Genomic DNA, 57,671 nt, shown 5'->3' with positions numbered 1-57,671 from the left:
TTGCAAAATTTGGGACGTCTTACCAAAGTTTTACAGAAAATCGCCCGTCCCCGATTGGCAAAAATAGCCCATAATCCTTTGATTTGGCGAATTAATGGGCTTTGTATCTCTTTATTAACAGTATTACTAATATTACCAATTCCGTTTACAAATCCTATTCCCACTATAGGTATTTTACTTTTGACTGTTGCCACCATCGAATCTGACGGTTTATTAATTTGCATCAGCTACGGCATTACTGTTCTGATTACCTTGCTGTTTGGATTTATTGGTTATGCAGTGTGGTTAGCTCCCAGTTTGCTGCCATCTATATTTAAATAATAAAAGCCCTCAGCCTAAAACTGAGGGCTGTAATTTATTAGGGTGCATCTACCATTTATTAATCCGCTTTCTTGATTGCCATATCCGGGCAGATTTAACTTGTGTACAAAGTTATTTTTTTCACTGGTTAAAAATATCACCAATAAAAAAGCCTTCAACTAAAAGCTGAGGGCTATGGTTTAATTAAGGTGCATCTACTATTTATTAATCCGCTTTCTTGATTGCCATATCCGGGAAAATTAGACTTATAAGCAAATTTATTTTATTCAAAAAATAAAAAATATCAGCAATAAAAAAAGCCCCCAACTAAAAGCTGAGGGCTGTGATTTAATTAAGGTGCATCTACTATTTATATATCCGCCTTAGTTATTGCTGCATCAGGAAGAATTGAAAAAAAAATAGATGTCTGTGGAATTGATTTCGTTTAGCCACAAAGGTACTACTAGTCTCAACGAAGATAACCTGCGGTTTTTGACTAGGTAATCATTGACTAACTTCACTATAATTTTACAATTATCCTGAATTTCCTGTAGATACACAAAGTTTTTGTTAATATCTCTGATCAGATATCCGCAATAGTACGAATTTAGTTTATTACTTGAATATATGACTATGAAAGTTAGATGCACCCAACTCGATGAAGCGATCGCAATTTCTATTAACCCTTGCTAGTCTTAGTATTGTCGGGGGAAGCTTTTTTATGAGAAAAACTTTTAGCAGTACTAGTAAACCTAAAATAATAACTGATAGATCACGCTACAAAGAAATTCGTAATCAACTATGGTCTAATAATTACCAAGTAAAACATTTTCCTAATGAGATTCCCACTGATGCCAAAAGCGTTCGCATTGCTTACTCTCCCGAATTTTTGCAAGGAAGTAGTTTTTTTCAAATTAGGCTGAAACAGCCGCCAAAAGAGATAGAAAAATTACTTTTACAATACAGAAGTAGTGCAAAGCACAAATATATGGGTGGTAACACAAACGACCACATAAACCAGCCTAACGGTGTGCCGACAACTTTCTTCTACACCAGTGACTCTCCTACAGAATCTTTTCCAGCTACTTATGAAATATTAGTATTAAATACAGAAGACAAAGGTAGACCTGGCTTCAAGTGGAATCATGGAGATAGCTACGGCGTTGCAATTAATAGTTCAGCCTCAGAAATTATCTATTGGTCTGAAAAATGGTAATTAGCAATTCAAAATTAATTTGAATTGTCATTAGAAAAATTATTATTTAGGATCTACTATCTTCCTTTAGAAAAAAGGCGCGAAAGAGTGATAATTATGCTTTAAGAGAACTCCATAACAAGAATGATCTAATGGCTAGGCTGATTTAGAAAAAATTTTCACCAACCATTTTTTGACATTGGGAAGATGGTAAATCTGTGTTTCAACTTCTGCCATAGCTTGCGTTATGAATTTAACTCCTGTGGAGTACATTTTTTCTAATTAAGATTAACTATTCTGTAGAGTTCTCTAAAGACTGTCTTGGAAAGTTATGTACCTTTTTCCGGACTGAGACGTATAAAAAGCGATAAGGGCGAAATGCTTTTTTTATACAGAAACCTATCTCATTGGGATAGTTAATAGTGTTGTGTTCAATTCACGATAAGTTAAGTAAGAGAGATATACAAAATGAAAAATCTAGTAAAGAGTCTTCTTGATGAACGAACCAAATCGACTATTATATCATCTGAACTATATCAAGCTTTATACAATAAAATGCATTCAAGTAAGCTAGCTATTGCAGGTAAAAGGCTTGATATTTGTGCCAATGAAATTGCTATCTATCTGCTTCAGGCTGGTAAAAATAAATATGTCTTACGTGATAAAATTTGTCTTGAAATTGGAAGTGGATGGTTATTGACTCATTCGTTAGTATTTTATCTTCTCGGAGCAAAAAAGGTTTATGCAACGGATGTTTACCCGTTATTACAACCCGAAAATATTTTCAAAGCCGTCTGTAAGTCTGTAGATTGGAGTATCTTAGATAGTCTATCTACATTTGAAGATCGTGAGATTATTAGCTTACGTTTAAAGAAACTGCTTTCATTAAAAAATTTCTCCGTAGATGTCTTACAAGACTTGGGCATAGAATACATTGCTCCAGTTGATTTATCTCAAAAACTACCTAGTAAAGAAAAAATAGATCTCATCTTCTCCAAATCTGTGTTAGAGCATGTGCCAGTTGATGATGTTGTGCCACTTTTAGAAAATCTTGTAAGTGGCCTCTCTGAAGATGGGTTTATGTTCCATCTCATTCATTTACTGGATCACAAAAATTTAAATGAAAGACCATTTGATTTCTTGGTTTATCAACAGGAAGCCTACTCGAGAGACTTACAATCAAGGTGGGGAAATCGAATTCGACGAAACCAATGGAAGCAGATATTTTCTAACCTCAAGCATTTCGACTCTAAATTTATATTTGAGTGGTCGTGCAAGGACGGAGAATTACCAGAAAAAATCGACTCCTCTATTCAATATACAGATGAAGAAGATTTAAGAATCTCCCATATCGGTGTAGTTGGTGAATTCACATCACTTCCGAAAGTTAAGTTTTAGCGAAGGAGAAGTTTAGAGTGGAGGAAGCATCCACTCTAAACTTCAGTACTAGCTGCTGCTTTTACCCTTTTAGGTATATCACTTTGGGTAGTTAAAACTTATAGCCAGCATAGCTAAGATTTTAATGGTGGTTAAAAACTATCTTAATATGTATAATGCCAACTGCTTTAATTACTGGTGCTTCTAGTGGTATTGGTAAAGCTTTTGCCCAAGAACTAGCTGCACGCAAGACAAATCTTGTACTAGTTGCTCGTTCTGAAGAGAAACTAAGCCAATTAGCTAAACAACTACAAGAACAACACAAAATTCAAGTAGACGTTATAGTCAAAGACCTCACAGAACCTAATGCAGCTGCTGCTGTATTTGATGCTACTAAAGTAAAGGAATTAACCATAGACTTATTAATCAACAATGCTGGTTTTGGTTACTATGGCGACTTTGCTGAAGGAGATGGAGAAAGACAAGTCAAAATCGTACAATTAAACATTTTGGCATTGGTAGATTTAACCCATAAATTTCTACCCTTGATGCGGCAACGTCGTTCTGGAAGTATTATTAACGTATCTTCAATTACCGCATTTCAACCGATACCATACCTTTCTGTTTATGCTGCCAGTAAAGCTTTTATTCTCAGCTTTAGTGAAGCACTATGGGCAGAAAATCGTCAATATGGTGTCCGTATTTTAGTCACTTGTCCAGGGCCAATAGATACAAACTTTTTTGCAGAAGCTAATTTTCCTCCAGCACTGGCAAGCAGTACAGATAAAGTGTATTCTTGTGAAAAAGTTGTTTTAGAATCTTTAGAGGCTTTGGAAAAAGGGTATCCAACCGTTATTAGTTCTGGTACTAACACTCAAATTAGAAGCAAATTATCTCGGCTCGTACCGCGCAAACTTCTACTGAATATGTTAGCAAAACACTTTAAAGCCTAAGTATATAGTTAGGAGTTAGGAGTTAGGGGTTTGGAGTTAAAAAAACTGGTGTATTTAAAACTCCTAACTTTTCACTCCTCACTTGTTACATATATCTTGTTAATTGAACTCGGTAACGGTCTTTTTTGGTAACGGCGATTTCCCCAACTTCTAAACGTCCTTTAGAGCGAATAGCGATTAAGTCGCCTGATTTGACTTGAGAACTAGCTTGGGTAACTTCCTTCCAATTGACGCGGACATCACCAGCATCAATGAAATCAACCATTTTGCTGCGGGACATGCCAAAACCAGCAGATGCGATCGCATCTAATCGCAAAGAAGCTTCCACAGTAGTTAATTCTTTTTTCTTGGGTTCCCGAACCTTTAATTCAGTTACCTCAATCCGCTGAGTTTTCACAGAAACCGATCGCACCTGTTTAAGACTCATTTCCAAAAATTCCACCAACTCTGGTGCGACAATCGCCTGCGCCCCTCGTTCTCCCAGGACAATAATGTCTCCCGTCTTTTCACGAACAATTCCCGTCCCCAACATTGCGCCTAAAAAGTCGCGGTGAGAAGCGGTATCAAACAGGAAATTACCAGCGATTTCCACGGCGACAAGGCTGACTTGAGATTGATCTAAGGGAAGTTCGGAACGAGCGATCGCTATTCTTTGGCGTTCAGCTTGCGGATATCCGCCCCACGCCGCCAATTGCACTTCTGTTAATCGGTTAAACACCCGTTGAATTTCCGCCAATTCTGGGGGGGAGAGAAAATCTGTCAAAACCACTTCCCAAGTTTTGATGGCTTGCTCTGCTTGGTCAATTACACGAGCTACACTATCTCGATTTTCAACACCTTTTAAAAGTTCTTCTCGTGGCAACATTCTTAAAAATTATGAGTTATGAGTTATAAGTTATGAGTTAGGAGTTGAAAATTAAGCTTGCTAAGTAGGTAAGGGTAAATGAGGCAAACCATATTAATTAATATAAACCTTTTTTCTACCAATGCCCCATGTCCTGTTTGGCTCATGCCCGACCTGAATGTGAATTATCAACCACACACCTCAAATTAGCACAGAGCGTAGATGCAGAGCGGCTTGTCGTTAGACATCGCCTGCCAAAATTTGGGTATATTTAAACAACAAATCTTGCACCTCTGATGTATACCAATCATCAGAAATCCCTACTCCCAACAGCCTTTATACTTGGGATTTGTTTTTGATCACAGCGGCTTGTGCCACCTCCAAAGCACAGGGAAGCAACTCAAGTCGCTGTGTAGTGATCTGTAAACTATAATTCATTCAATACACGGTATTTGTGTCACCATAACCTTGGATATTTTCTGGATCAAACTGACGTAATATTCGAGTTGCTTGCCGAGTGAGAGTTTCAGAACCTTGAACGGCAACTAAGTATTTACCCGCATCTAAGCGGTTGCGATAAGGTAAAGCATCACCACTACCTACGAGTAAACCGACTCCGCCACCCACAAACACACCACCCATAGCACCACTAGCAGCACCCAGCAGTCCGCCAACGATGTGATTGCCAACTTCACCCGCCCAGGCAAAAGTATCTAAACCAGTGATCAGGCTGAATGTAAAACCTGCAAAAAAGCCAAATGGTATCAGCCAGGTTGCCATCAGTTGTGCTTGCTTTTTAGCTTGGTCTTTGGGGTCAATTAAGCCAAACTCGTCAGCCGTTTTATACCCCCTTCCCAAAATAGTACTGTTTATGCCTTCTTTTTCTAAAGCTAAGTAAGCAGCTTCGGCTTGAATGCGGTCTGGTAATACGGCAACAAGGTAATTCATTGATTTTACAATTTGTCTAATAGAAGTTTTGCCTTAATTAACAGCGTATCAGTCCTGGTCGAATCAATCTTGCATTGGTTAGGAATCAGGAGTTAGGAGTCTTACTCCCCTTCCCTTGTAGGGAAGGAGTTGGGGGTTAGGTCTGTATTCAACTCAACTGTAAACCGCGTAGGCGTAGCCCGCCGCAGGCATCGCACAAGTTAAATGTACATGGGCTGATCACTTTAACGAATCTAGTGGCTCACAAAAATTGTTCACGCCTTGCTTGAGGACATATATTAAAACTGGTGTTGCCAAAATCTTAGGAAACGTCGGCGTTGTTTTTAGATATTCCATCATCTTCTGAAGTGAAGTGTTAAGCAAATCTTCGCGATATTCTTGTTCGCAAATGACCACACGCCATTTTCTAGCCAAGGCATCTAACCACTCGGAATTTGCTCTTTCTGGTTGTTGTCCTGCCCGGATAGCTAGCGTCATCGCTGCATCTTCTAAATCTCCATCACAGTCTTCAATCAAATCTAGCGCTTCCATATCGCTGGGATCATCTGCCAATTGAGAGCGAAACTGTGCAATCTCTTGAGATGTTACTTTAGTCATGGGTCTTTGAGAAAGCGAGCGAGCGAACACTCAGTTATGCTACATCATTTCACAAAATTCCTGTTACAAATACGTTTTTTTAGCAAAAAGCCTTATTTTTCAATCTAATTATTGAAAAATAAGGCTTTTTTAATTTTTAATTGGGAGATAAATCAGCAGTACTAGCGTAGTGCTCTGAGGGTAACAGACCGTTGTAACTGAGCTAAAGCGCGGTTGTAATTCAAAATTGCTGTGACTCGATTACCTTCAGCCCTTGTAAGGTCGTTTTCAGAGTTAATGACATCAGTTTGAGTGCCTACACCAGCTTGGAATCGCAAACGCGCTAAACGTAGAGCTTCCCTAGCTTGTTCTAAAGCGGTATTAGAGGTTTGAACATTTTCCAAATTAGATTGCTGGGTAGAATAGGCTTGTTCTACCTGAAAGCGAATTTGGTTGCGCTGTTCAGCAAATTGAGTTTCTGCGATCGCAATATTAGCTCTGGACTGATCTGCCCTTGCTTTTGCTGCTCCTCCATCATACAAATTTAGGGTTGCCCTAACTCCCAATGAATAACCATCAGTAACGCTGACATTATCATTGAACTGATCTTCCAGGTTGTAGCTGGCGACCAAACTAACTTGAGGACCCAGATCCGCAAGGGCCTGCCTACGCTGTTGCTCATAAGTATTACGTTGTGCTAACTGCTGTTGCAGTTCCGGACGATTTTGATAAGCCAGCACAATACTTTGTTCTAACGTTGGGTTCCAAAGACCAGCTAACTGTACAGGATCGGCGGCACTGATATTTATCGCCTGCGGCAAACTTATCCGAGTTGCTAATTGACGACGGGAAATTGCCTGCTGGGATCTGGCATTAGTCAAATCTTGTTGGGCATTTGCTAAATTCACCTGAGAGCGTAGCACATCGAACCGTGTACCAACCCCAGCTCGCTCTAAAGCTTCTGCATCACGCAAACTAGCTTCGGAGTTCTGTACAGCCGACTGGGCAATACGTACTTGTTCATCTGCTTGTTGCAGATTGTAGTAGTCAGTGGCAACATTCAGACGGATTGTCTCAAACTGAGTCTCTACAGCCAACTCATAGTAACGTAGCTGTTCTTCAGCCGCTCTGATGGTAGCTTGCACTCTCCCAGAGCTATAGAGATTATATGACAGTTGTGCTGAACCATTGAATAATGTACTAGCTTTATCTCCTGGCTGTGCTATACCCGTCTGTTGTTGTTGGAGTTCCAACAGACGCTGAGTATTAGCATCCTGACCACGAGTAATATCCGTGCTAATTCCCAGAGTGGGCAATAAAGCAGCTTGCGCTTCACGTAGAGATGCTCGATTGCGTTCTAGCTCCAATAAGGACACCTGTAGATCGCGATTGTTACGCCGTGCTAACTCCAAAGCCTGTGCCAAAGTAATCGGCTGATTTTCCTGAAGTCTCACTTCCTCTGGTTTGGTGGGAAATTGCAGGGGATTTGAGCTAGGAATCAGGTTATTGGGAATTTGTACCGACCCTGACGGCGCAGGAGTTACGGTTCCTGGGAAAGTGGCAGGTGGCACTGAACCCCCTGGTGCAGGAGTTACGGTTCCTGGGAAAGTGGCAGGTGACACTGAACCTCCTGGTGCAGGAGTTACGGTTCCTGGGAAAGTGGCAGGTGACACTGAACCTCCTGGTGCAGGAGTTACGGTTCCTGGGAAAGTGGCAGGTGGCACTGAACCTCCTGGTGCAGGAGTTATGGTTCCTGGCACAGTAGGAATTGGTGTCGAATCTGTCGGAATCGGAGTATTACTCTGAGCTACGCGGCCAATAGCATTTTGTTGTAAGCAGGTGCTTGAGGTGAGTAGCAAAGCAGCAGAGGAATCAGTTTTGCTTTTTTGCAACTCCTGTGGACACCTCTGCGCTGACACCAGTTTTGCGGCTCCTACACCTGTGGCTGAAGTTTGTAAAAATGTTTGCAACTGAGTAACAGTATTTATCTTTTGAACCACTGGCTGCTGTGCAGAAGACAGGGACAAAATTTCTTTTTGGACAGAAGGGGATTTTGAAGTGTAGTTAGGAACTACTATCCTCTTTAATTTCTGCCCATAGGCGCTTGAATTACTCTGTTTTTGGTTATTTTGAGCAGAACGGCTGACGGCAAGCTGTTGGAAAGGATTAGAGGTAGGTGTCAAACTTAAAAATCTACCTTCATCTTTCTTAAATACTTGTTTTATTGGCACAACAGTATTTCCAGCCGTAAACACTGGAATATTGTTATTACTTAAAGGCTTCACACTAAGTTTAGTAAAACCAAAAGCAGATACCAGGGTTGGAACACTAACATCTGCACTGTTAGGCAGTTGCGTATTCATGATGTCCACAACCAAGTCTTGACCATGAGTAGAAGTCAAAACGCTAGGAGAAGAGGACACCTGTACCCCAGTTACTTTCACAGTACCAGCCCAAGCAGCCTGAGTTGTTAAGACCGCTGCCGTTACACCAGGTAAGAAGCTATAAAATAATTGCTGTCCTTTCACCGCATCCCTCACACGAAAATCAATCTAGCGGCAGAAAACCTTTCTTCACCACAGAATATAGCACGATACTAAACTTAGGAAAGAATATACTACGATACTAAATTTAGGGTTCGGAACTCTGTTTGTCTTCAAAACGTCTAACAATGCGAGAAAGTTCCGCCTTTTCATCGATACTAACGCGAGTAGGAGCACCACTGACAATCCGTTCGTAGTTCCGGAAAGAATCTTTAATATCGGGACCGTCAGCAGTGATATTATACTCGCGAATCCCCTTATCATGCCAAGATCCGCGCATTTTGAACACGTTAATTGCTCGCGACATTTCTCCACGAATTTCTACGTACTGTAACATCAGAATTGTATCGGTAATCGTGGAAATATGAGAGTCAGTAATCGAATGCGATCCCATAAACTGGTCGGTTGTGTTGGTAAAGAAACCAGTAATTTCTTCTTGTTTAGCATAACCCGTCACACCAATTACAAACTGCCGAAATGCATTATTGCTCACTCCTCTAGCTAGTGCTGATAGGGAGTCAATGGCGATGCGAGCTGGTTTGAAGACAGCAATTTCTGATTTAATAATTTGTAAGTGGTCTTCTAAACCAGTTGATTCGGGATAGGTACAGATTATTTTAAGTAAACCTTGATGCTCTAATTCTTCAAAATCAATTCCCCAAGAGGAAGCATTGCGAGATAGTTGGGCGCGTGATTCTTCATAAGCAAATAATATTGCTTGTTCTCCATTCAGGCAGCCATTTTGAATAAACTTACTGACTAACAAGGTTTTGCCAGTACCTGTGGCTCCTGTTGCCAAAATAATTGAATCTTTAAAGAAACCACCACCGCACATTTCATCTAAGGTTTTTACACCAGAAGATACCCTGATATTAGAAGACCGTTGAGTCAAGCGCATTGCTCCTAGTGGAAAGATGTTAACACCTTCATTAGTAATCGTGAAAGGATATTCGCCTTTCATATGAGTTGTGCCGCGCAACTTGAGAATTTCAATTGTGCGACGGCGGCGTTCTCCTTCTAAAGCGTTACGAACAATTACTACATTATCGGAAACAAATTCTTCCACTCCGAAAGAGGCAACAGGCCCATATTCTTCGCTACGTTCAGTGGTAATAATAGTGGTGACATTCAGTAGTTTGAGACGTGCTACTAGGCGGAAAATCTCGCGCCGCACTACTCCCATAGCTTCATACTGCTGAAATACCGCTGTTATTGAGTCGATTGAAACTCGTTTAGCTTTGTATTTGCGAATGGCATATTGCAGGCGTTCAATGAGTGCAGAAAGGTCAAAATTCCCAACGATATCTTGACCTTCTGGATCAGGAGATGCATCAAGAATAAACAACTTGCCTTCTTCGATTAGGCGTGGCAAGTTCCAACCAAAAATATGAGCATTTTTAATAATATCACTGGGTGATTCTTCAAAGGTGACAAATACTCCTGCTTCATCAAAGTAGGTGATACCGTTATAGAGAAACTGAAGAGATAATAAAGTTTTGCCTGTACCTGACGTGCCACTGATCAAGGTAGTTCTACCAATAGGTAAACCACCATGACTAATATCGTCAAACCCTTCGATCATCGTGCGAATTTTTTCTATACCCCCAATTTTCGGTGGTTGCTTTGGTTTTACTTGCTCGTTTTCACTCATTGCTTGATAACAAATTAGTATTAAAGCCGATTTTTTTATTCCTAAAGTTTGTACTCAATTTTTTTATGATTAAAATTTTACTCTTCAAAATCTTCTTCACTCAGTTCTTCATAGAGCAAATCTAATCCAATCAATACTCTTTCTCTATCTGAAAGATCCCCGATAATTTTGCGAACGGGTGGAGGCAAGATTTTAGATAATGTCGGCGTCGCCAATATTTTATCTTCTTCCGCCAACTGTGGGCTTTTCAGTACATCGATCACTTTTAAAGCATAAACTCTTTCAAACTCCTGTTCTAAAATATCTTTGAGTGTTTTTAATGCCCGGACTGAATTAGGGGTGTTCCCTGCTACGTAAAGCTTGAGAACGTAGGTTTTTCTGTCTTTATTCATATACTTACAGGCTAATCGTAATCATAGAAATACAATATTTGTTCGCGCATTATGAGTAACTAACAGCGGTAGCTTGTTCCAAGTTAAACATCGATAAATTTATTTAGAAATCGAACTCCTATAGATTTCGCACAGGTGAGCCAGGATATCTATCAACGTCAGGCGGTAATCAAGTAATGTTTCATTGCTCCTTCCTTCTAATTTTAGCTGGTTAGAAAATTCTTCAATTACCTCCATGTGAATTTCGATGATTTGGGGCACAGGAATATTAGCATAAAATATAGTATTGATAAATTTCTCAATTTGTTCTTTGAGTGTTTTGTCTGTGGTAAAATAATTTATAATAATCAGAGTGTAATCTGATTTAAGCTGTCTTAATAATCCTTGCCTTTCTGCGGGAGTCATCTCCTGGAAATGCTGTTGGCTTTTTTGTGTGTGACTGGCAAATACATAGATGTATTTGCCAGTGTATGCATGAATTCGATTTTGTTGCGGCCAATTTAGTAAGTAGTTGATTTTTCCAGAGGTAGTTGCAGCAACAGGTAGGTAGCAAAATTGGGCAATAATCCCGTCAATCAATTTCCACACCCACGTGCTCAAACCTTTTTGGTTGGCGAAGTCAACTGGATTATCTAAACTTTTGTTAACATCAGATTGCAGAATCAATATCGGTAATAACATCTATTCTTGAATATCTCTCCTTGATCGCCCTGACCAAGAAACGTGGGCTGATAAGTTTGGCAAACGCTTCTAGGGTAATACTCGGTGTGCAGTAAACTGGTGATTTCACCCCAAAATAACGCTCTGTGTTAGCAGATAGTGCTAGCCACTCAACAACCCAGTGCAGCAACTAAGTGGTAGGACTTAGTAGGTATTTGATGATCAGCTATCTATCGGCATAGCAAAACACAGTAGCTAATTTATTCTTTGCATATCTATGTACATAAATAATAGATAAATTTTTTTATTTTGCTCCTTGATAAGATACTTAAACGAACTTAAAGGATTGTCGCATTCTAAATCATTATAATTCCTCAAGGTTCTAAAGGGATTCTTTGGAGCCATAATTGTTTTAGCTGTCGCTATCGATCAGGAGTTTAAATACCAGTAAGACACTGGGGAGGCTAGTTGCTAGAAATGAGAAACGTCGCCTCTGGGAAAAATGCACTCGTCCGCAATTCCCGTGTCCGTGAGGGTAAATCCCGTTGTTTTATTTAATGGCGTTGAAATAACCAGAGTTGCTTATATGAGTCTTCTTAGAGGATATGACTTCAGGCGAAAAGACCATCAACAGTTGGCAGATGGAAATGCCGGAGGGTTCCACAGGAAGAATGACCCCCAAAGCCCTATGTTAATGCTAGATTACCCGCTTTATGACTTTCAGGCAACCGTACCTAGCTGCCCTCAAACAAGTTCTCTGGCAGTGGTGTTGGAGATTTTTGAGCAAGAGCAGTGCGATCGCTTGGTAGTAGTGAATCAACAGCAATGCCCCATAGGATTGCTGTATTCTGCCCGTTTAATCCAAAAATTATTAGCATATAGTGACGATAAAAATCTAAATTTACACCAATCACTTTCTAGCTGGGGTCAAGGTCTAATTGAGCCAATACAGACAATATCAGCTTATGAGCGTATAGAGGAATTAAGCTTGCGCTTGTGTTATCCACAAGCCGAAAAACACTCCTCCTTAGATTGGGTGTTGATTGACTCTGATGGTCAATATTTGGGGCTGTTGGATAGTTCACGCCTGTTACGACTGTTGGCTAAGGAACGCATGGCTGGGTTACAAAGTTCAGGCATCCAGAGGTCGTCTGATAAGCATCGCCATGAGTATGATGCTAGTGTGCAGACGCCAAATGAACCCAAATCATTGGGACACCAGCCACTGGTACACTTGCTGGAAAGACTGCCTTGGCCTTTGATGTTGCAAACAGGTACTGGCGAGGTGGTAGCACGAAATCCCGCCTGGTGGCAGCAATTAGGAACCTTGAAAGATCCAGAAGGAGTTAGGCAACAGGTGGAGGCAATACTTGTCCCTAACCGCTCCGAAAAACCAGAATATGCCAGCCAACGAGCAATCAAGGTTCATCCCAATGGTAGGGAGAATGAGCATGGTGGTGAAGAAGAACTGACTCACCAAGAAGCATCTGGTGATGCTGTATACAGTCGGTGCTATTTGGATAGTCAGGTGGGTACTTGTACCTGCGTTGTCGAAGTACAAAATGGTCAGGAGCAAATCTGGCAGTTTGCCAAAATTCCATTAGATAGTCCTGAGTTTAAAGTCATGAGTGCTGAAGAGGAGGTTGTACTCAGCAATGATTTGTGGTTAGTTTTAGCTACTGACGTGACTGAGCAGCAACAGCTTTGCAAAGAACTGGCAGCAAAGAATGCCGATTTAATTCAACTAAATCGGTTGAAAGATGAATTTTTAGCTTGTATTAGTCATGAACTCAAAACTCCCCTAACTGCCGTTTTGGGATTATCGCGCTTGCTCGTGGATCAGCAGTTGGGAGAACTCAATGAGCGTCAAGCCCGTTATGCGGGACTGATTCATCAAAGCGGACGCCACCTGATGAGTGTGGTTAATGACATTTTAGATTTGACCCGCATGGAAACGGGACAAATGGATTTGACGCTGACGCTAGTAAAAATTAGTGCTGTGTGCGATCGCGCCCTATCGGAAGCCAAAGCTATCCACACTCAAACCACCAAAGCGACAGCGGCTTCCCCAACTCCAAATGCCCGTTTATCTGCTCCCGAATTCTGCCTTTCCATTGAACTAGGCTTAGACCAGATAGTGGCAGATGAATTGCGCTTGCGCCAGATGCTAGTACACCTACTTTCCAACGCCTTTAAATTCACCGAAATATCTGGTGAAATTGGGCTGCGGGTGAGTCGTTGGGAAGGATGGATTGCTTTTACAATTTGGGACACAGGCATTGGCATTCCTGAACACCAGCAACACTTAATCTTTCAAAAATTTCAACAACTAGAAAATCCTCTCACCCGCCAATTTGAAGGCACTGGTCTGGGGCTAGTATTAACTCGCGCCTTGGCTCGCCTCCACGGAGGAGATGTCAGCTTCTTATCTCGTGAAGGAAAAGGTAGCCAGTTTACACTACTTCTGCCGCCCAGTCCCCCGAAAACAGGCTTTTCTGAACCAGATATGGGAATCAGAGAAGACGAAGAAACACGATACCAACAGACACGGGAAATCCCCGCAGTAGCTCGTCAGCATGTTATTATCCCCACACAGCATCATCCCGCGAGTTCGCAACGGTTGGTCTTGGTAGTCGAGGCAGTAGCCCGATATATTGAAGACTTGACCGAACAACTCAAAGGTTTAGGATATCGGGTAGTGATTGCGCGATCGGGGACAGAAGCAGTCGAAAAAGCTCGGCGCTTGCAACCAATAGCGATATTTTTGAATCCGTTGCTACCTTTGCTATCAGGTTGGGATGTGCTGACTTTACTGAAATCTGACAGCGCAACCCGTCATATATCTGTAATTGTGACCGCGACGGGAGCGGAAAAGGAGCAAGCATTTGCTAACCGAGCCGATGGTTTCTTAAGCTTGCCAGTAGAGCATCAGGTCTTAGCACCAGTTCTAGAAAAATTATGTACTGCACAAGCAATTTTGCAGTTAGGGTTAGACAACAGCGCAATTATCCCAACTAAGACCCCACTGCGAATTCTCAGGTTGGTGAATCCCAAGTTGGAATCGGTCAATCCCCACCCCTCACTTCGAGAACACCGGGTGATTGAAGTAGATGACCTAGATCAGGCAGAACTTTTGGCGCGGGTATGGCAGTTTGATGTAATTTTGCTAGATGTCGAAAGTACCACTGCCCAAATTTATCTGCAACAACTAATTGGGCATCCACGTTTGGCGGCTATACCACTGGTTACTTGCGATGTTGCAACCACCCTAATAGCTTCTAAAATACCAGGGTTATCTGTATTTCCTTACTTAACACAATTTGCTAAAGACAAGAGCACTCGCACCGATAAAACAGATGCCTTACTATCAGTACTGCAAATTGCTTCTGGTATTTGCTGCCCTGCCAACATCTTGGTAGTGGATTTGACAATGCTGCGTGATTTTCCACAGGGAAGACGCAAGCAAGTTAAGGGTTATCAGACTGAAAAAAATTGCTCAATTAGTAGTGAAACTGCTAAACGGGGGTCTGAGTGGTTCCAAGCTTTAATTCAGTACCTACAAACAGCAGGCTTCAAAGCGGCGATCAGTCCCTGTTGGGCAGAAGTGTTACAACAAATTCGTCACCAAAGCGTTGACTTACTGCTAATTTGTTTAGGAGAATCCGCTATCCACAAAGACGTGCTAAAAGCACTGAAAACATTGGGAGATTCACCTGACAAGTTACCACCAATTTTGGTACTCAATCAGCGATTAAATCGCCCTGAAACGAGTTTCCAGTCTGGGGTAGCTTATAAAGAAATTGACAAGCAAAAAAAGAATGGTTTGGAATCTATAGAAACTGTTGTTGGTGCGATCGCTACCCAAATATTACCGCGATCGATATCAATGGAAGACCTCTTAAACCAGATCAATCAAGCTTTAGCTGTCAACGGTTACAATGACAAATATTAATGGAAAATGGGGAGTGGGGAGTAAGAATTTTAGATTTTGGATTTTGGATTTTAGATTGAAACAGGACTTACGCACTGAAAACCTGAAACCTAGATCCCCCCTAACCCCCCTTAAAAAGGGGGGAACCCTGAAAGCCCCCTTTTTGACGGGGTTGGGGGATCTCTTGTACGTAAGTCCTATGAAATTTAATCCAAAAGACGCTCGCAGACTTGCTCTAAGCGAACGCGAACAGCGTCTCCCCTTCTCCCAAAGGGAGAGGCTAACAGCCTGCCGTAGGATGCCCGAAGGGCTGTAGGGAGAAGAAGAGGCTTTACGCTACGCTATCGTCAATCCAAAATCCAAAATTGAATTGCTCAATACCTCATGCCCAATACTCCATTCCCAATTATGATATGTCTATCTTTTTCTTTTTCTTAAAAGGAACTCGAACCAAGTTATAAGCACCCTTGGTCGATAAACTCTTGTAATCATCTGGCTGTAAGTCCATTTGTAAAAACTTTTTCTGTTCAGCCAACAGCAGCACTGAGGGAGGTTTTAGTCCTTTGGCAGCCTGGTTTTTAATATGCTCTACAGCCTCTTGGGGAAATCCTAAATAATTTATGTGAATGTGGCTGTAAAAGACTACACTAGGCTTTTTGAAGCCAAGCATGATCAATTCTTCATCTGGTTGTTTTGCTTCTAGGATGATCGCAGACAACTCCCTTAAGGGTAATTGACGTTCTTGATCAATGAAAAACGAAGCAGGTGATAAGACAAAAATTAAAAACGCCACAAATCCGAGCAAGTTAATACTGATAATGTAGTTCCAGCGGCGACTCAGTAAGAAACCCGCAACCAAAACAGCACAAACCAGCCAAATTACGCAGGCTATTACTGGTAAACCAGATTGTTGAATTAGTTCGTGGAAGTTACTTATAGCTGGATCACTACCTAATATGTGGGTTATGTTAAACAGTGCTGTTGCCAAAAATGATAAAAACACTACATTCACCCAACCACTCCAGAGGAGTAAGGGAGGGAGAGGCGGTGAACTAGTGTTGCCGTGTCCCCATGTTCCCATGTCCTCTTGATTTTCCGTATCCTTGCCTTCCCCTGTCTCCGTGTTTGGTAAAAGGTCGCTCCACAACAACGCTACCAGGATTGCCGCTGCTGGCATTAAAGGCAAGACGTAACTAGGGAGTTTGGTAACAGCAATGGTGAAAAAGCCAAAGATGCTAGCAAACCAGAACCAGGCGAATAAACCAAACTGCTGAAAACGTTCTTGGGATCGCCAGTGCGATCGCTGCCAAAACTTTAGTCTTACTATAGAAACTGGTAAATAGACTGAGTATGGTGCAAAACCCAGCAGTACCACTAAAAAATAAAAATACCAAGGTGCTGAGTGACCATTAACTACTTCTGTAAAGCGTTCCAGGTTATGATAACCAAAAAAGGAGTTAATGTAATTCCAGCCATTGCGCCAAATCACTAAAGCATACCAGGGCACTGATAAACCGATAATTATCAATATACCCACGAGAAGGCGCATTTCCCGCAACACCTCTCGAACCTTTCCCACGTAAAGCAAAAAGGCGCCAACAATTAGCCCTGGCAAGACAATTCCCACTGGGCCTTTAGTCAAAATTGCACCAGCAATCAGCACATAAAAAGCTAAGTACCACTTATTGGGGAATAGGGCATTGGGTATCGGGAATTGAGGAGCTAGCGCCGTGGGCGGGTTTCCCGACTTGAGGCGACTGGCGTCATTGGTTATTAATTCTGCTCCCCCTGCTCCCCCTGCTCCCTGCTCCCTGCTGCTTTCCTTCCCTGCGTACCCTAGAAAGAAACATAACAAAGCTGATGCCATACATCCGGTGAGCAGCATATCAGAGACACCTGTTCTCGCCCAAACAATAGTTTCGGGATTGAGTGCCATCAGCGCTGCTACTATAAAAGATGTCAAGTAGCGGCGAGTAGGACGTGAAATTTGCTCTAATTCGTCTTGTTTAGCCAAATACCAATGTACGGTGTAAAAAGCTAAACAAATTAAGCCTAAGGCTGCGATCGCTGAAGGAAGGCGTACTGCCCACTCATTCACCCCAATAATTGCATAAGCGATCGCCTGACACCAGTAAATTAAAGCAGGTTTATCGAAACGAGTGTCACCATTGAAAAATGGGGTTATCCAATCACCTGTGACTAACATCTGGCGGGAAGCTTCGGCAAACAGTGGCTCTGTCTCATCAACCAAGCCAGTGTTGCCTAAATTCCACCCAAAAGTTACCCAGCCAATCACTATCAACCACAAAATCGACACAGTTACACCAAGGGCTGGATTCTTTTCTATTTTGTTGAACCACTGATCAACAGGGCGCTTAACACTCAATTTCATTCTCATTAGTCAATAGTCAACAATCACTAATCAATAGTCGTTGGTTATCTATCTTTTGTTCTTCGGAGTTTTAAATTCAACAATTTTCCTCTAGTCAGTACTCTACACTTTTTCCCGTTCAGTAATGGCTGTTGCTCCAAGTCGCCAGAGAAACTTCTCCAAGACACTAGTACCGCAAGGCGAAATTCAAAATTCTTGCATTCCTCTTGAAAAGTTTGGATGCCTGCGGCGGGCTGCGCAAACAAGTCCGCGTTCGCGCAGCGTCTCGTAGAGAGCGTCGGAAACCTCCGCTCAGACTTTCCGCAAAATTCAAACAGATATACAGCGTAAGCGTTTCGTTGATTTGGAATGGGTGGTTTATTTACGCCGTGCTGTACTAGTACACTGTGGCGAAAGTTTGCCTAGCTTTAACCAGTTGATTCAGCCTTTTGTCTGGCTGATGGTAGCTAAATTTACGCGCCCACTGTACTAGTTCTTCCGTACTACTAAATCTGGACTATGGACTCAGCACTAGTTGCCATTCTCTGTTTTGGGAATTCCATTTAGGTAATTGAGTTTCGCCGACAACGTAGGGGCCCCAGTAACGACGGGAACCATCTTCTGCAAAAGCAACTAAAATATCTCCCTTCTCCAGCTTTAAATTATTCTGAGGTAGGGATAGAATTAGCCCTTTATCATTACCTTCTTGGGGAGCAAAATCCCAATGTGCCGGTACATCATAGTTAGTCTGTTTAGTACCAGAGCCTTTTGCTACCGACTGTCGCGCCAGTAGGGCCAGCCGCACAGGCTGATTTGTTTGATTGCTCATTCGCAAAGTCCCTTGATCCTTGACAATGCTTGCTGATTTATCACGATCTGCCAAGACAGGATGAGTATTCTCTTTACTGCTATGTTCTACTTGATTGGTTGGGGTTGCTTCTGGAGTAGATAGGCTAGCGGAAATACCTTTTTCAGGTGAAACGGGTGTAGACGAAGTTGTTTGCAACTGGGTAGTTTCAGTTGGCAGTTGTGAAGATGTATCTGGGTTTGTGGACTCAAAGGATACGCTCACTCCAAAGCATCCCACCAGAGCAACAAGCAGTCCCAAGCAACAAGCTGTAACACCGACGTTACGATACACTGAAGATTTCATATTGATAGTTATTAGAAATAAATATTTTGTCTAGGCTTGACCAAATAGTAGCCTATTATCACAAAAGGCAATCAGAGAAAGTAGCTTTATATATACTTCCCTGAAATTAAGTACATCAATATATTATAAGTATCATTTTTAGTAGAAAATGTTTCAGGGAAATTACTTACTTTATGTTTGATAAACAAGGCGTACAGACACCCATTCTTTTCTGTCTTGCCCGTAGGCTTGGATAAAAATAAGAAAATTATATACCGAGCCAGCCAATTCATTTTTATAAAAAAAGGAAAATTTCGTGAAACCGCTAACGGCCTCAACAAGGCGTCCTTTGCCAAACCCTTAAATAAATCTAAGATGTATATTTAATCTGGTGTTAGAGTAAGCACCCTTCTAAGGGCTTGTACTTACCTAAAGATAATAGGATGTGCAAATTTGAATTAACACTGGAAATCCAGTATATATCTACAATATTAACAAACAAGCTGAGGCTAAAACCAATATCCTCTTTAAATATAGAGATATTTCAAGATATCTTAACTTTTTAAGAGAAGTCTATCTAATGCAAAATACTCGTCTCAATAACTTGTTGGATGCCATTGCTACACGCTTAGGGCAATGGTTTTTAAATCCTTGGCGGCGACTATCGTTGTTAATAATTAGTTTTTTGTTCGGTTTTTTTCTGGGAAACGCAGTTTCCACTACAGCCGGTCAACAGGGTATATTGGACATTGTGATAGCTGCTTTTTTAGTACTGTTAACGGAAATTACCAGCAGGATATTTTATAGTCGCAACTTTTTGTCAAGGCGATCGCTCTTGGTAGACTCACTAAATCTCCTCAAAGTTGGTTTCACCTACAGCCTGTTTCTCGAAGCCTTTAAGCTGGGATCGTAGTGAGATGGGGAATTTATGAATTTGTGGCTGGGTGAAATTTTGGCAACGGATGCGGTGGGGGAAACTTGGCAACAGCAAGCTAGAGTTGCTGCGCTGGCAGATAAGTTAAGGGCAAAAGCTTTTGGGATCACCCCGGAAAATGTCGATGAAGTGATCGAGAGGCGATCGCATTTACTAAAATCTGTCTTCCCAGCCTTTAGTCAATTCTGCCTAACTAGCCTCCAGATAGAACCCCAGAAAATGTTACAGGTATTGTGGGACTTGTGGCTTCCTTTGGGGATCAAACTAGCATCAGTGCGCCAACAGTTGGGACGCCCCCTGATTCAGGGAATATTGGGAGGACAAGGCACTGGTAAAACCACAATGTGCAAAATTCTCAGCTTGATTCTCAATCAGTTAGGATACCGGACTCTGAGTTTGTCTTTGGATGATTTGTATAAAACTTACAGCGATCGCTTGGTTTTAACACAGCAAGATCCCCGCTTGATTTGGCGAGGCCCACCAGGAACCCACGATATAGACTTAGGTTTAAATGTACTAGATCAAATCCGCCAGTTGCAAAGTCCAGTTATGGTTCCCCGCTTTGATAAATCTGCCTATGGCGGCGCTGGCGATCGCACGACTCTAGAAATGGTAACAGGTGTAGATATTGTACTATTTGAAGGTTGGTTTGTGGGTGTGCGACCAATTGAGCCAAATGTATTTGATACTGCACCGCCACCAATTCTCACAGATGAAGATAGAGCATTTGCCCGTGATATTAATCATCGCCTCCACGATTATTTACCACTGTGGGAGCGATTAGACAGCTTAATTTTGTTATATCCCACCGATTATCGCTATTCTTTGGAGTGGCGCAAACAGGCGGAACAGCAGATGATTGCTACGGGTAAATCGGGGATGATAAATGCAGAGATAGAGAAATTTGTCAATTATTTTTGGCGATCGCTTCACCCGGAATTATTCATCAAGCCGTTAGTAAAAGATGCAACAGTGGTTGATTTAGTAATTGAGATTCATGCTGATCATAGCTTTGGTGAAGTGTATTGCGATCGGGCTAATTCGTAATTCGTAATTTCAAGTTGTAGGTTGGGTTGAGGAACGAAACCCAACCGTATTGAGACATAAACCGCTCAGAACTAAAGTTCCGGGCTAATAGCTAAAGTCCGTTAAAATGGACTATAACCGTTACTAAGTCGTCTAAAGACGACTTTCGCTATTAGACTCAGAATTCATTCTGAGGCGGGCTTGTTGTCGTCACTTCTGCTCTGGCTATTGGCGTTAGTTCTCAAGCAAATCAGCTAAAAAGACTATAATTTGCTTAAAGCGTGATTTATCCTACTCCTTAGACCAAAAATGCCATCGTTAAAGCTTTTCTTTTCTTACTCTCACAAAGACAAAGCTCTACGGGATGAACTAGCTAAACACCTGAGTACTTTGAGACGGCAGGGTGTGATTTCAAGCTGGCACGATCACAAGATCCTACCTGGAGAGGAGTGGGATCATCAAATTAATGATAATTTAAACACCGCCGACATCATTCTGTTGCTCGTTAGTTCAGACTTTATTGCTTCTGATTATTGCTGGGATATCGAAGTTAACAAGGCAATAGAACGTCACAATGCTAAAGAGGCTCGGGTTATCCCGGTTATTCTGGGAAGCGTTGATTGGAGTGGGGCATTATTAGGCAAAACTTCAAGCTTTGCCTAATAATGCTGAACCTGTAGTGTCAAGGAGTTGGCACAATCCAGATGAAGCCTTCAAAGATGTAGCTAAAGGAATTCGGGCGGCTGCTGAGAAGCTAGTTGAGAACCTAAACAAGGAACGACTACGGGAACAAGAACAAGCAAAGCTATTGGGACAACAAATAGCCAAGAGCATAATAAAAGAAGAAACCGAAAGGCGGCAACAAAAACCGCAATCTTCTCAAACAACCACTGCAAAACCAACACAGGAGAATGATGGTCTTTCCTCTGAGAAAGGTGTAGACTATACAGGGTTGCGCGATTTACTTAAAGCAGAGAATTGGAAAGAAACTGATCAAGAAACTCTGGTTGTTATGCTCAAAGCCACTGACAAAGAACAACAAGGCTGGCTTGATGTTGAATCTATTTACAACTTTCCTTGCACTGACTTACGCACAATTGACCAACTGTGGGTAAAATACAGCAATGGGCACTTTGGATTTAGTGTGCAAAAGCGGATTTGGGAAAGCGTTGGAAAAGACTACGAAAAGTTTGGCGATCGCGTCGGATGGCGAAAAGGAATGTTTTTAGATTTAAACGACTGGCAATCTTACTCAGACATGACCTTCAACACCGATTCGCTCCAGGGACATTTGCCTGCTTTTGGGAGCTATCAATTTGAGGGCTTTGAGAAAACGTTTACGGGGGGGATACGGCTACAGTCGTTCGCGTCTTGTCTCGCGTGGAGACTTGGAAACTTTAACATATAAGGCTTACAGGAAATTGTGAAGATTTACAAACAAGTCATTTCACACGAAGTATTGCGGTTTCTACGTTTCCGTTACCTGGTACTGGGCATAAATTACCTTTTAAAGCTGACAAATTGCTTTTAAAACTTGTAGCAACTGACTTAAACGCTCTCTTTCCATTAAATTTAGTTCTGGTAACAGATAATAAATAGGGGGATTTCCTTGTTCAATATAGACAAGCTGATAACTTCTACCATTAGTTGTTAATCCCCAGACTGATTTTTGATTATCTAAATTTTTATAAGCATACGTGAGTAACTGAGGTAAACCTGTTGATATATCAATCTGACTATTTTTAGATTCAATTAACAGTATCCAGAAATATGTTTGAGGTTTTGTATGTTTAGCTTTACTAATAGCTAAAATATCAAATATTCCTTTAATTTTGATGTCTTCATCTTCAACTTCAATATCAGCAATATTCTCTTCCAAAACAATCTCAATAGGATAGCGATAAAAACCAGCTAATCTTAGTAAAGGCGCAACTGCAAGAAACTTTACTTGACCTTCAGAAACTTTGCCTGCTGTAAGATATCTATCAAAATCATGCTGAATTTGTTTAAGTTCCTGCTGTTCTGTTTCGGTGAGAAGCTCCAGAGATAAATAATTAGAAAATGAGTCATTGTACTGTTTTTGAAAGCCAAACAGACGATGAACTTCTTCTAAGGATAAATTACTAGCGTTGAGAATTGTCATATATTTTTGCTTGATTAAGGTGCAACCTAATCCAAATATCTATATAAAATCTATTTTACCCCCTATTTGACTGACCAAGTTTGTTAAGCTGCAACAAAAAAGATTTGTTAGTTAATCAAATATTAACCCTCAAGAAACTCCTCTTTAACTTCTTGACTCTGTGTTCTCTGTGCCTCTGTGGTTAAATAAAAAACTTTTGAACCGCAGAGACGCGGAGGGCGCAGAGAGAAAAAGAGATTTTAGAAGTCATCTTGAAAGTTTATTAGCCAAGCCTTCTTTTAACTTCCTCAGCCAAATCTACCAGTAGCACTTCTACTTGCTCACCTGTTTTCAAATCTTTGAGCGAAGACTTTTGCGATGCTGCTTCCTCAGAACCAATAATTACACAAAATTGAATTCCTTGCTTCTCAGCTAGCTGAAATTGTTTACCCAAGGGACGCTTATCAAAGTTAGTTATAACATTAATTCCAGCCTGACGCAGATATTGAGAAACTTTTAAGTAAGTTGGCATTAAATCATCTTGCATATTCACTACCATCACCTGGGCTGGTGTTGCAGCTAAAGTACTAAGAATACCAGCTTTTAATAAACGACTAATTAAGCGAGTTAAGCCAATAGAAATGCCTACACCAGGCATTTTTTCACCCAAAAATACCCCGACTAATTCTTCATATCTCCCGCCAGAACAAATACTACCTAATGCTTCATGTCCTAATAAAGTTGTTTCGTAAACTGTGCCAGTATAGTAATCAAGACCACGGGCAATGGATAAATCAATACAGAAACGATTTTCGGCAACTCCAAGATTACGCACGCCTGCAATTACCGTTTCTAATTCGCTAACTCCCAGGCTTAATTGCTCGGTTTCTGACAGATTTTCTGCGAGGTGCTTGAGCTTATCTAATACTTCATCAACAGAACCATTAATTTTAATAAATTCAATAATTTTTTGAGCTTGTTCTGCTAAAATACCCTCTTTCTCTAAATCTTGTTTTACTTTATTCTCACCAATTTTTTCTAGATTATCAACAATACCAATACAGGATTTAATCTTGTCTTCAGCAATTCCGACTGATTTAAAAAAACCAGTAAGAACTTTGCGATTATTGATGCGAATCAGAAAATCACCAATATTAATTGCTTCAAATATCTCAGTGATAATTGCAGGCATCTGAGCATCATAGAGCAAGCTGAGTTCACGACGAGCAACTACATCAATATCACACTGACGAAACTGACGAAAACGTCCATCTTTTGCTCTTTCTCCCCGAAAAACCACATCCATTTGGTAGCGGGCAAAGGGAAAGGTTAACTCATTCAGGTGACGGGCAATATAAGCCGCCAAAGGAACTGTTTGATCAAACTTTAAAGCTCTTGCTTCCGAACCAGTTTCGCCCGATTTCTCTTTCTCGGCTTGTCGATTTGGTGGCAAGATGGGATCAATGCCATAGATGATATTGTCGCCTTGATTACCTTTAGCTTGTAGCACTTCTAAACGTTCTACAGCAGGTGTTTCGATGGGCGTAAATCCATAGCTTTCAAAAACTCTACGGATCATATCTAGCAAATATAGTTCTAGACGCTTTTCACTAGGCAGAAATTCTGGAAAACCGCTAGGAGTCGAAAAGTTTATTTTGTCACCTTTTGCCATGCATGTACCTTACTAATCTGGTAGGGTGCATTATGGACGTTAGTCTTAATGCACCGAAAATCTAGGATGGTGCGTTAGCCTACGGCATAACACACCCTACAAAACTACAAAACTACTGGAGAATAAAAAAATGAGTGCTTATCTCTGAGGGGAAAAATTACTATCTTAGCCGTTCTTCTTGAATTAGGGTGCGTTGAAAGATTTGATTATTCTTAAACCAATGCCAAGTGCGGGCACGATTGTTATTGTCAGGACTAATGTATATCATTTCGTATATGGTCATTTCTGGGTTTGTCTTATAAGCAAACCACAAAATAACAACTGAATCATCTACTTCCCAAGCTTTTCCTTGAATGCGATCGGTGTCAAACCAGAGCTTATTATCTTTATAGCTTCCTGGAAATTCATACTCTTCTCGTTTACCATCAGACCAATTGTAGCGATTGATTTGGTAGTAGGGATGAGGGCCATTTTCTGGAAATTGACAAGTTAAGTGAGATTCATACTTGTCAAGGATTTTTCCTGTTGTATCAATTAATGTATAAGTTCCTACCCAGTCTCCTTCATGACGGGCAAGTACGGGCATTCCTTCTCGAATATTTGACATTGCAATTCACCTCTCAAAAAACGTAGGTAAGACGCACAACACAAGGTAAAAATAACAGTTTGAGCGGGTCAGCAATGCTCACCCGCTCAAACTGCTGAATATTAGCATTGGCATTGTAAGTCGATGCATTAACATTGTAAGTCGATGCAATGCCATTGTAAGTCGATGCATTAACATTGTGAGTTGATGCAATGGCATTGTGAGTTGATGCAATGGCATTGTGAGTCGATGCAATGGCATTGTGAGTCGATACAATGCCATTGTGAGTCGATGCATTAAGTAAGTCGGCGAGAAAAATTCAATGTATATGAACCCACATAAATTTCTAGTAGGGTGTGTTATGCCGTAGGCTAACGCACCTTGATCTGTTGACGATGCCGTACTCTCAGAGATAACGCACCCTACATTTTAATTTATTAACTGAGAGTGTCAAGCTTCACTATCAAACCACCAAGGGTCATTAGTAGTGTTAGTTTTGATCAAAATAGCTTTTTTTCGCATGAACCGTTTCAACGCTGCCGCACCCATGCGTGACCCTCCCAAACCAGAGAATTTAAAGGCGTTTTTCTCTCCCTCATGCATGAGGGCGGTGAGTGCAGCATCGTTGATACTGATGGCACCTGCATCTATCTGGTGGGCAACTTTTAAGGCTTCTGCTTCTGATTCGGCAAACACAGCGGCACTCAATCCATAAATTGAGTCATTCGCTAAAGATACTGCTTCCTCTACTGTGGAAAAAGGCATTACTGGCATAATCGGGCCGAAAGTCTCTTCGGTCATGACTTTCATGGAATGATTAACCTGGGTAAGCACTGTCGGACGACACCACCAACCTCCACCTAAGTCTTCAATTACACCACCACAGTGAATTACTGCTCCCTTTTCAACTGCATCTAGGAGATGGTCACTAATAATGGCTGCTTGTTTTTCGGCGATGATGGGGCCAATTTCTCCACTTTCGACTGTCGGATAGGCTAGCCCAAGGCGATGTGCTTTGGTTACTAGTTGATGGTAAAACTTTTCAAATATCGATTCAGCAACATAAATTCGCTCAATTGAGAGGCATGACTGTCCGCTGTTGACGGCGGAACCCCACAATATTGCTGAGGTTGCTAATTCTAAATTGGCTGATTCTAAAACGATCGCAGGATCTTTTCCCCCTAATTCCAAAAAAGCTGGAATAAACCGTTTAGCAGCAGCTTCTGCTACTTTTCGCCCTGTCGCTACACTGCCTGTAAAACATACCAAATCTACATTTTCAATCAAAATAGAACCGGTTTCGCCTGCTCCTTCAACAAAAGTTAATACATCGCGCAATTTGGGAACGGCGTTGAGTGCTGTTGTCAGTGATGCTACGAAGCGGGGAGCAATTTCACTGGGTTTGACAATGACAGCACAACCCGCCAACAATGCCGGAATGGTATCAATGGTAGACAGCAACAGCGGAAAATTCCACGGACTAATTATCCCAACTAGAGGATAAGGAACGGATGTTTGTTGCAAGGCGATAAATGGAATGGCTGTATTTTTTGCAGATTCTTGCAGCAATTCCGGCGCTAATTTACACCAGCGATCAATGCTAGAGAGGAAGGAATCTATTTCCAATACCGAGGTTGACAATCTTCCCGTATCATTTAGCAAAGCCTCTGTTAAGCGATCGCGCTCGGATAATATGGCTTTTTTCCACTGCTGTAAGGCTTCTATTCTCCCTTCTAAACCCAACTGCTGCCAGCGAACTTGCGCCCTGCGGCTGCGGTTGCATTGCTGTGCCAGCAGCCTTGGAGGCGGCGGGATAATTACGTAGTCAAATTTACCAGTTCGGGGATTGCGGACTTCTATTGGTTTAGTCATTAGTCATTAGTCATTAGTCATTAGTCAAGAGTTATTTATTTTTTATTTCCCTATGCCCAACGCCCCATTAGCCGATTCAAATTATCCCCAGTTTGACTAAGCGCTCAATAGTGGCTTGCTGCGTTTGCAAGAAGTGTTTGCGGTCTACTTCTCCTTCCAGCATAGTATTAGCTGGGTAAAAGTGTGACTGTCGGTAACTTTCGGCATATAGCTCAAACCGTTGGCGCGCAAGTAAATTATTTAACCCTGGTCGGCGGCGATCGCGGCGTAATGCTGCTAGGTCAATCTCTGCGAAAGCTGCCATGCTCTCGCCTGCACCTGTTTCTGCTAAAACGATTCCGCGATGGTCGATGATTTTAGAGCCACCATCAGCCGAAGCAATGGGGATAGCAATATTAGCAATGCCTGCGGTATTGGCTGAAACTACGTATGCAAGATTTTCGACGGCGCGAGTGATTTTTGCCGCGTCTTTGGGCGTGAGGTTTTTGTTGTATACTTCCGAGGTGGAATGCACAAAAATCTCCGCTCCTCGCATCGCCAGACACCGCGCCACTTCTGGATACAAAATTTCTTCTGATGCCAAAGCTGCCAAATTACCGATCGCAGTTTTGGCAACGGGGAAAACTCCTTCCAAACCATAGCAATCGAGATACTTATCCCAAACATCATGGGGGGTGGGAGCAAACAAGGAATTTAGCCGCCGATACCGCAAGACAATTGAGCCAGAGGGGTCAAGAATAAAGCAGGTTTGGAAGTACAATCCGGGAAAGTTGGGGTCAACTTCGTAGGCATTGCCAGCCAAAAAGATTTTATGCTTTTGAGCAATTTTACCAAGTGCTTCATACTCAGCACCAGCCATTTCTATACAGGCTTTTTCTGCCCATCCTGAGAGAGAATCTCCCATCGGGAAACCAGTCAGGAAATATTCTGGCAGGACAATTAAACGACAATCAAAGCCAATGAAAGCGATACTGGCAGCAATTTGTTGAGCTAGGCGGTTGATGGAGTTTTGCATGAGCGATCGCGCTTGGTGGCGTAGGCCTAGCCCGCCTTCGGCATCGCTTGTTTGGTTGACTGCATGACAGGTAATTTGGAGGGCCAAGGCCCGGAACGAGTTAAGATTATCGGTGTTATTGTCCAAAATTCTCTCACCAATTCATAGAATGCGATGCCTTTGGCATCATACAAGTTTATCTGTCAAATGATCTCCAAATAGCCGCACAGCGATTTAGTTGTCTAGACCGCGTTCTGCGATCGCCCGACACACAATTAAATCACGGTTAGGCAAAGCAGCACGCTGATCATCTGGTACGGATTCAGCTTCATCTACCCACTTCAACCAGCAATCCATCAACTTTTCAACTGCTCAAATACATTTGTATTGTTTAAAGCAGGTTGCTACTTAATTATTGTTTGCTTCTTCTGTCTTTGTATAAACTTAATTTAAATGAAGAACTCCTCTTAGAAGAGAGAATGTCAAATTTACCCGATCGCACGGAGTCAAACATCGATAAAGTCTTACTCATTGGAGTGACTGGCGGCACAGGTGGAAATGTCGTTAAGGGATTTCTCGAACAGGGAGTTACCAACCTGCGAGTCATCACTAGAGAAATTGACCTTAATCGTCCAACTCTTGCAAAACTCAACGATGCCAAAGTTGAACTGGTAAAAGCCAATCTCGACGATGAAACCTCCCTCATAGCAGCCTTTACAGGAATTTCGGCTGTTTACTGCCACGCCACTTCTGCGGACTCTCCTAAAATTGACCCGCTAGAGGTGGAGAGGGCAAGGCGAGTTGCACAAGTTGCCAAACAAGCTGACATCAAACACTTTGTCTACAATTCCGCAGGTGGGGCGGATAGGAATTCAGGAATCCCCCGCATTCAGCAAAAGTACCAAGTGGAGCAAATTCTCAAAGAAGCTGGCTTACCGACCACTATGTTGCGAGCTTGCTTGTTTATGGAAGAGTTTTGGAAGAAGTACACGCGACCTTCCATCCTCAAAGGTAGTTTCCCATTTTCCATTCAGCAAGACTTGCCCCTTCATCTAATTACAACGAAGGACATGGGCCGCGTTGCTGCTTACGTAATTAAACATCCCACCAAGTACATCGGTCAAGAAATTGAGTTAGCTGGCGATGTGTTGACTCCACAGCAGATGGCAGAGGCATTCTCCCAAGCGCAGGGGATAAAAGTTATCCATAAAGAGACACCCGCCTGGATTTTCTTACTCCTGCTGCAAAAGGAACTGTTCGATTTGATTCAGTGGTATCGCAAACAAGGTTATCAAGCCGATGTCCAGCGTTTACGAGAAGAGGAGTTTCCTGGACTTCTGACCACATTTAGAGAATTTCTGGCAGAAACCAACTGGGCAAATGCGGAACTCACCTACGAGAGTCTGTGATCGGATTAGTAGACTGTGGCAAAAGTTTGCCTACCTTTAACCAGTTGCTCAGAGCAACTTGTTAAGCCTCTTATCTGGTTAATTGAGATGGTAGCGTTATTTTTGCTGATCGAGTCGGCGCAGCGACAAATCACGAGTAGCCAAAGCATCCCGTGCATCTACTGGCACAGGTTCAGCTATATCTACCCAAGTTAACCAGCGATCGAGTGTTTCATGTGCAACTGTGCGATGTTAGTTCGAGAGTCTCAAAAGTAGGTGTGCCTGTGTAGCACAACCTAACAGGCGATTGAAATAGGCCACATTATTCGTAATGAATCATCGACTTCTTGCATAAATCAAAAATAAGAACCCCCAACCCCTTCCTGCAAGCGGGGAGGGGTTGGGGGTGAGGTGTTAGGGATTTTTGCAAGAGGTCTATTGCCAAAAATTCCTCAGTATGTGCAAATTTGACTTTTCATAGGATGTGAAAAAGTCAGATGTCACTGACACTTTTAAAATACAATACCTGAAATCTGGAAATCATTTTCATCTTGGGAGTGATTCACAAACATCATTAGCGAACATTCCCCCTTTTCCACATCCCATGACTAGTCACCGTGACGGCGTGTAGGAGAGCTTATAGATGCTGCCGCTATAGTCATCCGAGATTAACAAATTACCTTGCTGATCTACTACCATATCCACCGGTCGCCCCCAAAATTGTTGGGTTCCTGCAACTGCCCAACCGCTGACTAAATCTATCTGGTATCCTGGGAGATTTTGGCTACTGTCCCAGGCAAAGTAAGCTACTTTATAGCCGGTTGGCTGCTGGCGATTCCATGAACCGTGCAGCCCCACAACTACCCCATTTGAATACAGGCTGGGAAAGTTCGTATTTTGTAAGAAGGTTAGTCCCAACGGAGCCGAATGCGCTTGGATACCTCTGATAGTCTTATCCATCAGATTGCAATCAACATGTCCATCAGCATTGAACTCATAGTCGCGGTCTAAGGGCATATAGTATAAGTGATTTGGGGTGTCAGGATTGGGGTTACAGAATGGCCAACCGTAGTTGCCGCCGTCTCGGACTCGTGTGAACTCATCTGGTGGGTGGTTGTCTATGTAGGACGGGATAACCTTACCGTAGTTGCCACTGGCATCGTTGAAGGGATAGGCAATATTGTCTCGATTATTAACGGCTACCCAGAGGTCATTTGTGCCAGGGAAGAATGCCAGTCCTTCTGCATTGCGTAAACCTTGGGCAAAAAGCCGCGGATTGCTTCCATCAGCGTTGTACTGGTAAATCGCACCGCGCCGTGGGTTACTGACAGTATCTGCTACGCAGGCGTTGCATGTCGAGGCGATCGACACGTATAGTTTGTGGTTGGCATCGAGTGCGATATTTTTCAGTTCGTGACCGTAAGCACCTCTCAGTTCCGAGGTGCTGCTGTCTGGTAAGCCGCCTACGACAACTTGGCGATTCTGCGCGGTTATGTCTCCAGATTTGTAGATGAAGCGGTTAATTTGATTACTCTCAGAGATATAGACATATGTGGTGCTGTTAATCGTGTGAAACACAATGTCATGCGGTTTGCGTAGATCTGTCACGAAGTTAGAAATAATTGGGTCTTTGTTGCCATTTGACCTGACAATTAGCACTTTACCGGTATCGGGCTGCGATACTAAAAGATCGCCATTGGGAGCAACTGCCATAAAGCGGGCTTTCGGAATGCGAGCATAAACGGAGATGGAGAAGTTGGGCGGCACTCTCAAGTAACGGCTAATATTGAAGGGCGAATAGCTCATTGTATTAGGCACGTTAAGCTTGGTTTCAACAGACGTACCTGGTGGGATGGCCAACGCTGGAGTCGAAAGAACCTCGAAGTTCATCACAGTAGTAAGCAGGGCCAGCAAACTAACTAGCCGCGCAGATACTATCTGTCCGAGCCACTGTCTTGGCTGTAGAGTAAGAATTGACATTTTCAACTTCCTTTTGATGTGAGCAGTAAAATACCTAACTACACTTAAAACTGTGTTTAGAGCCTTAGTTGTAGCCGCCAGAAACGCTTTGACCTGCAAATAGGATGGTTTCGATCTAGGACTAATTGCAATTATGCGTAAGTAAAACAAGTATTTTATTTACTACTTACACTAGTGCTTTGTCAAGCTAGTTTTGAGGTTTTGAGTAAGACTTTAGTCTTTATTTTCCTAAGCACTAAAGTCCTTAAGTCGGCGTTAAGAAATCGACCTATTAACGAAATATCAAGTTAACGAATACTTAAAAAACAGGTCATTACCCAGTTCTCACAAAACTAAATATACCTCTTTTTTATCGTACCAACTTACTTACTACCAACTTTCTTACCCATCAATTCAAACTTGATAGACTACTAGTCAGACTTCCAAAAACTTTTTATTTTTCAATAGAAAAATTATTCAAGGTTTTTTCATTGATTTGGGTAAATTCAGAGAGAGCTTTTTGAAAATTCTGCTAGTTGTGAGATTATGGGGTTGGTAAAAACTTGAGTCTATTTGCCAATAATTTTAGTTAAAATGGATGACTAAAGTTGATTACAGTTAATAGACTCGTCCGAAAACTAAATTGGCATAAACCAAGTAAATAAAATGCTGTCTTTGTTGAATAAAATTATCCTCCATAAGGCTAGTATGGATTAAAAAATCTCTGCTATGGGGCAGAAAATCAAAATCTAACAACGTTATTATTCGCCTATAAACTATTAGCAAGTATATTAAAAATTCATTGCTATCTTGTTTAAAGACATAATAATTGTTGTCTAAAACCATTACAAAAACTGGGTTAAAAATTTCCTGACAAGTCTAATTGTGACCGAATATCTTTGAATTGCAGGTTTGATTGATTAATATTGCTCTTGCTAGATTTAACTAGCATATATAGAACTCAGGTTTGATTAATGAAAATCCTTTAAGATAAAAGCTTTGCTGGACAAAGGTTTTAGTCTCAGGATGCTGATCATTATTGAACTCTGATTCGTATGTTTGGTTACATCCTATTGAGATAAAAGTGAAACGTAACTCGTATATTCACTAGTATTTAAATTTTATTGAAAAAATTGTTTTGGGTAAATTTACGTTAGTAAATTTACGTTAGCTAAAATTTCATATGATGTTTTAGCAAAAAGTGGCGATACTCAAATACAAGTTATTGTTAGCTTACTGACATCAGTTATCTATCTTCGTCCTTGTTTTTAGCTAAAGGTATTGAGTGTATAACTTTATTTATTCACGCCCACTTACTATTTAATTATGGGCGATTCCTCTTTACCTGAGAATTACTAATAGAAAATCCCCGACGCGTGGGTTTAAGACTAGCTAACTCCACCTGAAAACTTACTTTGTCGCTTATTTCCCCGCTTCTCGCTTCCAAAGTCCAATTACCAGGACGCATCTCCCAAAATAAAGAATTAACTAACTGTGTATCTAGCTTTTCACCATTCAGCCACCACTCTACAGGCAGAGATTTATTTCCCACTAGCTTAAATTCGAGTTTTTGCTTTGTTTCTTCACCTGGATATAATAAGAATAAATCGCCATGATGCGGAGATAAAATTCTCAAATTGGTAGAAGTAAAATTTGATTGCTGTTGTTTTGCCAACCACTCATCATATTCTGGTGGCAAATTGAATTGATTTTCACCTTCGTAGTTACTTTTATCTTCAGGATAGAAATATTCCTGTACCACTGAGGTACAATCTGGTGTTGGTCGTAATCCAGAAATTGCACAAACAGGTAGTTGCACTAAACCTTCTGGAGATGGAAAACCTGCTGGTTCTTGATGTTCGTGTAGGTGTAACATAATCCGATTCCACAAAGGTGCAGCCCCTGTAACGCCTGAAACTTGTCGCATCGGTTCGCCGTTGAAATTACCTACCCAAGTAGCGACGGTGTAATCCGAAGTGAAGCCAACCGTCCAAGTATCACGAAAATTGGAAGAAGTGCCAGTTTTAACAGCACTGGGAAAGGGTAAATTTAATACAGAGTCTACACCAAATGCTGTTGCACGAGCATGGCTGTCACTGAGTATATTGGTGATTAATTGCCATATCGTCGTCGAATTTTGGATTTTAGGTTGCACCAAAGGTGGGCTTTCAGCGCAACTTGGATTTTGGATTGGGGAATTGGAAAATGTGCTTACTAAAGGGGTAGCATCTCCTTGTCGTGCTATGGTTAGGTAGGCACGGGCTAATTCCCAGAGACTGACTTCGCCACTACCTAAAGTCAAACCCAAACCATAGTGTTCTGGGGTTTGATTGAGGTGTTCAAATCCTACTTGATGCAGTCGTTCTAAAAAAGTTTCCACACCTACTTTTTCTAACACCCGCACTGCGGGGACATTTAGAGAATTTGCTAAAGCGATTCGCACCCGCACTGGGCCAAGAAAGCGTTCGGTGTAATCTGTGGGGCTGTAAAGTTTCGCGCCGGGAATGGCGTAATGGGCAGGTACATCTGCCAAAATAGTATTTGGGCGAATTAAACCTTTTTCTAAAGCTAATTCATACACAAAAGGCTTGAGAGTAGATCCTGGTTGACGTAGCGCTTGCACTCCATCATTACGTCCCAATTTGGCTTCATTAAAGTAGTCAGGCGAACCGACATAAGCCAAAACTTCACCAGTGTGGTTGTCAATTACCAACGCAGCTGCATCATGGACATTGTTCGCGGCTAGGGAAGAAATTACCTGCTGCACCTGTGCTTCGACAAACTGCTGTAAAGGACGATTTATAGTCGTGCGAATAACAGATTCATCCCCCCAACCCCCGCCAGTTGCAACAAGAGTGGCTCGCCGCCCAACGCACTGGCTCCCCTTAAAAAGGGGGGCTTGATTCCCCGTTTTGTAAGGGGGGCTAGGGAGGATGTGATTGGCTAACCAAAATAAAAAGTGTGGTGCGGCGATAATCCCCCGTTGGCGAGATTGAAAGACAACTTTTTCGGTGTGTGTTCGCTCTGCGTTCGTTGGAGACGTTGGCGCAGCCATCGCCCCACTGATATACTCATCACGTACCATACGATTGAGGACGTATTTTTGTCGCTGCTTCAGCCGTTCCCAATGCTCATAAGGATTAAAGTATGTGGGATTATTGGGAATAGCAGCCAACAAACTAGCTTGAGCAAGATTTAATTCACTAGCTGGGATGGAAAAATAAGTCCGCGCAGCTGCTTCCACACCATATATATTGCCTCCCATTGGCAGGCGATTGATATATGCAGAAAGAATTTCATCTTTATTCATCCCTGCTGTTAACCGCCAAGATAGCCAAACCTCACTCAGTTTACCAGAGAAGTTACGGGGGACGGGATCTAACATCCGCGCCAACTGCATAGTAATAGTGGAAGCGCCGGAAACAATTCCTTTGGCGTGGATGGCTTCTTTGCTGGCGCGGACAACAGCTTTCATGTCCAACGCCCCGTGATGGTAAAAGCTACCATCTTCGGCGGCTAAAATGGCATGGATAAACTGGGGCGAAACCTGATTTAGTGATACTACTGATGTATGTTCTTGGTCACGAGTGAGCAATGTTCCTAATGGTAAACCATTGCGATCGCTAAATTGCATTGCCAACTGATTTTGGGTAATATCTGCGCTACGAATGGGCGCGAAATAAGGCAGTAGGCGTATAAATAGGCTGATTAACAGCACAGCCAGGATAACTTTACTAGTTTGACGCAGTTTGTGCTTAATTTTAGTTAGCGATCGTGAAATTAGTTTCATCAGGGAATCCCCTGTCTAAGAAAACTTATTTTAATTTTGACGCAGCGATTACATCTACATCAGTAAATATATCAAATTCTTAATAATTCATTGTTCATCACTTAGCAGATGTCAATTAATCTTTGCGAAATTTAAATACTTCTTTATAGTTAAGAATTGAGTCATTTTTGCAAGAATTATACTGGATTAGTTATCTATGTAAATAAACATACGTTAAATCCACAATTTGAGTACAAATAACTAGTTATCTTGCGTCCTTTATTAATCTTGGTGTTGCCCACTGATGAGGGAATGCAAATTTTTCTTTGCTATTATTTAGGAATTTTTTATTTTGAATTACGAGAAAGATGATGATCAGAGTTTTACTGCGTTTCTACCATGAAATAATCTATCGCGTTTTTGGCGGTAGCCTGCGGCAAGCCAAAGCGTCTACGCTAAAAAAAATTGGATATTCTTCAAGCCGTAAGCGAACAATACAGTTTCTTTTTATCTTTACATTTATACTAGCGATCGCAGGGTGTAATTTCTTTGGGATCAACTCAAGTAAAGAACAACTCCCAACAGTTTCTCCACTCACGCCGCCGAAATTACCAGACTGGATTGAACAAATTAGTCCCATTGGGGATGCAAAATCTCTTAACCAAATCCGCATCCGCTTTAAAGAAGCTTTAATACCAGTTGAAAGTCTTGACAGTCCTGAACAGCAGAAATTATTACAAAAATTTGCACTTTTGCCGCCTTTACCCGGTCAATTTCGCTTTTTGACACCGCGTATGGTAGGATTTGAAGCTGATAAAGCATTACCAATAGCGACAAGATTTCAAGTCACTCTCAAAGCAGGTTTAGCCGATTTAAAAAATCATCGCCTAGACAAAGATTTACCTTGGACTTTCAATACCGAATCTATCAACTTGACTAATTTACCGGGTGTTAATCCCATTGAGAAGGCTGATGTTGAACCAATTGATTTACAACAGAAGTTACAGTTTACTTCCAATGTAGAATTGGATTTAGCTTCTGTGCAAGAACATTTACAGTTAATTCCTGAAGGTAAAAATAAAGGTACAGGTTTTAAAGTCGAATTAAACAAAGAAGAAAAACCATTAGAAGATGAAGAACCTTTAGAAAAATTTGACCCTTCAGTACGCAATTGGATTTATAATCTCATCCCCCAGCAAAATCTCGAAAAAGCAACTCGTTATCGGCTAGTATTTGCGCCAGGAATACGTCCTGCTTATGGCAATTTACCTGCAGAGAAAGAATTTGCCAGTAAGTTAGCAACTTATTCACCTTTAGCATTTCAGAAAATTAACTTTTATGGACAGCCAGATGCAGGTGGAACTTTTGGAAGATTTCTTAAAGGCAGTCCGCAGCTAGAATTTAATAATGTCTTATTAGCAGATTCAGCTAAAGAAAATATCACTATTAATCCAGCCCCAAAAGCCATTTCGAGAATTCTACAAATAAATGATGAAGATAAAATTGTCGGCATCAATCCTTATGCGCTAGAACCTGCCAAGACTTATATAATTACTATCGGTGCTAATCTCAAAGATAAGTTTGGGCAAACTTTGGGTAAACCTGTCACAGTTAAATATGATACTGGAGATTTAGCTGGGGATATCTGGGTACCATCAGATTTGAATATTTTCCCCACAGGTAAAGATTTACAGTTAAATATTAGTACGGGAAATTTGCCAGAATCTAAGTACAAAGCAGCTTATCGAGCAGTTAAACCGACAGATTTGGTTTATTTTAATAATAGTAATGATTTATTACCAAAACCTTCTGATTGGCAAAGCTTTAAGGTATCGGCTAAGAAAAATCAATCAGTTGATATTGCTGTTCCTCTCCGGGAAAAAATAAGTTCTACTACGGGAATGTTAGCTTATGGAGTGCAAGCCCGCACTAATAAATATCAGGAGAATGGTAAGGAACTGTGGCGTGAACCTACAACTTATGGCTTGGTTGAATTGACGAATTTGGGCGTATTTACTCAGTGGTTTGCTGAATCAGGCTTAATTCGCGTCAATCATCTTACAGATGGTTCACCAGTTAAAAATAGCGCTATTGAAATTTATCAATCAAAATTACAGGCAAAATCTCGCCCAGAACCTGTACCTTGTGCAACGGGTAAAACTGATGAAAATGGAACTTTTAGAATTGTTCGTGAAGGATTACAGCAATGTTATTCTGGGAATGAAACCTCTAGTAAATCACCACAATTATTAGTAATAGCCCGTGAAAATCAAGATTGGGCATTTACTAGAACAGAAGAATATAGCGGCGTTTATGGATATGGTATTGATGCAGGTTGGCAAGATGGTAAACCCGAATCACGCGGAGTAATTTTCTCAGACAGACAGTTGTATCAACCAGGCGAAAAAGCTTGGTTAACTGGTTTTTCTGACTATTTCCAAAATGGTACAATCCAGCAAGATAAAAATGCTGTTTACCAATTAACTTTGGTAAATCCTGATGGACAAAAGACCAATTTAGGTACGCAAACTACAAATGAATTTGGCACATTTTCTCTGGAACTGCCAATCAAGACTACTCAGCGCTTAGGCTACCATACAATCCAGGCTAAGGGTAAGAACGGGCAAGAAATTTCTGGCGAATTTCGGGTAGCTGAGTTTAAACCACCCAACTTTAAAGTCGAACTAAACTTAGATAAAGAATTTGCTCTCATTGACGAGAAAGTTGATATTAATGCTAAAAGTAGTTATTTATTTGGTGCGCCTGTAGAAGGTGGAGAAGCAAAATACTTTATTACTCGCCAGCAGGCTAATTTTATTCCTAAAGGTTGGGAGGAATTTACTTTTGGAAGGCAATGGTTGTGGCCGGAGGAAACTCCTACTATATCTAGTGATGTATTGCAGACTAATGCCCAACTAGATGCTAACGGGACAACTAGGCAAACGGTAACAGTGGCTAAGGATTTACCATATCCAATGACTTACCGAGTCGATGTGCAAGTTGCAGATGTTTCTAATCTGTCTGTAGCCAATTCCAAAACTTTTATAGCCCTACCAAGTAATCGCCTCATCGGGTTAAAAAGCAATTTTATCGCTGATGCTGGTAAAGCTTTTCCAATTGAAGTGATTGTTACTGACCCTACAGGAAAACCAATAACAGGTCAACGGGTGCGCCTGGAATTACAACAGATTAAATATAGCAGCGTCACGCAGTTGGTGGAAGGTAGCCGAACACCAAAAAATCAAGTTGAATATAAAACAGTAGGACAAGCAGAAATTACATCTGCTAGCAATCCGCAATCGGTAAATTTAACAGCGCCGGAATCTGCTTCATATCGGATTAGAGTTAATTTTAGCGATGCCAAAAGCGAATTAAGTGCCACAGATTTACAAATTTGGGCAACTGGAGGAAATCCTGTATTTTGGGGTTCTAGAGAACAAGATGTCTTAGAAGTTAAATTAGATAAAAAAGAGTTTAAACCGGGCGAAACTGCTACTGCACTAATTCAATCTCCCTATCCAGACGCAGAATTATACTTTGCTGTGATTAAAGACAAACCCCTTTATCAGCAGATTACCAAAGTTCAGGGAGGGACACCAAAAATCCAGTTTCAAGTCACACCAGAAATGCTGCCCAATGCAGCCATCGAAGCTGTATTAGTAAGGCAAGGTAAACCGATAAACCAAGTGGAAGCAGGGAGTTTAGATAACTTGGTGAAGATTGGTTTTACACCTTTTAAAGTTAAATTAGAAGATAAGTATTTAAAACTGCAAGTTAAGCCAGTGCAAGCATCATTAGAACCTGGTGCAGAGGAAACGGTACAGCTAGAACTGAAGGACAATCAAGGAAACCCCACCAAAGGACAGTTTACAGTCATGGTGGTAAATGAGGCAGTGCTACAACTTTCTGGTTATCGTCCGCCAGATTTGGTGAATACAGTTTATGCAGAACAGCCAATATCTACCCGCTTTAGCGATAATCGACCGGATGTAATATTACAACCACAAGATGTAGCTAAACCCAAAGGTTGGGGTTATGGCGGTGGTTTCTCAACTGGTGCAGCCAATACTCGTACCCGCACCGATTTTAAAGCCTTAGCTTACTACAACGGTTCTGTCCTCACCGATGCAAATGGTAATGCACAGATAACCTTTAAATTGCCGGATGACTTAACTACATGGCGGGTGATGGCTGTCGCCACCGATGGAAATCTGCGTTTCGGGAATGGGGACGCGACGTTTATCACCACCAAGCCACTGCTAACTAATGCCATCTTGCCACAATTTGCCCGTCCAGGCGATCGCATCCTTGCTGGTTTATCCGTGACTAACAACACTGGGAATACAGGAAATCTCTCAATTAATGGCGAACTTAGCGGTACAGTTAAATTTGCCGAGAAAAACCCCACAGCTACTGCTTTGCAAACCAAAGCTGAATCTGCAACTCATGCTTATCGCTTTCCAATGGTGGCGGATAGTGTGGGAGTTGGTAAAGTTCGCTTTACCACTCAGCTAAATGGTACAGCCGCAGATGCTTTTGAAGTACCTTTGGAAATTAAGCCAATTGAAATTACAGAACAAGTCGTTGAAACTGGTGTAATCCCCCCAACTCCCCTTACCAAAGGGGGGGATAAGGTGAAGATTCCCCTGAATGTTGATAAAAATACCTTCCCTGATGCGGGAGGTTTAGATATTCAGTTGGCGAGTACTTTGATACCGGAGATTCAAGCACCAGCAAAGCAGGTTTTAGAAGATAATGATTTGCCATTTACAGAACCGGCCGCGAGTCAGTTAATGATTGCGGCTAATCTGCAAAATCTTACACAAAAATATGGTCAGACATTTGCAGAATTTAATCCCACCCAACAAGCAAATCAATCAATTGAAAAATTAAAAAAACTTCACCTGGCAGATGGTGGTTTTGCAGCTTTTCCCAGACAAGAAAAATCCGACCCTTGGGTTTCTTCTTATGCGGGTGAATCTTTAGCTAAAGCCAGTCAGGTATTCCCTAATTTAATCGATTCTGCAATGGTGTCTGGACTGAAAGCTTATTTGCCAAAACTTCTGGCGAATCCCGGAGAATACGAGTTTTGCAAACAACTACTCTGTAAAAGACAACTGCAACTTAATGCTTTAATCGCCCTAGCAGAATTGGGAGATAAACGCAATACTTTTCTCGCAGATATTTATGAACAGCGCAATAATTTTGATGTAGTAACTCAAATTAAACTAGCGCGATACTTATCTCAATTCCCAGAATGGCAAGACGAATCTCAACAACTGGTAAGCAAGCTACAACAGAATATATATGAAACTGGTCGCACAGCAGTTGTAAGTTTACCACCTAGTTGGGGATGGATGAGTTCATCTACCACGACGCAAGCGCAAGCTTTACGCTTATTTATTGCCAAGCAGAGTAAACCCGAAGTTATAGATAAGTTATTCCAAAGTCTTCTCGCATTGCGACGGAATGGCACATGGCAAACTAACTATAATAATGCCCAAGCATTAACAGCTTTGGTAGATTATAGTCAACTGCAACCCACGCCGCCTAATTTTGTTGCCACAGTGCAATTAGCTAGTAAGAAGTTAGGAGAAAATCGCTTTGATGGCTACAAAAATCCTAGCTTACAAATGAATATGCCGATGAATCAATTACCTCGTGGTCGTAATGATTTAATACTGCAAAAGTCAGGCAATGGGACTTTACACTATCTGGTTGCTTATAATTATCGCTTACAAGGAAATCAACCAGGTAGGTTTAACGGTTTACGCATAACGCGAGAAATTAGTCAAGTAAATGAAGAGAAAGTTTTGCAAAAAACAGGTCTTTACGCTTTCGATAAACCCTTGACTTTAGCCTCTGGACAGGTGTTTGATATTGGTTTAGAAATCATCGCCGATCATCCTGTGGATCATGTGGTGATTAAAGATCCGCTACCATCAGGTTTTGAGGCGGTGGATGCGAGTTTTCAAACTACCACAGCTGCATTACAAGCAAAAGCCGATAGCTGGGAACTTGGCTTTAAGAATGTGTATCGCGATCGCATTATCGCCTACGCCGACCACCTGGAACCAGGAGTGTATAGTCTGCATTACTTAGTCCGTTCTGTTACTCCTGGTACATTTTCTTGGCCTGGTGCCCAAGTTTACTTGCAATATGCACCAGAAGAATTTGGGCGTACTGCTGAGTCTACATTGATACTTGAGGATGGGAAGTAGTAAATATGAGCAATGCTTAGGTTGGGCTATTCGGCGTCGCACGACTTTTACTGTAATCAAGTACAATCAAGCTAATCACGGTAAGATTCACTCTGTTTAGCTTGGATAAATCCCAAGAGTTAATACTAACTAAATTAGGAGAAGGGCTACTTGCTATAACTCCATCTTTGGGAGCAACTTTAGCAGAAGCTTGTGCAGTGTGTTTAGAAAATCAAGGTCATTTGCAGGGTGTAGTACTCACAGTTAATGGAGACTTTAACACTACCTTCAGGCTATATTGGCAACCTGTTACACAGCAAATCCTGCGCTGCTGGAATCATGAAGAGTTCACCACAGAACAAGCAGCCTATGGTATTGCCTTTATGCTCATCAGACAATTAACTGAGTTTACCGTGATTGAGCGATCGCGTAAAGGCACTGGATTTGATTATTGGTTAGGTAGCGAAGATGAAGCAGGTGAACTTCCGTTTCAAAATAAAGTCCGGTTGGAAGTTTCAGGTATACGTAAAGCAGATGATAGCAGGGTTAGAGCTAGAGTTAAACAAAAAATCGAGCAAACTAATCCTTCAGATGGCACATTTCCTGCCTACATTATTATTGTTGAATTTAGCAGACCCCTATCTTTTATTGTGGAAAAATGAATCAGATTCAGGAGTTGCATAAACAGGCAATGGATTTGGCCGAAGCAGCCTTTACTGCTAAACTCAGAGGAGACTTAAAGCAAGCCAATCAAGTTTCTCGACAAGCGTTTGACAAAGAATCTCAAGCTGCTGCACTGATTGCCAATGAACTTGATGCTGAACCAACTCGTTCAGTGTTACATCGTAGCGCTGCAACTCTTGCAATTGAATGTGGTGAATTGCAAGCAGCAGAACGTTTAATTGCGATTGCATTATCAGGAAATCCACCCCAAGAAATTGCCCAAGAATTGAAAGATTTATTCATTAAAATAAATTTACGCCCATATTTAGAACGTCACGGGCTTACTTTTGATGAGGAAAAATTGAGGAATCTAATAGTAGATAAACAAGGTATTTGAAAGACAGTTGATGCCTACGGCGGGCTACGCCTATGCAATACTACAACATCAACAAAAAAAGCGATCGCTTTTTTCTTGTGAATTCTTGCAAGATATAAATATTGAGTCTTAAACAGGATCACAACTTGATACCCTATCGGCTTCTCTAATGACTGCAACTGATGAAGAATTATCCTCATCTGGCATCACGATCATTCCCCCACTGGGGGCCACGGACAACATTTCCATCGGGCATAGTGGTGTGCCAAATCAAATTCATGCCTCGACAGATAAGACCGCTACTGATGTGGGCACCTTCAAAGTCAGTATAAGCGACAATAGCACGCTCGAAAGAACCGATTTGAACTCCACGAAATCCAGCACCACAGGCGTTCATGTAATCCAAGTTAGTTCCCCGCAAATCAGCATCGAAGAAGCCACTTTGCTCCAAGTTAGCAGCACGCAAATTGGCATCACGAATTATCCCTTTAACCAAATTACAACCACGCATGAAAATTCCTCCCAAATCGGCTCCAGTCAGATCGACTCCAGTCAGGTAGACATAAGGGAAGTAAGCTCCTCGCAAGTTGATATCTCGCAAAACCACACCGTCAAGATCAATCCCTGGACTACTATACTTGGAACTGGAGGAAGGCCAGCCAGAATAAACCAATTCAATTCCAGCAAAGTTACGTTCCCCGTCAGCGTAACGCTCCAACAATTCTTCGGGAGTTATTTTCCAAACCATAGTTTAACCTCTAATTACTTTAGGACTTACGCAGAAGAGATCCCCCAACCCCCTTAAAAAGGGGGCTTTTCAGATCCCCCCTTTTTTAAGGGGGGTTAGGGGGGATCGAGGTTTCAGGTTTTCAGTGCGTAAGTCCTATACTTAACACAACTTCAGTTTGCCTTCCCCAGTGAGTGGCAATTGCGACTCAATCTTACTCTTCAAATCACCACCTTATATAGCGCGATCGCTCGTTTGTATGCAATAGACTCTGATCTCACTTCCATTCCTCTCTCCTTTTAGGAGAGAGGCTTTGAGGTTTACTCCCGTTCCCTTGTAGGGAAGGGGTTGGGGGTTAGGTTTGTATTGAACTCAACTCAGAAGCGCTATAGTCTGTACTACTTCTTCAATTTTTCAGACTTTACAACTACCCATTGCGTCACACCCGCCATTGCTCGCCAGCCCAAAAATTTCCCAATAGGTTCAGCCCGTTGAATCGCAATACGAGTTAAATCGCCACCGACTCGTTCATGCCATTGAAATAAAGTTTGCTCACCCTCTACCGTCACCACATTTGCCACCAAACGCCCACCCGATCGCAGTGCTTCCCAACAAACATCAAAAAGTCCCGTTGCTGTCACGCCACCACCAATAAAAATGGCATCTGGTGCTGGCAAATCTTTCAGGGCATGGGGCGCTTTACCTTCAATGATTTGCAGATTTGGAGTACCGAGAGTGGCAGCATTATCAGCAATATATAGTAGTCTAGAAGAATTTTGTTCGATCGCGATCGCCCGACACCGAGCATGGCTTCGTATCCATTCGATAGAAATTGAGCCGCAACCCGCGCCCACATCCCACAATAATTCTCCCGGTGTGGGAGCCAAAGCTGCTAAGGTGATTGCCCTAACTTCACGTTTAGTTAACTGTCCATCGTGGTGGTAGGCGTTATCTGGTAGTCCTGGTAATCTTGGTAAAGGAATAACCCCAGCATCAGCAATACAATAAACTGCGATCACATTCAAAGCAGCAACTTCAGTTTCACTCCAGGATGCAGCCGTACCTTTCACAATTCTTTCATGAGTGCCGCCCATACGCTCCAATACGGTGATTTTGCTGCCACCATAGCCGCGATTTGTCAAAATTCCGGCAACAATGGCGGGTGTGTCCTTCCCTTCACTCAAAATCAAAAGCCTAGCTTTCGGATAGATGTAAGACTGGAGTATGGAGGATGGACGACCATTCAAACTCAAGGTTTCTACCTCAGTTAAAGACCATCCAACCCTGGCACAGGCGAGGCTGAAGGCTGAAGGTGCGGGAATAATCGTCATTTCTGAGACAGGAATTCGCCGCATCAAGGTAACACCAATGCCGTAACACATAGGATCGCCGCTTGCCAGTACGCAGATTGACTGACCCCGACGCTGGATGATTTCGTCAATTGAAGCACTAATGGGAGATGTCCAGACTAGTTTCTCACGTTGGTCATCTGTAGGGAGCATTGCTAAATGGCGATCGCCTCCCACAATTACTTTAGCTTGATCGACTAGGGAACGAGCGATCGCGCTTAACCCCTGTAAACCATCTTCCCCAATGCCGACGATAGAAAGCCATTTCTCTGTCATGCTAATTCATGATTAATAATTATTACTTCATAATTAAGACTTGACGCTAATTCTAATTCTGAATTATTCCGTCAATTTTGGTAAGCTGTTCTACTTTTAACTTGCATAATTAGGGCGCTCATGTTGCCCACCCTACAAAACTTTGATTAAATTTAGATATGCAAACTAGATGTGGAACAGCTTAGGATATAGTTATCCTTCACTCTTTAGCTCAAGTTGCTATTTTACTGGCAATTACAAACAAGTAATCTCCTAGATTATTTTCATACTTCTTGATAATCTCGGTAATCCGTCCTGTGTTAATATCTGCTGCTAGCCTTTGACACCCTGCGGCGATTTCATCCGCATAAGCTAGCAAAGCAAATGTAGAAATTCCAGAGCGGACATTCTCATCTAAATATATTTCAGGACGATGTTTTCCACTATATAAAAATAGGTCTTGCAAGTTTTCAGAAATATAATAATGTTCGATATCTACTGAGTTAAAACCTGCCTCATTCAGAGCATATTTGACCTTTTTTAAACTTGGCATCTGTTCAGCAGATTTATGTATAGCCTCTGGAAAATATTCGACTAACCAATATTTGCTCATTTGCTCCGGTGTGGCAGTAAACAATACAAAAGGATCAGCCGCCAAGACCCGATAAATCTTCCGAAAAGCAGGACTTAGTGCAGCAAAATGATGTATTGCTAGCGTGCAGAACACACCTGAAAAAGTCCCATCAGCATAAGGTAAAGCCTCAGCTTCTGCAACTTCCCAAGCTACAGTATTATTCTTATTCGTAGCAGCATCAATCATCTGTTTTGATTGGTCTACTCCATGCCAAACACCACCGTGTTTTGCTAAAGCTAGCGTGTAATTTCCTGTGCCACACGCCACATCAAGATACCAAGAATCTGATTTGATTTGGAGGTGAACAGCTAATCGGTTAGCAATATCAGGGTCAGCGCGACGAGTCAAATCATAGCCTTTACCAATTTGCTTATAAACAGCCATTTGTTTGAGTTTGTGACGAATTTTTAGACTTACATTATTCTATGGCTTTTGCTACACGATCGCAGACTATTGGGAGCTTCTGGATGAGTAACAAAATAATCTTGGAGCCATTGACATCCTCGTGCTAGTAAATCATTTAACTGCAAACTCCACAAAATTACCTTGTCATCTTTACTAGCAGAAGCAATGATTTTTCCATCAGGGCTGAAACTGACGCTTGTCACTGAATCGTTATGTGCAGTCAAGGTAGTAATGGGAGTTCCATCCTTTTTCCAAAGTTTAATAGTTTTATCTGTGCTTCCAGAAGCAATGATTTCTCCATCGGGGCTGAAACTGACGCTATTTACTGAATCACTATGTCCAGTTAGAGTAGTGATAAGAGTTCCATCCCTTTTCCAAAGTTTGATAGTTTGATCTGTACTTCCTGAAGCAATGATTTGGCTATCAGGACTAAAACTGATACTATTAATACCCTTTGTTTGTCCAGTTAGGGTAGTAATTAAAGTGCCATCTAGCTGCCAAAGTTTGATAGTTCCATCATAATCACCACCAGAAGCAATAATTTTACCATCAGGGCTAAAACTGACACTTGTTACCCAGTTTTTATGCCCAGTGAATAATTTAGTAAAGAGTTTAGTTAGAGTTCCGTCCCACTTCCAGAGTTCAATAAATCCTTTGTCAGTACCAAAAGCAATTATTTTTTGTTTGGGACTGAAAGTAAGACTAGTTACCCCTTTATGCTCAGTTAGAGGATGAATTAGCGTGCCATCCCATTTCCAAAGTTTAGCAATTCCTTGATCAGTACCAACGGCAATAGTTTTATTATCGGGGCTGAAACTGATACTATTTACCCAACCTTTATGTCCTGTAAGATTAGCAATGAGAGTTCCATTTTGCCATAGTTTCACAGTACCATCGTCACCACCAGAAGCAATGATTTTGCCATCGGGGCTGAAACTTAAGTTTGTTATCCCACCTTGATGCCCAGTTAATGTAGTCATGATATCTGCGTTCAACTTCCAGAGTTTCACAATTCCATCGTCACTACCAGAAGCAATCATGTTGTCATCTTGGTTAAAACTCACACTAGCTACTGAATCACCATGTCCAACGAAGGTATAAATTAGGGTACCATCTAATTGCCAGATTTTTACAGTTTGGTCACTACTCCCAGAAGCAATTGTTTTACCATCACGGCTGAAACTTACACTATTTATCCTAGCTGTATGTCCCTCAATTGTTCTAATTGGAGTACCATTGGCTTTCCAAAGTTTAATAGTTTTGTCATCACTACCGGAAACAAGATTTTCTCCATCTTGGCTAAAATTAATACTTGTCACCCAACCATTATGCCCAACAATAGTTGTGATGAAAGTTCCATCACTTTTCCATAATTCAATATTTCCTTCTTCGTTACCAACGGCAATAATTTTGCCATTATGACTGATGGTAGCACTAGTGACTGCATTACTTTTGAGTGGTATAGTTTTAATCAGAGTTCCATCTAACTGCCAGAGTTTTATAGTGCCATCTTTACTAGCAGAGGCAATAGTATTATTGGCACTAAATGTAGCACTAATTACCCAACTATGATGTCCAGAGAGTGTTTTAATCTGAGTACCATTTCGCTGCCAGAGTTTAATAGTTCCGTCTTGGCTAGCAGAAGCAATAATGTTGCTATCCTCGCTAAAACTAATACTTCTGAGCTTATTTTTATGTCCAATAAGGGTAGCGATCGCAGTTCTATTCTGATGCCATAATTTAATAGTACCATCATCACTACCAGAAGCAATAATTTTGCCATCAGGACTGAAAATTAGATTAGTGAGTCTTGTTTTACCGCTATTAAATTGATTATATTCATGAATATTCATCAGAATATTTAGTAAAGTAGACAAGGGAGTAGTTGTTTGATATTCTCCCAAATCAGACTGATTTTTTACCAGATGTTTTAAATCTTCTCCAGCCTTTATACCTAAAAGTAAAGCTTCAAGTTGTTTAGATTGAAATTGCTGTGCAGTGTTATAGCCAACTTGTGTAAGTCTTGTAGCTTCATTGGCGGTGTGTAATTGATTTTGTCCAAAAATCACACTTATTAAGATGAGGAGAATTGCGATACTTCCTCCAATCCAAACTATGTATTTTGCTTTTTTATTTGCATCAGCTAACTTTTGTTTAACAGTTAGATTAGCTTTAGTTAATTTTTGACTAGCTGATGCTAACTTCTGATTTACCTCAATTTGTAATTCTGTAGCAACTTTTTGACTTTCTTGTAAAAATTCGTAATCTGAATTACTTAAACTTTTACCAACAGCCCATGCTAACGCTTCATCTAAAGCTTTACCTCGCAATAACCAGGATGGCTCATATTGGGAATTTAACCACTTATTAATTGCTTCACTATAGGGACGGAGTTTATCTAATTCTTCTTTGAGCCAACTTCGATTAAAAACTGCTTGATAGATAGAATTATATACTCTTAAATAGCCAGATTGTTTGACTACCAAACCTGATAGTCTTAATTCCGTTTGCTCTTGACTACCATCTATAATAACTCCCTTGCTTGAGTGTAAAACTTGCTGATATAATCCTAGTAATCTCCCAGCTTTTTGTTCATTTCTTAGCAAGCGATCGCGGATTGTTCTTAAATGCTCTGGTTCGTCTTGAGTTTCCCAATTATCGATGATATAATTATGAACTAATTCGTTAACACTCAGATAACTATTTTCGGTTTCTTGTACAATTAAACTGCATAATTTTTGAGTCAAAAATGGTTGTCCAGCAGTCCAATTTAACACATCTTGCAACATCGCTTCCGGATGCTCTACCTTATCCGCTAACCCTGGAATTAACGCATCTTTTGCTTCTGCAAAGCTAAACCCAGTTAATTCTATGGAACTACCAATATTAAACGGTGTACGTTCTCTTTCTTGAATCAAATCTCCTGGTGTCGCTACTCCAAGCAAACAAAAAGTTAGACGCTCATATTTTGGAGATTCAGCCCGGAGATTATAACAAGCGCGAATTAAAGCAAAAAAATCATCTTTAAATTTACTTTTGATTAAACTATCAATTTCATCGATAAAAATGATAATATTAGAAGTAACTTTATTTAGCAACAATGACTCTAAAATTAAATTTAATCTCTGTATCTCCGTCCAAGAGTCATGCTGTAACCACCAGCTATTAAAATCTATATCATCTATTTCAAAACTCGATAATAACTGATTAGCAAATCCTTTATACCATTTTTCTGGGCTACTATGACTACCAAGAATAGTTAAATCAATAGAAGCACATTTAATTCCGACTCCTCTAAGTTTTTTAATTGTCTGAACTCGCAAACTAGATTTACCCATCTGACGCGAGTTAAATACAAAACAATACTCCCCAGCCTTCAGCAGTTCAAAGATTTGTCCATCAGCTTTTCTGACTACATAGGTGCGATGATTAGCATTTAAACTACCACCGACTTTATAATAATTATTAAAATCCATTCTCTCTTTGCGTCCTTGGCATCTTGGCGGTTCGTTTAAATTTTTTACAACTCATATTATGTTCGCTTGATTACTTATTAAACCCGAACCCACTCCGCCAAAGCTACGCTTTGTCTCCCCTCCCGAAAAGCGGGGAGGGGTGTAATGACTGTGGGAATCATAAATAATTACCCGAACTTGATATCAAAAATCTAAATTTAATTACAACCAAACGCTAAAATATTCATGATACAATCTACACCGTGGCATCACAAAATTATTACTAAATTTAATCACCCCCATACTATCCAATTGATAAATCTGCCGATTTTTACGCTCAACTTTAATTCCTTCAGCATTAGTCACTATCTCTTTAAATACCCTTCCTAACTCTTGATTTTCTTGAAATATTTCCAAATGTCGGCGTAAATGCTCAGTATAAATCCCTGTATCTGTAGTAGCCTCTTCAAGCAATTCTTCAATAGTTGCATCCTGAGATACCAAATAATAAAGCGCTAACCGCACCAAATAAGGATGTCCCCCCACTACAGACATCAGAGGAAGAATATTTTTACTATCTAAACCATGTCGGATAGCTAAACCCTTCACCTGTTCTTCAGTAAACTCTTCCAATTTAATTGGTAATCCGACATTAAAAGGAGATTGATTAATATCTAAACGTCCATAATCTTCCGTAGAATGTGCTACTAATAGTCGCAATTTTTCCCATATTTCCGATTCATTAGCATTTTCATTCCAATTACGCAACATCGGAAAAAAATTCTGATAAATTTCTGGATATTCAAATAATTTATCTACCTCATCTAAAGCTAGAACTAAAACACCATCCAATTGTTTGAGCAAACTTTGAAATGTCAGAGTGCAGTTAACCATGCTGGGGGTGTCAATATCCCAGAGTGTTAGCGGAAGTGCTGAAGGTAATTGATTAATTACATAAGCATAAAAACTGCGGAGAAAATCGTTAGGGTTAGTAAACTTATTTTTTTCTATTAAACTAAAATTCAAATAAACCGTACTATAACTATTTTTCTTTGCTTCAGCAATAATTCTTTTCAACAGCGAAGTTTTACCCATCTGCTTAGGTGCTTTAATCCGAATTAGTGCGCCAGGTTCTTTAATAGCAGTATAACAGCGAGATTCAATCGGAGAACGTTCTTGATAAAAAGCAGAATTTAGTGGTTCCATCCCTTCTGGAAAGCGGATATTCTGGATAATATGCCCACATTTTTCTAAAGCTTTAACACTAACTAACTCCGGCTTATATTTAGCAAACATCTCAATCAAATTACAACGATAATCTGGTTCAATTTCAGGAGGAAAGCCAAATTTTGTAGATATATTTCTCAATTGATGACTAGCTGTAGAACGATGGGTAGCGCCAAGTTGTTTGGCTATCTGTTCATCTGTTTGTCCAGCTAAAAAGAATGGCAATACTTTCTTTTGTTTAGGAGTCAATTCATCCTGATATATTTTTTCAAATTTTTCTTGACTAATCAGCATTTTTATAGTTATATTCCATCTATTTTTAACTACATTGATAAATTATAAGTAGGGTGCGTTAGGCTAAAGCCGTAATGCACCATATTGTTTTGCAGTTAGGCGCTTATGTCATTTTTTGCCTTACAAATCATATTGAAAATACCTTGAACATATTCTACAGTCATTTAGTTTTTATACCAATTTTTTATGAAGACGCATAGAAAGAACCCCACCGCCTACGGCACCTCCCCGACGCTTTGCGGAGGTTGGAAGGGGTCAAAATAATGTGCAGCTTTACAGATAAAGTGAGGTCAGAGTGTATTGCATCCAAATGAGAAGCGCTATATTTAGCCATCATAAAGAAATTTAATATTTACTTGGTTAATTGTGTTGTAAGTTTTACTTTATCAAGTTTCTGGTAGACACTGACATTGGTGAAGAAAACTTCACCTCAATAGATGTGCGACTGAAATAGATGAATTTTTTATCAAAATATGGAGTTTTATGTAAATATCATTTTAAGATAAATCTCAACAATCAAATTAGATTTTTATCTTTACCAATTTTCCTGGTTTTAAGAATATATCTGATTTGCAATTATTCCAAAAGCCTTCTTTTCAAGAATCTAACGAGAAAAATTATGCAACTCAAACCAATCATTTCTCTATTAACTGGCTGTTCTTTGACTGCTATTTGCATCACTTCTATAGTTAGTCAAGCCAAAGCTGATGATGAAGTTCGTTTTATCTGTGCTTCAGGTTATGACCAAGCAACTAATCTACGCTTTCCTACTACTTACGCTTGGACGGAACGCGGGAAAATTGCCATTGTACGTTGGAAATATGGATGGTTTAATAATCAGAGTGTTACCCCAGAACAGCGATGTGAACAAGTATCGTCTCGATTCCAGACTGCTTACAATAATAAAAGTCTGGCTTATATCGCCAACGGTATAATCAATAATCAAGCAGTAATTTGCACAGCCAAAAAAGAAGATGCTGCTTGTGATACCACACTGCTAACTTTAAGACCTCAAGATGATCCTTTACAGATTCTTGATGACCTCAAAGAGATTCTGAGAGGGCGTGCTACTAAACCGATTGAACATAGTTCTAAACAACAACCAGTCTACTACAAAATTGACATCAAGAAGTTTCTGCAAACAGCACCTGTTGAGAAGGAATAATATCAAGTATCTGAACTATAGGAATCGTAAATTGTTTTTGAAAAGATCTCAGTAGTAGGGTGTGTTAACAGAGGGTAACGCACCATTCCAAGCTTGTGGTGCGTTACGAAAACAGGTTTGATTTATGAAAAAATTACGTACTTAAGTGTAGAAGACCTCTTGCATAAATCAAAAAGAAAGAACCTCATTTTATATTTTATCAAAATCCGACTGCAAAAATGAACAAACTCAATTCGTTTATCATCGCCATATTAAGTACTTATTTAGTACTCCCTAGCGCCTACATTGCGATATCTCAGCCAATACCTAATCAACCAACTTCTGTACTTGCAAATAATACCCTATCTGCAACCCAAATCCGTCAACTAGCCCAAGCTGTCACCGTCAAAGTATTGAGTAATAACAAAGGCGGAAGTGGAGTATTAATTAGTAAACAAGGGCAAACTTACACTATCATCACTAACGCCCATGTTATCAGTAATAAAGGAACCTACCATATCCAAACACCGGAGGGTAAAACCTATACAGCTACAGTTATCAATCAAGGTAATTCTTTAAAAGGTAATGATTTAGCTGTCTTACAATTTCAATCTCAAGAAAACTATCAAATCATTGCTTTAGCGATAAACTCCAATTTAGCAGAAAATCAAGAAGTATTTGCTGCTGGTTTTCCTGATGATAGCAAAGAAATAGTCATCACCAATGGCAAAATATCTCTGTTATCTGAACAGCCATTAGTCGGAGGCTATCAAATTGGTTATACCAACGAGATTCGACAAGGAATGAGTGGAGGGGCATTATTAAATCAGTCAGGTCAATTAATTGGGATAAATGGATTACTAAATAATGCTATTTTAAATGAGGCTTATTTTTATCAAAATGGAACAAAACCCAGCGCCGAACAACTTCAGCAATTAAGAAAACTCAGCTTTGCAGTCCCCATTCAAACTTTAGCAAAAGTTGCACCTAACTTAGCAGTTATTCCTCCAGAATGGCGCAATCAGCAACAAGCTCAAAAACTGCCAGTAGGTAATACATTTGTTGATAAAGTTAATAATATTGCTGAACAAATTACTGTAAGGATTGACTCGCAAAATCATGGGAATGGTTCAGGAGTCATTATTGCTAAACAAGGCGATACTTACTATGTAGTCACTGCACTTCATGTTGTAAAAAATCCAGATAATTATCAAATTATTGCCCTAGATGGCAAGCAGTATGTAGTACAGCAATCAAACATATTTAAATCAGAGGGATTAGACGCAGCAGTAGTTAAATTTACCAGCAATCAAACTTATACAGTTGCCACAATTGCTAAATATAACCTATATTCTTCCAGCAAAATCCCGTGGATATTTCTCTCTGGATTTCCTCAAGAAGCAGCAGGAAAAAGAAAACTGACAGCAGGGTTGCGTAGTTATAATAGAGGAGCAATATTTATTCGTGCAGAAAGCTTAGATTATTTAAATAATGTTATTGATGCGGGTTACGAGTTGGGTTACACAAATCTGACAAAACCTGGAATGAGTGGGGGAGCAGTGTTAGATGCACTCGGACAAGTAATTGGCATTAATACAAGTATTGAACCCAATGGAATAGGAGAAAAACAAGAAATAGGATTAGGTTTAGGAGTCCCAATTAATAGCATTTTCGGTTTGCTGACAAAATCTGGATTGAAACCAGAAGTGTTAAAGGTAGTAACTCAAGCACCTCCTAAACTAACAGAAACAGAAATTAATACACTAAAAAATCATCCTTTATTCGTTGCTCAAAAGCCTTCACAAAATGCTACTGAGTACGATTGGCTAAATTATGGCAATCAACTGTGGCGTTTAGAGAAATACTCGGAATCTGTGGCAGCTTTGCAACAAGCAATTAAGCTCAAACCAGATTTTTATGAAGCTTATTTTGCTCTTGGTTTAGCGGAATATGCCCAGAAAAAATATCCACAAGCCTTAGTAGCTTACGAGCAAGCAATCAAAATTAACCGCGATTCTGATAAAGTTTGGTCATACAAATATGGAATACTATTCTATTTGCAAAAATACCCAGAAGCACTAGTAGCAATTGACAAAGCAATTGAATACAATAGTAGCGATGTTGGTTTTTATCTACAACGCAGTGTGGTACTTAACAAATTAAAACGCTACCCGGAAGCTCTAGTGGCAGTGACTAAAGCAATTGAGATGAAACCCCTATTTTTAGGGTACAATATACGGGTTTTGATCCGCTATCGCTTGAAAGATTATCAAGCAGTGTTAGCAGATTTGAATCAAGCGATTAAACTTCAACCTGATGATGCTGATAGCTATAGTACACGCGGTGATGTTTATTTAGAATTGAAAAATTATCAAGCAGCACTTGCAGATTTTAATCAAGCAATTCAACTCCAACCCGATGGTGCTGTTAACTATAATTTACGGGGTATTGTTTATTCAGAGTTAAAAAATTATCAAGAAGCAGCACTTGCAGATTATAATCAAGCGATTAAACTTCAACCTGATGATGCTGATAACTATATTTCACGGGCTGATGTTTATTTCCACTTAAAAAATTATCAAGCAGCACTTGCAGATTATAATCAAGCGATTAAACTTCAACCTGATGATGCCTACGCCTACTTTCACCGGGGTATTGTTTATTCAAAGTTAAAACATTATCAAGCAGCATTAGCAGATTATAATCAAGCGATTAAACTTCAACCTGATGATGATTTTAAGTATAGTTTACGGGGTGATGTTTATTCGCAGTTAAAAGATTATCAAGCAGCACTAGCAGATTTTAATCAAGCGATTAAACTTTAACCTGATGATGCCCTATATTACCTTATGCGGAGTATTGCTTACTTTAAATTGAAAGATTATCAAGGGGCACTTGCAGATTTGAATCAAGTTATTAAACTTCAGCCTGATAATGCCAATGCCTACTCTTTACGAGGCGTTATCTACCAGAAACAAGGAAGCGATCGCGCCGCATTAGCAGATTACAATCAGGCGATCGCTAAAGATGGAAAATTACTAGAACCTATCATCAACATTGGCTATATCAAATACGAAAAAGGAGATGTAGAAGGAGCAATACAGCAGTGGAAAAAAGCAGTTCAAATTGATGGTAGTGTAGCAGAACCACAAATGGCACTGGCGGTTGCTTTATATGCTAAAGGTGAACAAGAAAAAGCTCTAAACATGGCACAGTCCGCCTTACGTTTAGATAAAAGCTTTGCTAATGTTGACGTTCTCAAACAAAATCTTTGGGGGACGCACTTGGTTGCAGAAGCACAAAAACTCCTTTCCCATCCTAATATCCAAGCATTGCAAACAAAGCAGTAGTTTGTACTTATAGCCAAACTAATTTCACTTTAAACCTTACTTTCTTGTCGAGGGTCTTCATCTGGTGGATGCCAACCACCCTTCATCCAAAGACGACGTGCTTTAATAATAGAACCTTCATTGTGACGTTCATCATTGAAGTCTAGACGATTACAAGTAGCCCTTCCAATGGAAGTAATGCCAATGACTTTTAAACCGTCTGCTGACCAGATAAAATGATCTGACCACTTTTGCTTCCGAGGATGAAACAATGGGATAATTTCTCCAGTATCTCGATCAATGCCAGTTGTGAAGTTATAGCGATATCCATTACAACGCTGACAAGCTAATGCTAAATTATCCAGATCATCTGAACCATTAACAGAGCGTGGGAGGATATGGTCAATAGAAAATTGAGCCGCACTCGCTTCTTCTAAAGAATGACAGTATTCGCAAAGAAACTTTGCCCTTTCCCTGACTAATTTTCTGATAGGACTATTAATTGTCACGATTCAGCAATAATTCTGGCATTGAGCAAAGTAAAAATCCTGTCAAGTTCCAATATGCCTGTCAATTCAGCTTCTTCCTCTGAAGTGATAAATCCAGATTTTCTCTTCAGAGAAAGTTCTTCGAGTCGAGACTGTAATTCATCAGTAAATTTAAACAAATGTAGATTTCTAACTTTACTGATTTTGATTCCAGACTCTACCCAGAATGAGGGTTGAACCATCATTTGAGTAATCATAAATTGTGTACATCGTTTAATTGAGCGGACTACTTTTATTGTAACAGTTAATTTTGCTTGCTTTGCTTTTTCTACATCTTTTTACACCTGACATCCAAAAGCCCTTAGAGGTTGAATGAACAAGCATTTCAGTGTGATTTTAGGTACTTTTAGATCCCCCCTAACCCCCTTTAAAAAGGGTGGAACCGGAGTCAAAGTCCCCCTTTTTAAGGGGGATTTAGGGGGATCTAAAACTTTTGATACCCACAAGAGGACTTGTTCATTCATCCTCTTAGCTCAAGGATTTAAGTTTATCTTAGTGCTATTCACTATCCAATTACAAAAATGAACAAACTCAATTCGTTTATCATCGCCATATTAAGTACTTATTTAGTACTCCCTAGCGCCTACATTGCGATATCTCAGCCAATACCTAATCAACCAACTTCTGTACTTGCAAATAATACCCTATCTGCAACCCAAATCCGTCAACTAGCCCAAGCTGTCACCGTCAAAGTATTGAGTAATAACAAAGGCGGAAGTGGAGTATTAATTAGTAAACAAGGGCAAACTTACACTATCATCACTAACGCCCATGTTATCAGTAATAAAGGAACCTACCATATCCAAACACCGGAGGGTAAAACCTATACAGCTACAGTTATCAATCAAGGTAATTCTTTAAAAGGTAATGATTTAGCTGTCTTACAATTTCAATCTCAAGAAAACTATCAAATCATTGCTTTAGCGATAAACTCCAATTTAGCAGAAAATCAAGAAGTATTTGCTGCTGGTTTTCCTGATGATAGCAAAGAAATAGTCATCACCAATGGCAAAATATCTCTGTTATCTGAACAGCCATTAGTCGGAGGCTATCAAATTGGTTATACCAACGAGATTCGACAAGGAATGAGTGGAGGGGCATTATTAAATCAGTCAGGTCAATTAATTGGGATAAATGGATTACTAAATAATGCTATTTTAAATGAGGCTTATTTTTATCAAAATGGAACAAAACCCAGCGCCGAACAACTTCAGCAATTAAGAAAACTCAGCTTTGCAGTCCCCATTCAAACTTTAGCAAAAGTTGCACCTAACTTAGCAGTTATTCCTCCAGAATGGCGCAATCAGCAACAAGCTCAAAAACTGCCAGTAGGTAATACATTTGTTGATAAAGTTAATAATATTGCTGAACAAATTACTGTAAGGATTGACTCGCAAAATCATGGGAATGGTTCAGGAGTCATTATTGCTAAACAAGGCGATACTTACTATGTAGTCACTGCACTTCATGTTGTAAAAAATCCAGATAATTATCAAATTATTGCCCTAGATGGCAAGCAGTATGTAGTACAGCAATCAAACATATTTAAATCAGAGGGATTAGACGCAGCAGTAGTTAAATTTACCAGCAATCAAACTTATACAGTTGCCACAATTGCTAAATATAACCTATATTCTTCCAGCAAAATCCCGTGGATATTTCTCTCTGGATTTCCTCAAGAAGCAGCAGGAAAAAGAAAACTGACAGCAGGGTTGCGTAGTTATAATAGAGGAGCAATATTTATTCGTGCAGAAAGCTTAGATTATTTAAATAATGTTATTGATGCGGGTTACGAGTTGGGTTACACAAATCTGACAAAACCTGGAATGAGTGGGGGAGCAGTGTTAGATGCACTCGGACAAGTAATTGG

The 57,671-nt window shown here is 40.6% G+C and carries 41 protein-coding genes and 1 pseudogene (2 of these 42 cut by a window edge); 18 read left to right on the top strand and 24 right to left on the bottom strand.

The window, feature by feature from the left end:
• The 4 genes from V7K85_RS06030 to V7K85_RS06015 form a co-directional block, all read left to right on the top strand.
• Nucleotides 1-321 carry the 3' portion of an exopolysaccharide biosynthesis protein gene (locus tag V7K85_RS06030; RefSeq protein WP_334811783.1) on the top strand. Its footprint begins 285 nt before the window's first position, so 321 of the gene's 606 nt are visible here — the last part of the coding sequence; its start codon lies beyond the left edge, outside the window; the stop codon is at nt 319-321.
• Nucleotides 322-958: 637 nt separating this feature from the next.
• Complete coding sequence (locus V7K85_RS06025; protein WP_334811781.1) at nt 959-1,516, top strand: hypothetical protein; 558 nt, start codon at nt 959-961, stop codon at nt 1,514-1,516.
• 447 nt (nt 1,517-1,963) lie between these two features.
• On the top strand, nt 1,964-2,893 hold the full coding sequence (locus V7K85_RS06020) for a hypothetical protein (RefSeq protein WP_334811779.1): 930 nt from the start codon (nt 1,964-1,966) through the stop codon (nt 2,891-2,893).
• A gap of 155 nt (nt 2,894-3,048) precedes the next feature.
• Nucleotides 3,049-3,825, top strand: coding sequence for an SDR family NAD(P)-dependent oxidoreductase (locus V7K85_RS06015; RefSeq protein ID WP_334811777.1), 777 nt, complete (start codon nt 3,049-3,051; stop codon nt 3,823-3,825).
• An 85-nt stretch (nt 3,826-3,910) separates the two neighbouring features.
• Here the strand turns inward: V7K85_RS06015 and V7K85_RS06010 are convergent, their stop codons facing one another.
• From V7K85_RS06010 to V7K85_RS05980, 7 genes are all read right to left on the bottom strand, one after another.
• Complete coding sequence (locus tag V7K85_RS06010; protein WP_334811775.1) at nt 3,911-4,690, bottom strand: photosystem II S4 domain protein; 780 nt, start codon at nt 4,688-4,690, stop codon at nt 3,911-3,913.
• 417 nt (nt 4,691-5,107) lie between these two features.
• Nucleotides 5,108-5,617 carry a hypothetical protein gene (locus tag V7K85_RS06005; RefSeq protein WP_334811773.1) on the bottom strand — a complete coding sequence of 170 codons (510 nt, stop codon included), beginning with the start codon at nt 5,615-5,617 and terminating at the stop codon, nt 5,108-5,110.
• Between the two features lie 219 nt (nt 5,618-5,836).
• Nucleotides 5,837-6,214 (bottom strand): hypothetical protein, encoded by a 378-nt coding sequence (locus V7K85_RS06000; RefSeq protein WP_334811771.1) that lies wholly within the window; start codon nt 6,212-6,214, stop codon nt 5,837-5,839.
• A gap of 161 nt (nt 6,215-6,375) precedes the next feature.
• Nucleotides 6,376-8,721, bottom strand: a complete 2,346-nt coding sequence (locus V7K85_RS05995) for a TolC family protein (protein ID WP_334811770.1) — start codon at nt 8,719-8,721, stop codon at nt 6,376-6,378.
• A gap of 103 nt (nt 8,722-8,824) precedes the next feature.
• Entirely contained in the window at nt 8,825-10,387 is a 1,563-nt protein-coding gene (gene kaiC / locus V7K85_RS05990; protein ID WP_334811768.1) for a circadian clock protein KaiC, read from the bottom strand.
• Between the two features lie 77 nt (nt 10,388-10,464).
• A complete protein-coding gene (gene kaiB, locus V7K85_RS05985; RefSeq protein ID WP_334811767.1) occupies nt 10,465-10,779 on the bottom strand; it encodes a circadian clock protein KaiB in 315 nt (104 codons plus the stop codon).
• 99 nt (nt 10,780-10,878) lie between these two features.
• The gene (locus tag V7K85_RS05980) at nt 10,879-11,460 is read right to left on the bottom strand and encodes a KaiA family protein (RefSeq protein ID WP_334811765.1); all 582 of its coding nucleotides are present in this window, start codon (nt 11,458-11,460) and stop codon (nt 10,879-10,881) included.
• A gap of 667 nt (nt 11,461-12,127) precedes the next feature.
• Here V7K85_RS05980 and V7K85_RS05975 point away from each other — a divergent pair.
• A complete protein-coding gene (locus V7K85_RS05975; protein WP_334812036.1) occupies nt 12,128-15,391 on the top strand; it encodes an ATP-binding protein in 3,264 nt (1,087 codons plus the stop codon).
• 385 nt (nt 15,392-15,776) lie between these two features.
• On the opposite strand, the gene V7K85_RS05970 is transcribed toward V7K85_RS05975, so the two are convergent.
• Nucleotides 15,777-17,768 carry an ArnT family glycosyltransferase gene (locus tag V7K85_RS05970; protein ID WP_334811763.1) on the bottom strand — a complete coding sequence of 664 codons (1,992 nt, stop codon included), beginning with the start codon at nt 17,766-17,768 and terminating at the stop codon, nt 15,777-15,779.
• A gap of 490 nt (nt 17,769-18,258) precedes the next feature.
• A complete protein-coding gene (locus V7K85_RS05965) occupies nt 18,259-18,894 on the bottom strand; it encodes a hypothetical protein (RefSeq protein WP_334811761.1) in 636 nt (211 codons plus the stop codon).
• A 559-nt stretch (nt 18,895-19,453) separates the two neighbouring features.
• Between V7K85_RS05965 and V7K85_RS05960 the strand changes: the two genes are divergently transcribed.
• From V7K85_RS05960 to V7K85_RS05945, 4 genes are all read left to right on the top strand, one after another.
• Nucleotides 19,454-19,786: a DUF565 domain-containing protein gene (locus V7K85_RS05960; protein WP_334811758.1), complete on the top strand. Its 333-nt coding sequence runs from the start codon at nt 19,454-19,456 to the stop codon at nt 19,784-19,786.
• A 15-nt stretch (nt 19,787-19,801) separates the two neighbouring features.
• Nucleotides 19,802-20,854: a glycerate kinase gene (locus V7K85_RS05955; protein WP_334811756.1), complete on the top strand. Its 1,053-nt coding sequence runs from the start codon at nt 19,802-19,804 to the stop codon at nt 20,852-20,854.
• 288 nt (nt 20,855-21,142) lie between these two features.
• A complete protein-coding gene (locus V7K85_RS05950; protein ID WP_334811754.1) occupies nt 21,143-21,496 on the top strand; it encodes a toll/interleukin-1 receptor domain-containing protein in 354 nt (117 codons plus the stop codon).
• Complete coding sequence (locus V7K85_RS05945) at nt 21,489-22,241, top strand: GUN4 domain-containing protein (protein ID WP_334811752.1); 753 nt, start codon at nt 21,489-21,491, stop codon at nt 22,239-22,241. Before V7K85_RS05950 ends, V7K85_RS05945 begins: the two co-directional genes overlap by 8 nt.
• Before the next feature lie 99 nt (nt 22,242-22,340).
• On the opposite strand, the gene V7K85_RS05940 is transcribed toward V7K85_RS05945, so the two are convergent.
• The 6 genes from V7K85_RS05940 to V7K85_RS05915 all read right to left on the bottom strand — a co-directional run bounded on the left by V7K85_RS05940 (nt 22,341) and on the right by V7K85_RS05915 (nt 28,436).
• Nucleotides 22,341-22,976, bottom strand: coding sequence for a restriction endonuclease subunit R (locus tag V7K85_RS05940; RefSeq protein ID WP_334811749.1), 636 nt, complete (start codon nt 22,974-22,976; stop codon nt 22,341-22,343).
• Nucleotides 22,977-23,238: 262 nt separating this feature from the next.
• Nucleotides 23,239-24,627, bottom strand: coding sequence for a histidine--tRNA ligase (hisS, locus tag V7K85_RS05935; protein WP_334811747.1), 1,389 nt, complete (start codon nt 24,625-24,627; stop codon nt 23,239-23,241).
• 160 nt (nt 24,628-24,787) lie between these two features.
• Nucleotides 24,788-25,234, bottom strand: coding sequence for a DUF3598 family protein (locus tag V7K85_RS05930; RefSeq protein WP_334811745.1), 447 nt, complete (start codon nt 25,232-25,234; stop codon nt 24,788-24,790).
• A gap of 429 nt (nt 25,235-25,663) precedes the next feature.
• Nucleotides 25,664-27,085, bottom strand: coding sequence for an aldehyde dehydrogenase family protein (locus tag V7K85_RS05925; RefSeq protein ID WP_334811744.1), 1,422 nt, complete (start codon nt 27,083-27,085; stop codon nt 25,664-25,666).
• 76 nt (nt 27,086-27,161) lie between these two features.
• Entirely contained in the window at nt 27,162-28,226 is a 1,065-nt protein-coding gene (locus tag V7K85_RS05920) for a nitrilase-related carbon-nitrogen hydrolase (RefSeq protein WP_334811742.1), read from the bottom strand.
• Between the two features lie 87 nt (nt 28,227-28,313).
• A complete protein-coding gene (locus V7K85_RS05915; protein ID WP_334811740.1) occupies nt 28,314-28,436 on the bottom strand; it encodes a hypothetical protein in 123 nt (40 codons plus the stop codon).
• 122 nt (nt 28,437-28,558) lie between these two features.
• On the opposite strand from V7K85_RS05915, the gene V7K85_RS05910 reads away from it, so the two are divergent.
• Nucleotides 28,559-29,488 (top strand): NmrA family NAD(P)-binding protein, encoded by a 930-nt coding sequence (locus V7K85_RS05910; RefSeq protein WP_334811738.1) that lies wholly within the window; start codon nt 28,559-28,561, stop codon nt 29,486-29,488.
• A gap of 591 nt (nt 29,489-30,079) precedes the next feature.
• On the opposite strand, the gene V7K85_RS05905 is transcribed toward V7K85_RS05910, so the two are convergent.
• Both V7K85_RS05905 and V7K85_RS05900 read right to left on the bottom strand, forming a co-directional pair.
• Entirely contained in the window at nt 30,080-31,447 is a 1,368-nt protein-coding gene (locus tag V7K85_RS05905) for a PQQ-dependent sugar dehydrogenase (RefSeq protein WP_334811736.1), read from the bottom strand.
• Between the two features lie 1,303 nt (nt 31,448-32,750).
• Complete coding sequence (locus V7K85_RS05900) at nt 32,751-35,216, bottom strand: penicillin-binding protein 1C (protein WP_334811734.1); 2,466 nt, start codon at nt 35,214-35,216, stop codon at nt 32,751-32,753.
• A gap of 347 nt (nt 35,217-35,563) precedes the next feature.
• Between V7K85_RS05900 and V7K85_RS05895 the strand changes: the two genes are divergently transcribed.
• The 3 genes from V7K85_RS05895 (at nt 35,564) to V7K85_RS05885 (ending at nt 42,455) form a co-directional block, all read left to right on the top strand.
• The gene (locus tag V7K85_RS05895) at nt 35,564-41,416 is read left to right on the top strand and encodes an alpha-2-macroglobulin family protein (RefSeq protein ID WP_334811733.1); all 5,853 of its coding nucleotides are present in this window, start codon (nt 35,564-35,566) and stop codon (nt 41,414-41,416) included.
• A gap of 101 nt (nt 41,417-41,517) precedes the next feature.
• Nucleotides 41,518-42,057, top strand: a complete 540-nt coding sequence (locus V7K85_RS05890) for a hypothetical protein (RefSeq protein ID WP_334811731.1) — start codon at nt 41,518-41,520, stop codon at nt 42,055-42,057.
• Nucleotides 42,054-42,455, top strand: coding sequence for a hypothetical protein (locus V7K85_RS05885; RefSeq protein ID WP_334811729.1), 402 nt, complete (start codon nt 42,054-42,056; stop codon nt 42,453-42,455). Before V7K85_RS05890 ends, V7K85_RS05885 begins: the two co-directional genes overlap by 4 nt.
• A gap of 175 nt (nt 42,456-42,630) precedes the next feature.
• Here the strand turns inward: V7K85_RS05885 and V7K85_RS05880 are convergent, their stop codons facing one another.
• The 5 genes from V7K85_RS05880 to V7K85_RS05860 all read right to left on the bottom strand — a co-directional run bounded on the left by V7K85_RS05880 (nt 42,631) and on the right by V7K85_RS05860 (nt 50,780).
• Nucleotides 42,631-43,182: a pentapeptide repeat-containing protein gene (locus tag V7K85_RS05880; protein WP_334811727.1), complete on the bottom strand. Its 552-nt coding sequence runs from the start codon at nt 43,180-43,182 to the stop codon at nt 42,631-42,633.
• Between the two features lie 377 nt (nt 43,183-43,559).
• Nucleotides 43,560-44,786 (bottom strand): precorrin-6y C5,15-methyltransferase (decarboxylating) subunit CbiE, encoded by a 1,227-nt coding sequence (gene cbiE, locus V7K85_RS05875; protein ID WP_334811725.1) that lies wholly within the window; start codon nt 44,784-44,786, stop codon nt 43,560-43,562.
• Nucleotides 44,787-44,997: 211 nt separating this feature from the next.
• Nucleotides 44,998-45,783 carry a class I SAM-dependent methyltransferase gene (locus V7K85_RS05870; protein ID WP_334811723.1) on the bottom strand — a complete coding sequence of 262 codons (786 nt, stop codon included), beginning with the start codon at nt 45,781-45,783 and terminating at the stop codon, nt 44,998-45,000.
• A gap of 29 nt (nt 45,784-45,812) precedes the next feature.
• Nucleotides 45,813-49,280, bottom strand: coding sequence for an AAA-like domain-containing protein (locus V7K85_RS05865; RefSeq protein ID WP_334811722.1), 3,468 nt, complete (start codon nt 49,278-49,280; stop codon nt 45,813-45,815).
• Nucleotides 49,281-49,481: 201 nt separating this feature from the next.
• On the bottom strand, nt 49,482-50,780 hold the full coding sequence (locus V7K85_RS05860) for an AAA-like domain-containing protein (protein ID WP_334811720.1): 1,299 nt from the start codon (nt 50,778-50,780) through the stop codon (nt 49,482-49,484).
• A 619-nt stretch (nt 50,781-51,399) separates the two neighbouring features.
• Here V7K85_RS05860 and V7K85_RS05855 point away from each other — a divergent pair.
• The 4 genes and pseudogenes from V7K85_RS05855 to V7K85_RS05840 all read left to right on the top strand — a co-directional run bounded on the left by V7K85_RS05855 (nt 51,400) and on the right by V7K85_RS05840 (nt 55,274).
• The gene (locus V7K85_RS05855; RefSeq protein WP_334811718.1) at nt 51,400-51,945 is read left to right on the top strand and encodes a COP23 domain-containing protein; all 546 of its coding nucleotides are present in this window, start codon (nt 51,400-51,402) and stop codon (nt 51,943-51,945) included.
• Nucleotides 51,946-52,163: 218 nt separating this feature from the next.
• Nucleotides 52,164-54,749: a tetratricopeptide repeat protein gene (locus V7K85_RS05850; protein WP_334811713.1), complete on the top strand. Its 2,586-nt coding sequence runs from the start codon at nt 52,164-52,166 to the stop codon at nt 54,747-54,749.
• Between the two features lie 18 nt (nt 54,750-54,767).
• A pseudogene (locus V7K85_RS05845) lies at nt 54,768-54,941 on the top strand (tetratricopeptide repeat protein); the annotation flags it as partial.
• A complete protein-coding gene (locus V7K85_RS05840; RefSeq protein ID WP_334812035.1) occupies nt 54,942-55,274 on the top strand; it encodes a tetratricopeptide repeat protein in 333 nt (110 codons plus the stop codon).
• A 29-nt stretch (nt 55,275-55,303) separates the two neighbouring features.
• Here the strand turns inward: V7K85_RS05840 and V7K85_RS05835 are convergent, their stop codons facing one another.
• Together V7K85_RS05835 and V7K85_RS05830 are read right to left on the bottom strand one after the other, a co-directional pair.
• Nucleotides 55,304-55,762 (bottom strand): HNH endonuclease, encoded by a 459-nt coding sequence (locus V7K85_RS05835; protein ID WP_334811716.1) that lies wholly within the window; start codon nt 55,760-55,762, stop codon nt 55,304-55,306.
• Nucleotides 55,759-55,998 (bottom strand): hypothetical protein, encoded by a 240-nt coding sequence (locus V7K85_RS05830; protein WP_334811714.1) that lies wholly within the window; start codon nt 55,996-55,998, stop codon nt 55,759-55,761. The genes V7K85_RS05835 and V7K85_RS05830 overlap by 4 nt, the downstream gene beginning before the upstream one ends.
• A 324-nt stretch (nt 55,999-56,322) precedes the next feature.
• Between V7K85_RS05830 and V7K85_RS05825 the strand changes: the two genes are divergently transcribed.
• Nucleotides 56,323-57,671, top strand: partial view of a tetratricopeptide repeat protein gene (locus tag V7K85_RS05825; RefSeq protein ID WP_334811713.1) — the 5' portion only. The gene runs 1,237 nt beyond the window's last position; 1,349 of the gene's 2,586 nt are visible here — the first part of the coding sequence; it begins with the start codon at nt 56,323-56,325; its stop codon lies off the right edge, out of view.

This window comes from Nostoc sp., from assembly GCF_036917615.1.
Taxonomy (GTDB): Bacteria; Cyanobacteriota; Cyanobacteriia; order Cyanobacteriales; family Nostocaceae; genus Nostoc.
Note: the sequence above shows the minus strand (reverse complement) of the source record. Positions and strands in the feature narration are given on the sequence as shown.

What these genes read in the sequence shown, in the direction of transcription:
- V7K85_RS06025 (WP_334811781.1), top strand. Translation starts at nt 959, where the DNA reads ATGAAGCGATCGCAATTTCTATTAACCCTTGCTAGTCTTAGTATTGTC.
- V7K85_RS06020 (WP_334811779.1), top strand. Translation starts at nt 1,964, where the DNA reads ATGAAAAATCTAGTAAAGAGTCTTCTTGATGAACGAACCAAATCGACT.
- V7K85_RS06015 (WP_334811777.1), top strand. Translation starts at nt 3,049, where the DNA reads ATGCCAACTGCTTTAATTACTGGTGCTTCTAGTGGTATTGGTAAAGCT.
- V7K85_RS06010 (WP_334811775.1), bottom strand. Translation starts at nt 4,690, where the DNA reads ATGTTGCCACGAGAAGAACTTTTAAAAGGTGTTGAAAATCGAGATAGT.
- V7K85_RS06005 (WP_334811773.1), bottom strand. Translation starts at nt 5,617, where the DNA reads ATGAATTACCTTGTTGCCGTATTACCAGACCGCATTCAAGCCGAAGCT.
- V7K85_RS06000 (WP_334811771.1), bottom strand. Translation starts at nt 6,214, where the DNA reads ATGACTAAAGTAACATCTCAAGAGATTGCACAGTTTCGCTCTCAATTG.
- kaiC (WP_334811768.1), bottom strand. Translation starts at nt 10,387, where the DNA reads ATGAGTGAAAACGAGCAAGTAAAACCAAAGCAACCACCGAAAATTGGG.
- kaiB (WP_334811767.1), bottom strand. Translation starts at nt 10,779, where the DNA reads ATGAATAAAGACAGAAAAACCTACGTTCTCAAGCTTTACGTAGCAGGG.
- V7K85_RS05980 (WP_334811765.1), bottom strand. Translation starts at nt 11,460, where the DNA reads ATGTTATTACCGATATTGATTCTGCAATCTGATGTTAACAAAAGTTTA.
- V7K85_RS05975 (WP_334812036.1), top strand. Translation starts at nt 12,128, where the DNA reads ATGTTAATGCTAGATTACCCGCTTTATGACTTTCAGGCAACCGTACCT.
- V7K85_RS05970 (WP_334811763.1), bottom strand. Translation starts at nt 17,768, where the DNA reads ATGAGAATGAAATTGAGTGTTAAGCGCCCTGTTGATCAGTGGTTCAAC.
- V7K85_RS05965 (WP_334811761.1), bottom strand. Translation starts at nt 18,894, where the DNA reads ATGAAATCTTCAGTGTATCGTAACGTCGGTGTTACAGCTTGTTGCTTG.
- V7K85_RS05960 (WP_334811758.1), top strand. Translation starts at nt 19,454, where the DNA reads ATGCAAAATACTCGTCTCAATAACTTGTTGGATGCCATTGCTACACGC.
- V7K85_RS05955 (WP_334811756.1), top strand. Translation starts at nt 19,802, where the DNA reads ATGAATTTGTGGCTGGGTGAAATTTTGGCAACGGATGCGGTGGGGGAA.
- V7K85_RS05950 (WP_334811754.1), top strand. Translation starts at nt 21,143, where the DNA reads ATGCCATCGTTAAAGCTTTTCTTTTCTTACTCTCACAAAGACAAAGCT.
- V7K85_RS05940 (WP_334811749.1), bottom strand. Translation starts at nt 22,976, where the DNA reads ATGACAATTCTCAACGCTAGTAATTTATCCTTAGAAGAAGTTCATCGT.
- hisS (WP_334811747.1), bottom strand. Translation starts at nt 24,627, where the DNA reads ATGGCAAAAGGTGACAAAATAAACTTTTCGACTCCTAGCGGTTTTCCA.
- V7K85_RS05930 (WP_334811745.1), bottom strand. Translation starts at nt 25,234, where the DNA reads ATGTCAAATATTCGAGAAGGAATGCCCGTACTTGCCCGTCATGAAGGA.
- V7K85_RS05925 (WP_334811744.1), bottom strand. Translation starts at nt 27,085, where the DNA reads ATGACTAAACCAATAGAAGTCCGCAATCCCCGAACTGGTAAATTTGAC.
- V7K85_RS05915 (WP_334811740.1), bottom strand. Translation starts at nt 28,436, where the DNA reads ATGGATTGCTGGTTGAAGTGGGTAGATGAAGCTGAATCCGTACCAGAT.
- V7K85_RS05910 (WP_334811738.1), top strand. Translation starts at nt 28,559, where the DNA reads ATGTCAAATTTACCCGATCGCACGGAGTCAAACATCGATAAAGTCTTA.
- V7K85_RS05905 (WP_334811736.1), bottom strand. Translation starts at nt 31,447, where the DNA reads ATGTCAATTCTTACTCTACAGCCAAGACAGTGGCTCGGACAGATAGTA.
- V7K85_RS05900 (WP_334811734.1), bottom strand. Translation starts at nt 35,216, where the DNA reads ATGAAACTAATTTCACGATCGCTAACTAAAATTAAGCACAAACTGCGT.
- V7K85_RS05895 (WP_334811733.1), top strand. Translation starts at nt 35,564, where the DNA reads ATGATGATCAGAGTTTTACTGCGTTTCTACCATGAAATAATCTATCGC.
- V7K85_RS05885 (WP_334811729.1), top strand. Translation starts at nt 42,054, where the DNA reads ATGAATCAGATTCAGGAGTTGCATAAACAGGCAATGGATTTGGCCGAA.
- V7K85_RS05880 (WP_334811727.1), bottom strand. Translation starts at nt 43,182, where the DNA reads ATGGTTTGGAAAATAACTCCCGAAGAATTGTTGGAGCGTTACGCTGAC.
- cbiE (WP_334811725.1), bottom strand. Translation starts at nt 44,786, where the DNA reads ATGACAGAGAAATGGCTTTCTATCGTCGGCATTGGGGAAGATGGTTTA.
- V7K85_RS05870 (WP_334811723.1), bottom strand. Translation starts at nt 45,783, where the DNA reads ATGGCTGTTTATAAGCAAATTGGTAAAGGCTATGATTTGACTCGTCGC.
- V7K85_RS05865 (WP_334811722.1), bottom strand. Translation starts at nt 49,280, where the DNA reads ATGGATTTTAATAATTATTATAAAGTCGGTGGTAGTTTAAATGCTAAT.
- V7K85_RS05860 (WP_334811720.1), bottom strand. Translation starts at nt 50,780, where the DNA reads ATGCTGATTAGTCAAGAAAAATTTGAAAAAATATATCAGGATGAATTG.
- V7K85_RS05855 (WP_334811718.1), top strand. Translation starts at nt 51,400, where the DNA reads ATGCAACTCAAACCAATCATTTCTCTATTAACTGGCTGTTCTTTGACT.
- V7K85_RS05850 (WP_334811713.1), top strand. Translation starts at nt 52,164, where the DNA reads ATGAACAAACTCAATTCGTTTATCATCGCCATATTAAGTACTTATTTA.
- V7K85_RS05830 (WP_334811714.1), bottom strand. Translation starts at nt 55,998, where the DNA reads ATGATTACTCAAATGATGGTTCAACCCTCATTCTGGGTAGAGTCTGGA.